Source organism: Helcobacillus massiliensis (assembly GCF_014191425.1).
Lineage (GTDB): Bacteria > Actinomycetota > Actinomycetes > Actinomycetales > Dermabacteraceae > Helcobacillus > Helcobacillus massiliensis.
Genome location: NZ_JACHWP010000009.1, coordinates 1 through 47,578 on the forward strand (window position 1 = coordinate 1; position 47,578 = coordinate 47,578).

The 47,578-nt window shown below is 68.2% G+C and carries 33 protein-coding genes, 1 tRNA gene and 3 rRNA genes; 16 read left to right on the forward strand and 21 right to left on the reverse strand.

Features of this window, described 5'->3' with window-relative positions; all coding sequences use genetic code 11:
• Positions 1-97: 97 nt before the first annotated feature.
• From FHX50_RS09685 to FHX50_RS09695, 3 genes are all read right to left on the reverse strand, one after another.
• The gene (locus FHX50_RS09685; RefSeq protein WP_183377011.1) at positions 98-1,387 is read right to left on the reverse strand and encodes a beta-propeller fold lactonase family protein; all 1,290 of its coding nucleotides are present in this window, start codon (positions 1,385-1,387) and stop codon (positions 98-100) included.
• Between the two features lie 117 nt (positions 1,388-1,504).
• A complete protein-coding gene (locus tag FHX50_RS09690; protein WP_183377012.1) occupies positions 1,505-2,131 on the reverse strand; it encodes a TetR/AcrR family transcriptional regulator in 627 nt (208 codons plus the stop codon).
• Between the two features lie 85 nt (positions 2,132-2,216).
• Positions 2,217-3,140: a LysR family transcriptional regulator gene (locus FHX50_RS09695; RefSeq protein WP_183377013.1), complete on the reverse strand. Its 924-nt coding sequence runs from the start codon at positions 3,138-3,140 to the stop codon at positions 2,217-2,219.
• Between the two features lie 85 nt (positions 3,141-3,225).
• Between FHX50_RS09695 and FHX50_RS09700 the strand changes: the two genes are divergently transcribed.
• Positions 3,226-4,221: an EamA family transporter gene (locus FHX50_RS09700; RefSeq protein ID WP_183377014.1), complete on the forward strand. Its 996-nt coding sequence runs from the start codon at positions 3,226-3,228 to the stop codon at positions 4,219-4,221.
• A gap of 508 nt (positions 4,222-4,729) precedes the next feature.
• On the opposite strand, the gene FHX50_RS09705 is transcribed toward FHX50_RS09700, so the two are convergent.
• Complete coding sequence (locus tag FHX50_RS09705) at positions 4,730-5,674, reverse strand: endonuclease/exonuclease/phosphatase family protein (protein WP_183377015.1); 945 nt, start codon at positions 5,672-5,674, stop codon at positions 4,730-4,732.
• Positions 5,675-5,869: 195 nt separating this feature from the next.
• Entirely contained in the window at positions 5,870-6,013 is a 144-nt protein-coding gene (locus tag FHX50_RS09710; protein WP_183377016.1) for an SRPBCC family protein, read from the reverse strand.
• Between the two features lie 43 nt (positions 6,014-6,056).
• Here FHX50_RS09710 and FHX50_RS09715 point away from each other — a divergent pair, with 43 nt between their 5' ends.
• The 3 genes from FHX50_RS09715 (at position 6,057) to FHX50_RS09725 (ending at position 9,612) form a co-directional block, all read left to right on the forward strand.
• A complete protein-coding gene (locus tag FHX50_RS09715) occupies positions 6,057-6,695 on the forward strand; it encodes a DUF421 domain-containing protein (protein WP_259923931.1) in 639 nt (212 codons plus the stop codon).
• Positions 6,692-8,095 carry an MFS transporter gene (locus FHX50_RS09720; protein ID WP_183377017.1) on the forward strand — a complete coding sequence of 468 codons (1,404 nt, stop codon included), beginning with the start codon at positions 6,692-6,694 and terminating at the stop codon, positions 8,093-8,095. The genes FHX50_RS09715 and FHX50_RS09720 overlap by 4 nt, the downstream gene beginning before the upstream one ends.
• Positions 8,096-8,163: 68 nt before the next feature.
• Positions 8,164-9,612 carry a serine/threonine-protein kinase gene (locus FHX50_RS09725; protein WP_183377018.1) on the forward strand — a complete coding sequence of 483 codons (1,449 nt, stop codon included), beginning with the start codon at positions 8,164-8,166 and terminating at the stop codon, positions 9,610-9,612.
• Positions 9,613-9,622: 10 nt separating this feature from the next.
• On the opposite strand, the gene FHX50_RS09730 is transcribed toward FHX50_RS09725, so the two are convergent.
• The 7 genes from FHX50_RS09730 to upp all read right to left on the reverse strand — a co-directional run bounded on the left by FHX50_RS09730 (position 9,623) and on the right by upp (position 19,540).
• A complete protein-coding gene (locus tag FHX50_RS09730; RefSeq protein ID WP_183377019.1) occupies positions 9,623-9,796 on the reverse strand; it encodes a hypothetical protein in 174 nt (57 codons plus the stop codon).
• Positions 9,793-11,409, reverse strand: coding sequence for a serine hydrolase domain-containing protein (locus tag FHX50_RS09735; RefSeq protein ID WP_246371005.1), 1,617 nt, complete (start codon positions 11,407-11,409; stop codon positions 9,793-9,795). Before FHX50_RS09735 ends, FHX50_RS09730 begins: the two co-directional genes overlap by 4 nt.
• A 147-nt stretch (positions 11,410-11,556) precedes the next feature.
• Positions 11,557-12,438: an SWIM zinc finger family protein gene (locus tag FHX50_RS09740; protein ID WP_183377020.1), complete on the reverse strand. Its 882-nt coding sequence runs from the start codon at positions 12,436-12,438 to the stop codon at positions 11,557-11,559.
• On the reverse strand, positions 12,428-15,727 hold the full coding sequence (locus FHX50_RS09745; RefSeq protein WP_183377021.1) for a DEAD/DEAH box helicase: 3,300 nt from the start codon (positions 15,725-15,727) through the stop codon (positions 12,428-12,430). Before FHX50_RS09745 ends, FHX50_RS09740 begins: the two co-directional genes overlap by 11 nt.
• Positions 15,728-15,806: 79 nt before the next feature.
• Complete coding sequence (locus FHX50_RS09750; protein WP_183377022.1) at positions 15,807-17,369, reverse strand: MinD/ParA family ATP-binding protein; 1,563 nt, start codon at positions 17,367-17,369, stop codon at positions 15,807-15,809.
• Between the two features lie 260 nt (positions 17,370-17,629).
• Positions 17,630-18,463: a winged helix-turn-helix domain-containing protein gene (locus tag FHX50_RS09755; RefSeq protein ID WP_183377023.1), complete on the reverse strand. Its 834-nt coding sequence runs from the start codon at positions 18,461-18,463 to the stop codon at positions 17,630-17,632.
• Between the two features lie 438 nt (positions 18,464-18,901).
• Positions 18,902-19,540, reverse strand: a complete 639-nt coding sequence (gene upp, locus FHX50_RS09760; RefSeq protein ID WP_183377024.1) for a uracil phosphoribosyltransferase — start codon at positions 19,538-19,540, stop codon at positions 18,902-18,904.
• Positions 19,541-19,634: 94 nt separating this feature from the next.
• Between upp and tadA the strand changes: the two genes are divergently transcribed.
• Positions 19,635-20,171, forward strand: a complete 537-nt coding sequence (gene tadA, locus FHX50_RS09765; protein WP_221187325.1) for a tRNA adenosine(34) deaminase TadA — start codon at positions 19,635-19,637, stop codon at positions 20,169-20,171.
• Here tadA and FHX50_RS09770 read toward each other — a convergent pair.
• Positions 20,144-20,785 (reverse strand): SRPBCC domain-containing protein, encoded by a 642-nt coding sequence (locus FHX50_RS09770; protein WP_183377025.1) that lies wholly within the window; start codon positions 20,783-20,785, stop codon positions 20,144-20,146. The genes tadA and FHX50_RS09770 overlap by 28 nt on opposite strands.
• A gap of 137 nt (positions 20,786-20,922) precedes the next feature.
• On the opposite strand from FHX50_RS09770, the gene FHX50_RS09775 reads away from it, so the two are divergent.
• The 4 genes from FHX50_RS09775 to FHX50_RS09790 all read left to right on the forward strand — a co-directional run bounded on the left by FHX50_RS09775 (position 20,923) and on the right by FHX50_RS09790 (position 25,978).
• Entirely contained in the window at positions 20,923-21,942 is a 1,020-nt protein-coding gene (locus tag FHX50_RS09775) for a methionine ABC transporter ATP-binding protein (RefSeq protein WP_183377026.1), read from the forward strand.
• Positions 21,939-22,640, forward strand: coding sequence for a methionine ABC transporter permease (locus tag FHX50_RS09780; protein ID WP_183377027.1), 702 nt, complete (start codon positions 21,939-21,941; stop codon positions 22,638-22,640). The genes FHX50_RS09775 and FHX50_RS09780 overlap by 4 nt, the downstream gene beginning before the upstream one ends.
• Before the next feature lie 178 nt (positions 22,641-22,818).
• Entirely contained in the window at positions 22,819-23,691 is an 873-nt protein-coding gene (locus FHX50_RS09785) for a MetQ/NlpA family ABC transporter substrate-binding protein (protein ID WP_183377028.1), read from the forward strand.
• Positions 23,692-23,875: 184 nt separating this feature from the next.
• Positions 23,876-25,978, forward strand: coding sequence for a hypothetical protein (locus tag FHX50_RS09790; RefSeq protein WP_183377029.1), 2,103 nt, complete (start codon positions 23,876-23,878; stop codon positions 25,976-25,978).
• Between the two features lie 196 nt (positions 25,979-26,174).
• Here the strand turns inward: FHX50_RS09790 and FHX50_RS09795 are convergent, their stop codons facing one another.
• Both FHX50_RS09795 and FHX50_RS09800 read right to left on the reverse strand, forming a co-directional pair.
• Complete coding sequence (locus FHX50_RS09795) at positions 26,175-27,263, reverse strand: YkvI family membrane protein (RefSeq protein ID WP_246371006.1); 1,089 nt, start codon at positions 27,261-27,263, stop codon at positions 26,175-26,177.
• 131 nt (positions 27,264-27,394) lie between these two features.
• Complete coding sequence (locus tag FHX50_RS09800; RefSeq protein WP_183377030.1) at positions 27,395-29,689, reverse strand: S9 family peptidase; 2,295 nt, start codon at positions 29,687-29,689, stop codon at positions 27,395-27,397.
• Positions 29,690-29,787: 98 nt separating this feature from the next.
• On the opposite strand from FHX50_RS09800, the gene FHX50_RS09805 reads away from it, so the two are divergent.
• The 5 genes from FHX50_RS09805 (at position 29,788) to FHX50_RS09825 (ending at position 36,748) form a co-directional block, all read left to right on the forward strand.
• A tRNA-Ser gene (locus FHX50_RS09805) sits at positions 29,788-29,875 on the forward strand.
• 1,025 nt (positions 29,876-30,900) lie between these two features.
• A 16S ribosomal RNA gene (locus FHX50_RS09810) occupies positions 30,901-32,426 on the forward strand.
• Positions 32,427-32,807: 381 nt separating this feature from the next.
• Positions 32,808-35,882, forward strand: a 23S ribosomal RNA gene (locus FHX50_RS09815).
• Positions 35,883-36,082: 200 nt separating this feature from the next.
• Positions 36,083-36,200, forward strand: a 5S ribosomal RNA gene (rrf, locus tag FHX50_RS09820).
• The 16S, 23S and 5S rRNA genes sit together here, the layout of an rRNA operon.
• A gap of 284 nt (positions 36,201-36,484) precedes the next feature.
• Positions 36,485-36,748, forward strand: coding sequence for a hypothetical protein (locus FHX50_RS09825; protein ID WP_183377031.1), 264 nt, complete (start codon positions 36,485-36,487; stop codon positions 36,746-36,748).
• 79 nt (positions 36,749-36,827) lie between these two features.
• Here FHX50_RS09825 and FHX50_RS09830 read toward each other — a convergent pair whose 3' ends face one another.
• Positions 36,828-37,226: a hypothetical protein gene (locus FHX50_RS09830; RefSeq protein ID WP_183377032.1), complete on the reverse strand. Its 399-nt coding sequence runs from the start codon at positions 37,224-37,226 to the stop codon at positions 36,828-36,830.
• Positions 37,227-37,469: 243 nt separating this feature from the next.
• The gene (locus FHX50_RS09835) at positions 37,470-37,898 is read right to left on the reverse strand and encodes a hypothetical protein (RefSeq protein ID WP_183377033.1); all 429 of its coding nucleotides are present in this window, start codon (positions 37,896-37,898) and stop codon (positions 37,470-37,472) included.
• A gap of 454 nt (positions 37,899-38,352) precedes the next feature.
• Between FHX50_RS09835 and FHX50_RS09840 the strand changes: the two genes are divergently transcribed.
• Entirely contained in the window at positions 38,353-39,324 is a 972-nt protein-coding gene (locus FHX50_RS09840) for a L,D-transpeptidase family protein (RefSeq protein ID WP_221187326.1), read from the forward strand.
• Between the two features lie 355 nt (positions 39,325-39,679).
• On the opposite strand, the gene FHX50_RS09845 is transcribed toward FHX50_RS09840, so the two are convergent.
• The gene (locus tag FHX50_RS09845) at positions 39,680-41,269 is read right to left on the reverse strand and encodes a DUF1846 domain-containing protein (protein WP_183377034.1); all 1,590 of its coding nucleotides are present in this window, start codon (positions 41,267-41,269) and stop codon (positions 39,680-39,682) included.
• A 263-nt stretch (positions 41,270-41,532) separates the two neighbouring features.
• On the opposite strand from FHX50_RS09845, the gene ptsP reads away from it, so the two are divergent.
• Positions 41,533-43,251 (forward strand): phosphoenolpyruvate--protein phosphotransferase, encoded by a 1,719-nt coding sequence (ptsP, locus tag FHX50_RS09850; RefSeq protein ID WP_183377035.1) that lies wholly within the window; start codon positions 41,533-41,535, stop codon positions 43,249-43,251.
• A 329-nt stretch (positions 43,252-43,580) separates the two neighbouring features.
• On the opposite strand, the gene FHX50_RS09855 is transcribed toward ptsP, so the two are convergent.
• From FHX50_RS09855 to FHX50_RS09865, 3 genes are all read right to left on the reverse strand, one after another.
• Complete coding sequence (locus FHX50_RS09855; protein ID WP_183376807.1) at positions 43,581-43,853, reverse strand: HPr family phosphocarrier protein; 273 nt, start codon at positions 43,851-43,853, stop codon at positions 43,581-43,583.
• Between the two features lie 86 nt (positions 43,854-43,939).
• Positions 43,940-45,094: a mannitol-1-phosphate 5-dehydrogenase gene (locus FHX50_RS09860; RefSeq protein WP_183376808.1), complete on the reverse strand. Its 1,155-nt coding sequence runs from the start codon at positions 45,092-45,094 to the stop codon at positions 43,940-43,942.
• Positions 45,095-45,246: 152 nt separating this feature from the next.
• Positions 45,247-47,436, reverse strand: coding sequence for a PTS sugar transporter subunit IIA (locus FHX50_RS09865; protein WP_183376809.1), 2,190 nt, complete (start codon positions 47,434-47,436; stop codon positions 45,247-45,249).
• Positions 47,437-47,578: the final 142 nt, after the last annotated feature.

Here is a 47,578-nt window from a genome sequence, read left to right on the forward strand (position 1 = left end):
TGCGATCTCGGAAGCCGACGGGTGCATCATCGTGGCATCGCACGACCGGTGGCTGCGCCGCCGATGGCAGGGCAGGACCCTCGCGCTGGCGTGACGGTCAGCGGCCGCCGTCAGAAGCTGGTGCATCGGAGGCGCGGTCCCCGTCGGCCTCCTCGGTCTCCTCGGTCTCCTCTGCGCTGAGCGTGTCGTCGAAGACGTCCACGCTGCCGGCGTAGTTCGCGACCCAGACGGTGCCGGTGGTCTGCTCGTACGCAACGCCGATCGGGCGGGTGCCCACCGGTTCGCGCTGCAGCTCCTCGAGGGTCGCCGCGTCGAACTTCGAGACCGTGTTCTCGTAGTAGTTCACGACGTACAGGGCGGTGCCGTCGGCCGAGATCGTCATGGAGCGCGGCTCGCGGCCCGTGCGGGTCTCGTCCACCACTTCGCCGGTGGCGGGATCCAGCGCCAGCAGGCGGTCCGCGCCGGAGAGCGTCAGGTACATGCGCGAGTCGTCCGGGGAGAGGGTGAGGTGGCGCGGTTTGCGGCCGGTCTTCATCACGAACTCGCTGGTGCCTGATTCGATGTCGAGCCGGTACAGCTCGTCGGCGTACATCGCGGTTGCGTATGCGGTGCGGTTGTCCGGCAGGATCACGATGCCGCGCGGCGCTGCATCCACGGGGATCTGCGCAGTCTCCTCACCCCGTTCGAGGTCCACCACAGAGATGGTGGAGTCGCACCAGTTGGAGACGAGCGCGGTGCGGCCATCGGGGGAGATCTCCACGTACTTCGGGACCCGGCCCACCTCGATCGCCTGATCCCAGGCGTGCTTCTCGGTGTCGTAGCGCAGGAGCACGGAGTTGCGGATCTGCTCGCGGTCCAGGCACTTGTCGTTGCCTGCACGGCCGGCGCCCTCACCGTAGAGGGTGTACTGCGAGACGTACGCGTAGCGCCCGTCGGCCGTCCACGCGGACTCCACCGGCGCGCCCTTGGTGATGCCGGGGAAGCCATCCACGCCGAGCTCGGTGAGGTCCACGGAGTCCGAGAGGTCCCGGCTGGTGCGGGTCTCGGCGTCGAACACGGTGATGGAGTGGCTGTACATCATGTTCGAGGCCAGCAGTGTGCCGCGCCGGTTGGAGGTGATGGACTTCGGGGTGATGTCGCCGAACAGGCGCTCCCGCTCACCCATGCGCGTGGTGGCCGCCGGCTCATCCGGCATGACCGGTGGAGGGTCCGCGGCAGAGCCGAGACCATCGGTGCTGTCAGTGGCAGCCGGCGCCGCGGGCGACTTCGTCGGCGAAGGCGCCCACGGCTGAATGATCGCCAGTGCGATGACCGCGGCGACGGTCAGGATTCCGAGAAGAGCAGCGGGAAGTCGGAATCGACCTCGGTGCTGCGACGAGTCGGTCATCGGTGCAGTGCCCCCTCGTGCCCGTGAACCGGTGATGGACTCCGCTCACGGTAACAACGGGGAGGCCGGAGAATGCGCGTGACTGCGCTTTGTTGCCGAACTGTTGCCCAGCGACGGTCAGTCCTCTTCGAGGATGAAGCGGGACAGGCCGGTGCGCAGCAGGGTGCGCATCTCACCGGGGGAGGGCTCCGTGTTGAGGAACTCCACGGTCAGACCGTTGACCATGGCGGAGATGAGGCGGGACCCGCACACGGGGTCGAGCCCGGGGGCGAGCGTGCCGTTGCGCTCCGCGCGCTGCAGGGACAGCTCGACGCGCCGACGAGCGATCTCCACCGCCTCCGTATGCAGCGGCGCCAGCCAATCGCGTGTGGACGACGCCGCCGAATACGCGATCCACGCGGCGAGGTCCTCGCGCTGCACCGGACCGATCGGCAGCACTTCGGACAGCTTCAGCGTCATCGAATCCAACAGCAGCGGCTGGCTCGGGTGCTCATCGGCGCGGTCGCCGCACCGCTGCACCGTGCGGACCAGGGCCGCGATGAGGATCTCCTGCCGCGTGCCGAAGTGGTACTGGACGCTGCCCGCGGAGAAGCCGGACGCCTTGGCGACGGTGCGCACACTGACCACATCGAAGCCCTGCTCCGCGATCACGCGGATGGTGGCGTCAGCGATCTCGCGCTGAGCGTCGGTGAAGGTTTGCGCGAAGGGCTGGCCGGGCTTGCGACTGACTGTTCTGTGTTCCATTTCATCCCACCATAGGCTCCCAACCGGCAGGAAGGGCGGAATGTTCAACAATCGGGCAGAGGAGTCCGAGGTGCGGGAGTCGAGCTCACTGCGCAGCCCCGTCGGCCACCGCCCTCTCCACCTCCCAGCCGGCCTCCACCAGGACGTCCAGCACCCGTCGGACCGCCGGCGAACTCGCATGCTCAGCCCGGGTGAGCGCGTAGATCTGCCGCGTGGGCTGGAACTCCGCGAGCCGCAGCGTGCGCACCTTGTCCGCCGCCACCGTGAACCGCGAGACCAGACCGATGCCGTGCCCGGTGGCGATCAGCGCCTCGATCGTGCGCAGATCAGGCAGGCGCGCCACCACCGTCAGCGGCTGCTCCATCAGCCGCTCCAGGCGAGTGAACGCATGCTCGAACGGGAAGTCGTGCGGCACGCTGATCCAGGATTCGTCCGCGAGTTCGGCGGCGCTGACCTCATCGCGCTCGGCGAGCGGATGATCGGGCGCGACCGCCACATCGAGCGGCTCCGTCAGTAGCAGCTGGGTGCTGCTCGACGGGCTCATCCACGCCCCCGCACCGGATACGTTGTGCGCCAGCACGATGTCGAAGTCGGGCACGAGACGGGCGAACTCCGACTCCTGCGCATCGAGGATCACCGGGTCGATCAGCAGGGACGGGGTGCGCTCGCGCAGCATCGACATCGCGCCCGGCAGCAGCAGCTCCGCGCTGCTGGGGAACATGGCGATGCGGACCGTGCCGGCCACGCCGAGCACGTGCTCATCGGCGACGGCGCGGGCGCGGGCGAGGGCGGTGCGGATCTCGACCGCGGTGTCGGCGAGAGCGGCGCCGAGGGCGGTGAGCTCCAGGCCGCGGCCGCGCGGCTCCACCAGGGGCGCCCCGGCCTCCTTCTCCAGCGCTTTGAGCTGCTGGGAGACGGCCGACGGGGTCAGGTGGAGAGCGGTAGCGGTCGCCGTGATGGATCGACGTTCGGCGAATTCGCTGAGCAGAACGAGGCGGCGGGGATCCATGCCCCTCATTCTAAAGCTCAGCTTCACAGTCGGTGCAGAAGTTCGTGCTTGTGCTGAACGGAGCCGGCGCGGTCTCATAGAGCTCATGCGTCTGTTCCACCAGCTCATCGGGGCCCTCTGCATTCTTCTGTGGGGCCTGCAGTTCATTGTCGCCGACGCCGCGATGGCCCACATCAGCCCGATCCTCCTGGTGGCGCTGCGGTTCATCCCCGTGGCGATCATCGCGATCCTGTTCGTGCCGCGGCCCGCCGTGAAGTGGCGGTGGATCCTGCTGTACGGCACGCTCATGGGCTCCCTGGAGTTCGGGTTCCTGTTCGCGGCGATGCGCACCGGCCTGCCGACGGGCCTGAGCTCCCTGATCATGCAGGTGTCCGCCCCGTTCACCGTGATCCTCGGTGTCCTGCTGCTGCGCCAGCGCCCCTCCCGGCAGGTTCTGATCGGCCTGGTGCTGTGCCTCATCGGCCTCGGCGGAGCCAGCGTGCAGCGCGCGGAGGCAACCTCCCTGCTGCCGGTGCTGCTGTGCATCCTCGCCGGCCTCGCGTGGGCGTTCGGCAACATCACCGCTGCCCATATCCGCAGTGACCGTCCGTTCGCGCTCGCCATGTGGATGTCGATCGCGGTGCCGATCCCGATGCTGATCGCCGCGGTTGTGCTGGACGGCCCGGCTGTCACCGCGGCCGGTCTCGCCTCCTTCGTGGGGCCGGAAGCGCTGACGATGTGGCTGGCGCTCGGCTTCCTGTCCCTGCTGTCATCAGCGATCGCGACCGGCATCTGGACGATGCTCATGTCCACCTACCCCGCGAGCCAGGTGGCGCCCCTCGCGACTCTCGTGCCGGTGGTCGGCATGGTCGCCGGCCACGTGGTGGCGGGTGAGGAGCTGACCGCCGCGACGATCGTGGCCGGCTGTGTGATGGTGGCCGGTCTGCTGCTGGTGACGATGCGGCCCCGCCCGTTCCCGTGGCCCAGCGCGCTGCCGTGGCCTCGCGCGTTCGGGCGGCTCAGCCGGTTCGGGCGGCTCGGGCGCGCGCGCCGGACGCGTGTCTCGACCGCGCCGATCCCCGTGGTCGCCGACAGCCTCTGACGCCGGCGCGCGCTGCCGGTTGCGCCGCCTGCGCCGTCTGACACCGGCGCGCTCTGACCCCCGCCCTCTGACACCGGCGCGCTCTGACCCCCGCCCTCTGGCGCCGGTGCCGTTTGCCGCCGCCAACTGCGGCCCCGGCGACCCGCCTTGGCCCTCGGCCCGGTCCGCGGCCCGACCCAAACCCCGGCCCTCGGCCCGGCCCTGCGGCCCGACCCAAACCCCGGCCCCGACCCCCGGCCGTGCACTTTCCGACCGAAATCCGCCCTTTCGGGCTGGACATGCGCGTTCGGGCCGGTTTTTGGTCGTTTTTTGGTCACTGCCTCCGCGCACCGGGGGCTCGCGGCGGGGTTGCGGCTCTGCCCCAGCCTCGCGGCTCTTCTCGGCCCCGCGGTCGTGCCGGGCCCCGCGGCTCTTCTCTGCCCCCGCAGTCCTGCCCAGCCCCGCGGCTCTGCCCAGCTCTGCGGCTTCGGCCTGCCCTGAGACTCAGCAGGCGATGAAGCCGCGCGCCTCAGTCGGTGATGACGAGGTCCGCGACCAGCGGTCGGTGGTCACTGACGCGCGTGGACGGCACGAACGTCCTCACCGCACGGACAGCCCCGCGCAGCAGCACCAGATCGATGCGGCGCAGCGGCAGGGTGGACGAATGGGTGAACCCGCCGGCGAACCGCGCCCCCGCACCCACGAGGGCGCCGAGGACCGGGCCGACGGCCCCGCGCACTGCGCTGGTGCGGGCGCGGAGCGCTTCGACTCGGGCGTCGCGCCAATCCCGGGTGAGGCCGCGGTAGGTGGCGCTGAACGGCGTGCAGTTCATGTCGCCCACGAGGATCGTCGCGGCCGGTACGGCCTCGGCAGCGCAGTCCGCACCTCCGTAACCGGCGGCGTCTGCGGGTCCGTCAGCGCCGGAACCCGCGCGGGCGCCGCCCCCATCGCCGGCCAGTTCGCGGCGCAGAGCCGCCACCTGCTGCGCCCGGTCCTCGGCGCCCGCGGAGCCGTCGGCGGACAGGTGCGTGGCCACGGCGCGCACCCGCACCCCGTCACAGTCGAGGTCGGCGATGAGCGCGGAGCGCTGCTCGCCGCCGGAGGGGACGGGCAGCATGACGGTGCGGCTGTCGAGGATCGGGAAGCGCGTGAGGATGGCGTTGCCGTAGCCGGTGCAGTCGGGGGCGGGCGGCAGGCCGAGGGCGGCGCGGCCGGCGGCGTCCGCGGCCTTGCGGGCGGGCAGGGAGGCGCCGAAGACGGCGTTCATGCCGAGCGCGTCGCCGAGGGCGCCGGCTTGGTCGGCGAGGTCGGAGCGGTCGTCGAAGCAGACGTCCACTTCCTGCAGTCCGATGATGTCCGCGTCGAGCGCTGCGATGGCGCGGGCGGTGCGGGGCAGCGAGAGGATGTCGTCCGCGCCGCGGCAGTGTCGGATGTTGAAGCTTGCCATGCGGAGGTGCCGACGGGTGCTGATCATGCGGGCAGTCTACGAATCCCGCCGAGGCGAACACTGGGTCAACGGCTCGCAGTCCCTGAGCGGCCCGGCCCATCAGCGCGGCCAGCCTCGTTCCCAATCCGCCGATCGATGGGGCCTGCGCCTGGAACAAGAACCCGAGGTCCGTGCCGCCATCTCGGCGGTGGCGGCCATGCCGAGCATCTGGCGGGTTTCGCGTCAGCGGGTGCCGGGCCGGTACGGTCCCTCTGTCAGCATCTCGACGGCGTTCACCCCGGACAGGGTGCGCGCGGCGTTCGGAATATCGGTGATGATGGACTCGACCGCGTCCAGCGGTGCGGCGACGCGCTGGTGGAGGCACACTGAGTTCCCGATCGTGACTCGACCCTAGAGGAGGAAGTAGACCGTGCATGAGGCCCCTGCCGCCGTGGAGCCGGCGGAGTTCTGGTCGGCTCTGTGGTTCCACATCGGCGCGTCCCCCGCGGGCCTCGTCGGCGTCCTCATCGCCACCGTGGTGCTGTACCTGTTCTTCACCCTGCTGCTGACCGCGGCCGGGCCCCGCCTGGTGGCTCGGCCCTCCACGTTCACGCTCGTGGTGACGATCTGCCTCGGCTCCATCGCGGCCCGCGCCATGCTCGGCAACACACCCACTCTCGCCGGCGCGCTCGTCGCGATGAACACGCTGATGGCGATGGAGTTCCTGTTCCGCCGCCTGCGCCGCTCCATCCGGCCGCTGCTGCAGGCGCGGCGGCGGGGCCGCACCCGCTTCGGCCTCGCCGGCCACGCCAGCGTCATCATGGCCGACGGGGCCCTCCAGAACGACCTGCTGCGCCGACGCGCCCTCACGGAGGACCTGCTGATGGTGCGGCTGCGCGGCGCCGGCATCCACCGTGTGCAGGATGTGGCGCTCGCGATCCTGGAGCCGCGCGGGGACCTCACGGTGCTGCGCCGCGGCGAGACGATCGATGCTGCCCTGGTGGCGGATGTGGTGGGCCGTGACCGCATCCCGCCGCATCTGATCACTCCTCCTGAGGAGACAGCATGACTGAGAAGCCGTCGGATGCCTCCCAGTCGCCCGCGCGTTCCACCCGGAAGCCTGCGCGTTCCTCTCGCTTCACCCGGGCCGCCGCGCGCCGTTCCAGCCGCCGGGCCGCCCGCCTCCCGTTCGGCAGGCGCGGTGTCGGCCCCCTGCTCGCCCTCGTCGCCGTTGCGGTCGCGGCGCTGAACCTGCGGCCCGGCATCTCATCGCTCGGGCCCGTGCTCGGCACGGTTCTGGAGGAGTTCGGCGTGTCCTCCAGCGCCGGCGGTCTGCTGACAGCCATCCCGGGCCTGTGCTTCGCCGTGCTCGGGGTGCTGGCGGTGCCGATCGGGCGGCGCCTCGGCCTGTCCGGCGCCGTGATGGTGGGGTTCGCGGTCCTGGTGCTGGGGATCCTGGCGCGCCCGTTCGTCGGCTCGATCTGGCTGTTCGCCGGGTGCACCATCCTCATCGCGGGAGGCATCGCGCTGGGCAACGTGCTGCTGCCGGCGTGGATCAAACGCCACGGTGGTGAGCGCACGGTCCGCCTCATGACCCTGTACACCACGCTGCTCGGCCTCGGCGGCGCGGTGGGGCCGCTCTCAGCGCTGCTGGTGCGCGCGGGCGACAGGGAACCGATCGAGGTGCTGGGGCTGGCGGCGTGGCAGTCGGCGCTGCTGATCTGGGTGGTGGCTGCGGCGGCCGCGGCAGTGGTGTGGGCGGCCGTGTGGGCCACCACCCGGTACGACTTCCCCGCGGATCCGCCGTCACCGGACGGTGCCCGCCCTGTCCGCGTCCCCCTGTGGCGCTCCAGCACCGCCCGCTGGATGATGCTGATGTTCGGGCTGCAGTCGATGCAGGCGTACGTGCAGATGGGGTGGATGCCGGTGATGATGATGGACGCCGGCATCAGCTCCGTGGTGGCGGTGTGGACCGTGTTCGTCACCAACGGGCTCGGCATGGTGGGCGGCGTGGTCATGCCCACGGTCATTCACCGCTCGCGACGGCTCGCGCCGATCATCGCGTCGTTCGGGCTGCTGACCGCCGCGGGGTACGGGGCTGTTCTGCTGCTGATCGCGGTGGGGGCCGACGGGTTCGGGGACTCAGCGGCGCTCGTCGCACTGGTGTGCGCGCTGATCCTCGGCGTCGGCGGGTGGTCGTTCCCCACGGCGATCGCGATGATCCCGGCGAGGTCCCATGATCCGGCGGTGACTGCGCGCCTCAGCGGGTTCGTGCAGCCGATCGGCTATCTGCTGGCGGCGGCGGGGCCGTTCCTGGTGGGGGTGGGGATCGACCGGATCGGGTCGTGGCCGCCGGTGATCACGGCGCTCGTGGTGGCGGGCTTCGCGCTCGCGTTTGCGGGCTGGCGTTCAGCCAGCGGTGCCTTCGTGGACGACCAGTTGGCGGAGGTGGCGGACGCCCGGTCGTAACGCAACCGTGTCCACAATGTCGCTTCTGACGGCGCGGTGGGCGCGTGCCCTCGCTTACACTGGCGGGGATGGCTGACGTGATTGTGGGGCGGTTCGCCCTCATCGACCTGATCGCCAAGGGCGGCTCAGGCGCTGTCTGGCGCGCCTGGGACAAGAAAGTGGACAACGTGTGCGCGGCGAAGGTGCTGCGGCAGCGCGACTCCGCTGATCTCATGCGCTTCGTCCGGGAGAAGGGCGTCTCCTTCGATCACCCGAACCTCCTCACCCCGTACGGCTGGGGCGCGGAGGACGAGCACGTGGTGATCGCGATGCCGCTCGCGTCCGGCGGCACCCTCGATGGGCTCATCAAACGAGGCGGCCCCCTCGGTGAGGCTGCGACCGTGGTGATCCTTTCGCAGCTGCTGAAGGGCCTGCAGCACATCCACAACGAGCAGTGGATCCACCGGGATGTGAAGCCCGGCAACATCATGTTCGATGTCGGCGGCCCCACCCCGATCCATTCCCGTCTGGCGGACTTCGGCATCGCCGTGCATGAGACGGACGTGCGCTTCACGCATGTCGGCATGATCAACGGGACGCCGGGCTTCATGGCGCCGGAGCTGTTCCAGATGGATGAGCCCACCCCGAAGCAGGACCTGTACGCCGCGGGCGTGGTGGCGCTGATGATGCTGAACGGCCGCTTCACGCTGAACGACGGCCCGATTCCGTCCGGTGAGCTGGCGCGCCTGCTGAAGGGCGTGTCGCCGCAGCTGGCCGGGGTGATCCGGTCCCTCGTGGAGGCGGATCCGGTGCGGCGCTGCCCATCGGCGCAGGCCGCGATCGGTGCCCTGCCGTATGTGGCCCCGCAGACCCCTCTCGTGTTCGCGGACGGCACCCCGATCCGGATCACGTCCCTGATGCCGCCGCTGCCGCCCGGGTTCGTCCGGGAGAAGGCGTTCGATGTGGATCAGAACAAGAGCGCGTCGATGGAGGCGCTGCGTGCCGGCGCCGCGAACGCGGCTGGGATGCCGGTGGCGCAGTGGCAGCCCACCCCGGCGACGCCGCGTCCGTGGGAGCGGCCGACGGGCCCGCGCACCAACGCCCCCCGCGGTGGGGCGCCTGCCGGGTCGGCGCCGTCAGGGTCGTCGGCGGCCTCGGCGGCTTCGGCGACCCCCGCTGCCTCCGGGTCCTCTGCGGCTTCTGCTGCTTCCGCGGGCTCCGCGCCGACGGGTCCGCGCGGCACCTCCGGGTCCGGCCCCTCGGGTGCGGGCACCGGTGGGTCCCATGCCATGTACGGGTACGGTGCGGGTGGTCAGTCGGCGGCGTCGCCGGCATGGTCGTATGTGTCAGGGCCATCCGCGCCGACGGGTCCGCGCAGTGCGCAGGGCTCCATCGGTGGTGCGGGGGCGCCGGGCGGTGTCGTGCCCGGGGCCGCTGGCGGTTCCCGCACGAACCTGATCGCAGGCGTACTCGGCTCCGTGGCGGGCCTGGTGGTGGGCGGCGGAATCCTCGGCGTCATCGCCGCGCTCATCCGCTGACCCTTCGCCCTCAGGCCGCGCCGTCGCCGAGGACCGCCACCACTGACCCGACGCTGCCGACCAGCAGCAGCCCGGGGATGAGGACGCAGCAGTCGAGGCAGTCCAGTCCGTCCCCGATGCGGCGCCTCGTGCGCCGCCACCAGGAGGGGCGCTGCCCCTGACCATTCGTGAGACGCGCCCTCACTTCGCAGCCTCGGCCTTCTTCTCGCCGGCCTGCTGCTCGTTCTTCTTCCCGAGCGTGGTGATCGACTGGATCTTCGCGTCACGGCGCGGATCCATCAGCATGTCGATCGTGACCGTGCCCGTCGGCCCCGTCAGCTTCAGCTGCGCATTCGCGCGGGACACCACCGTCACGGTCGCCGGCAGCTCCTCGCCGCCCTCGATCGCGTCGATCACCGGCGTTGCCGCCTTCTGCAGGTCAGCGAGCTCCAGCCCGGCGAGCTGGAGTGCCTGCTCGCGGCGTCGGAAGCGCTCATCACGGGGAATGTCCGGGTCCATGTTCTCCGCGAAGAACTCATCGGCGATCGCGGACCCGTCGGCCCCCTCCATGTCCTCGAGGCTGAGGTAACGCAGGGTCGCTGCGAACGCGGTCGCGGTGACGGGCGCCAGTTCGCCGCGCGGCGCGGTGATCGCGGCGGGGGAGTGCTCGAGGATGGCGCGCAGAGCGTCCATGCAGGAGCGGATCGCGGGCCCGTACTTCGCGTTCGCGAGGGCGATCGCGGCGGTGCCGGTGGCGCGGTGCCAGATCATGTAGGACCCGAAGCCGGGGTAGCCGCCGGAGTGGGAGACGAGTTCACCGAGGTCGGCGAAGCGCTCCACCACGAGGCCGTACCCGTAGCCGCGGATGCGGTCGAACCCGGCGGAGTGCTTCTCACCCTCGCGCACCGGCAGCGCGGGGGTCTCCCACAGGCGCTGCAGCTGCTGCATCTCCCGACGCGACGCCGCGCTCAGGAGTTCCGGATGCTCCGCCGGCTTCCCGCCCGGCAGCACCGCGAGGTTCGCCGACGACAGGAACTGCACCCACTTCGCGACGTCCTCCACCGTGGAGAACAGGCCCGCCATCGCGCCGTACACGCCGGGGGTGTCGAACTCGATGCGCTCGAAACGGGTCGCATCCGTGTGCTCATTGAGGCGGTGGCCCTGCATGATGCGGGCCTTCTGGTCCTCGGTCGCGGACTCGACCGACCAGATCGTGTCGGTCATGCCGAGGGGCTGGAGGAAGTGCTCGGTGATGTACGAGTCGTAGGACTGCCCGGAGACCTCGTCGATCACGCGGCCGAGCAGGGAGTAGCCGGTGTTGGAGTACTCGAAGCCGGTTCCCGGGGCGTGCACCCAGCCGAGCCCGTTCTTCAGCAGGTCCGCGAATTCGTCGCGGGTCATGGACTCCATGCGGTCGCCCCACGGGTTGTCGGTGACGAACCCGGCGGACATCGTCAGCAGCAGGCGCAGGGTGAGCTGAGGGGAGTCCTCCGTGGCCGGTTCGATGGCAGCGGCTTCCGGCACGTACTCGGAGACGGGGTCGTCGAGGCGGAGGCGGCCCTCGTCGCGCAGCTTCAGGATCGACGCTGCGGTGAACGACTTCGTCATCGAGCAGATGCGTGACAGGGAGCGGGAGTCGGGGGTGAAGGAATCGGCCGCGGCGGTGCCGTTCTCCAGGTGGGAGTTGCCGAAGCCGCCGGAGCCGACGAGCGTGCCCTCGTGGAGCAGGCCCCAGGCCATGCCGGGGGTATCGTTCTTCTCGACCGTGGATTCGAAGATGGACGCGGCGGCGCTGAGCGCGGATTCATCGATAGCCATACCGCTAGGGTAGAGCAGGGGCATTCCGCCGTTCGGGGGTTTGGTCACGGTGTGGGCAAAACCCCAGGCAGACAATGGTCAAAGAGTCCTAATCCCCGGTCGAGCGGGGCGTCTGCGCTGGTAGCGTGGGGTGCGCTGGTCCGGCCGTCATCCCCCTCGACTGCCGGGCCGGCTTTTTCTGTGCCCGACGGGTGCGCCCTCCGCGCCGGTTGTCCCGGTGGCGTAGAAGCGGGCGAACACGCCCTGCACCTGGTCGCCGACCATCTCGGACAGCACCGACGCGTCCACCAGCGCCGGATTGAAGCGTTTCCGCTGGTCCTGGTCCTGGTCCTGAGCCTGAGCCTGAGCCTGGCCGGCGGGCTCCTCATCGGCCTGGGGATCGATGCTGGCGGCTTCGGTCGCTCGCTCGGCCCCATCCTCGGCGCCGGCCGCGGAATCGGAGCCGGAGGAGGGCGCAGGTTCCGCCCCGCCGCTGTCGCCGGGAACCGCGTCGCCATCGCCTCCGGGGCCGCGCAGGTCCTCCAGGTCGATGCCGCGCATCAGCAGCATGTCTCCGGGCGCATCGTCCAGGTGCTCCATCAGCACGTATACCAGCGCATACACGTGCGGGCACACGGACATCCCCGCGGGGCAGGCGCAGTCCCACGTGATGTCCGTGTGGGAGGAGGGCAGCAGCCCCAGGTTGTGGCGGAGCAGTTCGCTCTCCCGGTCCGCCCCGTACGTCCCGTCCAGCAGCGTCAGCACGAACGACGGATCCTGCGCGATCATCCGCTCCACCAGGTCGCGATCCCCACCGGTGAACACGTGCAGGTCCAGGCGGGGCTCCACGATCCCGAACTGCGGGTCGTCCATGGACGCCGTCACCGAACCGGGCCGCACATCCACCCACTGCACGGTGCCGGCGCGGGCGAGGCGCTTGCCGATCGCCTTGCCGCGCGAACCGAGCAGCATCTCCATCCGTCGGCCGAACTCGCGGGCCATCCAGCTGCGCCCGATCTGCCCGCGCTGGGACCGCATCTCAATCGCCATCGCTGAGCGCCCCCTTCCGCGACTCATCGGACCAGGAGACGGCGTTGCCCTCCGCGTCCCGCGTCACCGTGAAGAGGTCGGCGAGCCGGTCATCGTCGAGGTCCTGCAGCCAGCGCTCACCCGCGGCGACCGTGGCGTCGGCCAGGGCGGACTTCATGGCGAGGCGCTCCGCGATCGCCTCCTCAATGGTGCCGATGGCGACCATGCGGCGCACCGTCACGTTCCTCTTCTGCCCGATGCGGAACGCCCGGTCCGTGGCCTGGTTCTCCACGGCGGGGTTCCACCAGCGGTCCAGGTGGATGACATGGTTCGCGGCGGTGAGGGTGATGCCGGTGCCGCCGGCCCGCAGGGACAGCAGCATGACGCCCGCCTGCCCCGTGTCCTTCTGGAACTCGGCGACCATGTGGTCCCGCTCCGCCTTCGGCAGACCGCCGTGCAGGAACGGCACCTCGATGCCGAACCTGTCCTGCCAGTACTCGATCATCTGCGGCGCGTACTGCGTGAACTGGGTGAAGATCAGCGCCTTCTCGCCCACGCTGATGATCGACTCCAGCAGGTCGTCGATGCGGTCCATCTTCCCGGAGCGGTGCTGGCCGTCCTCCAGCATGGGGGAGCCGTCGCCGAGGTAATGGGCGGGATGGTTGCAGACCTGTTTGATCCGCATGACGGTGGAGGAGATCAGCGCTTTGCGCTGCGTCCGGTCCACCTGCGCGAGCTCCTTCGTCATCTCCTCACCGATCGCGGAGATGAGCCCGGCCTGTTCGGGGGTGAGGGTGATCCGCTCGTCCATCTCGATCTTGTCCGGCAGGTCGCGGATGATGGAGCGGTCGGTCTTCAGGCGGCGGAGGATGAACGCGCCGGTGACGCGGTTGAGCTGTTCGAGGGCGTCCTCATCGTGGTCGTCCTGGATGGGGCGAGCGTAGGTCTCCTTGAACCGGTCCTCACTGCCGAGGAGGCCGGGGTTGGCGAACTCCATGATGGAGTGCAGGTCCGTCAGGTCGTTCTCCACGGGGGTGCCGGTGAGGGCGAGGCGGCGCCCCTCGGGCAGTTGCCGGGAGGCGCGGGACACCTGGGTGTCGGCGTTCTTGATGTGCTGCGCTTCGTCGAGGATGACGCGGTGCAGACCGAGGCGCTGCAGGTCCGGCAGGTCGCGCGCCATCAGGGCGTAGGTGGTGAGGATGAGGTCGGCCTGCATCGCTTCGGTCGCGAAGTCGTCACCGGTGAGGCGCTGCGGCCCGTGGTGGACGTGGACCCGCAGGTGGGGCGCGAACGTCGCGGCTTCGCGCTGCCAGGACCCGATGACGCTCATGGGACACACCAGCAGGGTGGGGCCGACGGGGACCCGCTGCCCCCAGGTGCCGTCGGCGTCAGCGGCGGCGAACGCGGCGTCGGCGTTCTCGCGCTCCCAGCAGAGGAGGGCGAGGACCTGCATGGTCTTGCCGAGGCCCATGTCGTCGGCGAGGATGCCGCCGAGCCCGGCGCCATCGAGCATCGCCATCCATTCGAGGCCGCGCTGCTGGTAGGGCCGCAGAGTCGCCTTCAGTGTGGTGGGCGCCGGGACGGTCGGGGGCGCGGCGCGGGTGGTGAAGAAGGCGGCGGCACCGCGGTCCTTCCCGCCGATGGTGAGGCGGAGGTCCTCGGGGTTGTGCTCGGTCAGCAGGTGCACCCACTGCCGGACCGACATGTCGCCGCGCGGCGGCACCACCAGGCTGCGCTGGTCCCCGTCGGCCCCGGTCGCGGTGCCGGGTGCTGACGCGGCAGCGCCCAGTGCCGCGGCAGCGTCGCCGTCTCCCGGCGGCTGCGGGGCGCGCTTCGTCCCGCCGCGCAACACGGAGATCTGCGCGAAGCGGCGCTGCTCGGCGCTCTGCAGGTACGCGGTCTTCGAGAAGGCGTCGAGGAAGCGTTCGGCGGCGGCGAGGGTGGAGCGGTCCAGGCGGATCCATTCACCGCGCAGCTGCACGATGTCGGCCTGCGCGGTGAGGATGTCCTGCATCTCCTCGTCGGTGAGGTCGGTGTCGCCGATGGCGGTGGTGAAGCTGAAGGAACCGATCGCGCCGGTCATCGACTGGCCCTTCTGGGACTTCTCCGCGTTCGCATCGGCGCCCTCCCGCTTCTTCTCCTCCGGATCCTGCACGGTGGCGCGGACCGTCACGGCCTGCTTCGTCCAGGTGCGCGGCAGCATCACCACGATGGAGTGCTCGGCGAGGTCGGCGGCGTCGGCGGAGATGAAGCGGGACAGTTCATGCGTGTTGACGGTCCACTCCATGCCGCTGCGGCTCGTCTTCGCGCCGCGCAGGATCGGGGAGTGGGAGCGGATGGCGGCGGTGTGCTCCAGCGCTGCCACCATCGACAGGTCGCCCACGCTGACGAGGGCTCCGAGGGGGTGGACGGTGCCGCCGCTCTCCCTCAGGCACGCTTCGATCCGCCACGCGGACTGATCGATGGCGCCGTCGTCGGCGGTGCCGTCGGGTTCGTGGACGCGGACCACGAGGTCGGGGGCGACATCGTGCAGGAGGACCCCGTCGGCCCCCGTGTCCGCGAACTGCCCGAGCAGGCGGGTGAGGCGGCGCCGCCCCGGCACATCCACCCGCAGTGCGGCGGCGTCGGGGCCGAGGGCGGCGATCAGCTGCGCGCCGACGGGATCCACCCCCTCCAGCTGGTCGCCGTCCGGGAGGTCGGTGTCCCGCAGGAGCGCGGCGAAGGCGTCGCGGGCGTGGGCGTCGGCGAGGGCGCTGAGCCATGGGTGGGGTGTGACGCCGGGGGCGGTGTCCCAGGCGGCGATGGTGGCGTCGGCCTGCACCTCGATCTGCGGCACCACCTGGCGGGCGGTGACGAGGCGGCGGGCATGGACGTCGAGCGCGAGGACGCTGAGGGCGTCGGCGGCGAGCGCGAGGTCATCGGCGACAGCGATGGCGGCGCCGGTGTCGGCGAGCTCCACGATCAGGTCGTCGAGCGCGGATGCCACAGCGGCAGTGGAGTCGCTGGGAAGGCGGCCAGAAGCGCGCGCGCTCACCTCGATGAGGCTGCGCATAGCATCGGTGGCGCGGGCGAGCCGCACCCCGGTCAGCAGCATCAGCGGGGCGCCCTTCGCGCGACCGTCGGCGCGGCTGCGCTGCCGCATCGGCCGCAGCACCCACGGCAGCAGGGGCCTGAAGGCCGACGGGTGCCGCTCCACCAGCGGCCCGAGGTCATCGGTGAGGCGGGCGCGACCGTCGTCCCCGCGCACGTGCGCCCACAGGGACGCCCCCGCGACCGGGTCGAGGACGAGGTGCAGGACGTGCTGGGTCATGGCATGAGGCTAACGCTCTGCGGCGTCGGCGCATTCCGGAACCCGTCGGCCCACCGGGGCCTGTGGATGACTGGGCGTGTCAGAGTCCGCGGGCGATCTCGGCGGTGGCGCGGCGCCATGCCTCCCGGGTGGCGGGGGCCAGGCGCGCCCAGTCGAGGTTGGTGCCGTCCACGAAGTGCTGCTCGAACGGCACCTCCATGACGGCGCGGGTGTGCGCACCGAAGTGGTGCACGAGGCGCTTGTGCAGCACGTGGTCGATCTTCTGCCGCGAGGACTGCGACAGGATCGTGACGGCGTTGTCCACCTGGTCGCCGTGGCCGGTGGCGCGCAGTTCGTCGATCATCCACGCGGCGGCGTTGAACGTGTCCTCGCGGACGGTGGAGACGATGACGAGCTGGTCGGCGGATTCGACGGCGGCCAGCCAGTTGGAGGCGCGGACGTTGTTGCCGGTGTCGATGACCTTGATGCGGTAGAAGCGGGACAGTGCGGCGTCGAGCTCGTTGAAGGCGCGGCCGTTGATGGAGGAGGACGAGCCCGCGTCCTCATCGGAGGCGAGGATGTCGAAGTTCATGTCGCCCTGGCGGCGCACGAACTGGTCGAGGTCGGCGAGGCGGGCGTCCGGGCGGCGGAACCGGGGAAGGTTCTGCAGCAGGTCCAGGGCGGTCAGGGTGTGGTCCGAGGGGATGCCGCGCCAGCCGAGGGTGCCGCGGGTCTCGTTGTTGTCCCAGGCCAGAACGCTGCCGCCGCGGTACATGCCGAGGGTGGCGGCGATCATGAGGACGCTGGTGGTCTTGTGGGCGCCGCCCTTGAGGTTGACCACGACGATGTTCTTCGGGCCGCTCAGCTGCTTGCGGATCATGGCGATCTCGTCGCGCTCTTCGCGTTCGGCGCGGCCGGGGCCGAGGGCGATGGCGCCGAATGTGGCCTTGCGCAGGCCGCGGCGCCACCCGGTCTGGGCGTGGACCTTTCGGGTGGCGTCGGATCCGGCGCGCAGGTCCTGCAGGGTCGGCAGGTCGCGGGCGGAGTCAGCCGGGGCGGCGCCGGTGCGGGCGCCTCCTTCGGCTGGCTGTGCGGGATCCGTCGGCTGCTGGGCGGCGTTCTGCTCACCGGGGGTGCGGGGAGCCGACGGGGCGGTGCTCGCGGAGGCCGCCGACGTCGCGGACGGGGCGGACTGCGCGGAGCGGGCCGACGGGGCCGTCGCCGCCGAGTGCGCCGAAGCCGCCGAGTGGGCAGATGCGGCGGAGCGGGCGGACTGCGCCGACGCGGCCGATCCGCGGCCCTCACGGTTCACCTGCACGGCGTGCTCCCCGGTGTGCGGGGCGATGGGGGAGTCGGCGGCGTGGCGGGCGCGGCGGCGGGCCCGCGGGCGCCGGCCCTCCGGTGCTTCACCGGAGAACAGGGGACGGTCGTCGGCGTCGCGCGGGGCGATGCGTCCGGTGGGCTCCACGCGCAGGGTGTGCTGGGTGCCGGAGTCCTCGATGAGGACGTCGATGTCGCGGTTCTCCTCGCGCGCTTCCTCGATGAACGCCGCTTTGACCGCCTCGCGGACTTCGTGGCGGGTGCGGCCGTGGATCTGCTCGGTGCGGTCCTCGAAGCGGATCTCGGCGGTGGTCGGCGAGGTGATGCGTGCGTGGGCGATCATTCACAGCTCCCTGTGGGCACGGCGGCAGGCCGCGTGCCCCATGTCGGTGGGCGGGTTGTCGAAACGGACGGTCCCACTCTATGCGACCGCCCCGTGACCTGGTCAGGCCAGCGGGGCGGTCATCATGTTTCTCATTCGCCGCCCTGCCCCGGCGCCCGGACTGCGCCGGCCCGGCAGCCCTGCTCGGTCCCCGCGCGGGGCCGGCGGGACAGTGCTCGTACGGCGCACAGACGGGGCCGGGGGCTCTAGCGGGGCGCGGATCAGTGGTGCTGCAGCACCGTGACGTCGCTGCCCGGGTCGAGGCGGTAGCCGGCGCCGCGGACGGTGGAGATGAGGCGGCGGTAGCGGCCGAGCTTGTTGCGGACACGGCGGATGTGCACATCGACGGTGCGCTCACCGGTGTCGGCGGCGGCATCGGCCCACACGTTCTCCATGAGGGCGTCGCGGGACACGACGGTGCGCGCCGACCGGGTGAGGAAGGCGAGCAGCTCGAACTCCTTGTAGGAGAAGTCGACGTCCTCACCGTCGATGCGGACGCGTCGGCCGTAGAGGTCGATGACGAGGCCGTCGGCGCGCAGCTGCGGGGCCGCGGACGGGCTGGCGGGGGAGGACGGGGAGACGGCGGCGGCGCGCAGCAGGCGCAGGCGGGCCGCTTCGGCATCGCGACGGGCCGGAGCGTTCGCGGAGACCACGCCGGTGCGGCGGGGGCGCAGGGGTGCGGCGCTGTCCTGCCCGGGTGTGGTGGTGAACGTGCGCGGGCGGGCCGAGGGCCGCGGCGAGTCGATGCTGAGGCTGGCGCGGCCGCCGCGACCGGTGGTGAGGCGCTGGGCCTGGGCGCGCAGCGCATCGGCGATAGCGGCGGTGTCGGCGACGTCCACTCCGGTGGGCAGCTCCACCGTCAGGGTGATCTGAACGGTGTCGGAGGGGGCCGACGGGGCGGGCTGCGCGGCGGTGCGGCGCGGAGCGAGGGCGCGGGCTCCGGCCGACGAGGTGCGAGTGGTGGAGCCGCGGGAGGTGCTGGTCCCGGTGCGCGCAGTGGTGGCGGCGGTGGGGACGGTGCGGATGGCGGCGGGGCGGTCGAGCGTGATGGTCACAGGAGTCTCCGATGATGCGAAGGGGCGGTTCTTCGCCGGGATCCCTGCTGGTGGTCGCGTCTGCGCGATCCGTTCCTCAGCGGTCGGCCTGGGCGGCGATGTCGCCTGCCTGCTCGGCCTGGTGGGGTGTGCTCCCGGCTGGGCACCTGGAGCCCGCGTCTGCTTGACCGGCTCCTGTCAGCCGGTTCCTTCGCGAGGGTGCGCTCAGAAGCGCGGCTGACTCTGCATCATCTGCATCATCATCGCGCGCATCATGGCGGCACCGGTGGCCGGTGTCGCTGCGGGATGCACGTGATGGGTCATGGCCTCAACTATCGACCAGAGCCGCGCATCTGGCAAACAGCCGTTCACATAATGAAACGCGGACCGGGAAGAACCCGGCCCGCGCTGTGGTTCGCTGACGCCGTCGGCCCCTCCGGGACGGTCAGCAGGGGAGGCTCAGTCGACCACGCCGAAGAGGCGGTCGCCGGCATCGCCCAGGCCGGGCACGATGTAGCCGCGCTCGTTGAGATGATCATCGACCGCCGCGGTGACCACGGTGAGGTTGACGTCCTCCGCGATGGACTCCTCCAGGGTCTTCAGACCCTCCGGTGCGCACACGAGGGTCACGCAGGTGACGTCCTTCGCGCCGCGCTCCAGCAGGTACTCCACCGCGGCGATGAGGGTGTGGCCGGTGGCGAGCATCGGATCCAGCACGAAGCACTGACGGCCCGTCAGGTCCTCCGGCAGTCGGTTCGCGTAGGTGGTGACCTCGAGGGTCTCGTCGTTGCGCACCATGCCGAGGAACCCGACCTCGCCGGTGGGGATGAGGCGGGTGAGGCCGTCGAGCATGCCGAGGCCGGCACGCAGGATCGGCACGATCATCGGCTGCGGATCGGTGATCTTCATGCCGGTGGTGGGCGCGACCGGGGTGTTGATGCCGGACGGCGCCACAGCAACGCTGCGGGTCGCTTCGTAGGCCAGGAGGGTGACGAGCTCATCGGCGAGCTGGCGGAACACAGAGCTCGGCGTCTTCTTGTCGCGGAGAACGGTCAGCTTGTGGGCCACCAGAGGGTGGTCGATCTCAAGAACGCGCATGCCAGGATCCTACCGAACGGGGCCGGGACTCCGGTGTCCTTCACCGCTCGGTACACTTCCCTGGAGCATCCGTCGGCCGGCAGGGGAGGCACGCATGAGCGACCACGACCTGATGGAGCCCGCCCTGAGGGAGGCCCGCGCCGCCTGCGCGCCCCCGCGGCACGACGTCCCCATCGGCGCCGCCGTCTACGCGCCGGACGGCACGCTCCTCGCAGCCGCCGGCAACCGCCGAGAGGCCGACCAGGACCCCACCGCGCACGCCGAAGTCCTCGCCCTGCGCGAGGCGGCGCGCGTCACGGGCCGCTGGAACCTCGATGGCTGCACTCTCGCCATCACGCTCGAGCCGTGCACGATGTGCGCGGGCGCGATCGTCCTCTCCCGGGTGCGGCGTGTTGTGGTGGGTGCGATGGATCCGAAGGCCGGCGCCGCCGGATCCCTGTTCGACCTCGTGCGGGAACCGCGCCTCAACCACCGGGTGGAGCTCACCTGCGGCGTGCGGGCCGAGGAGTGCGGGGCAATGCTGAAGGACTTCTTCCGCTCACTGCGCAAGGAGCGGGCGGCCCGCCGGCGCGCCGCGCGGGAGGCGACCGACGGGCCCGCGGATCAGGCCTCGTCCTCCGGGGCCGCCTGACCGGTGTAGAAAGCCGCGGTGCGCTCCGCCGCCTGCGCCGCCGCCTCGGGGTCCCCGCCGCCAGCGGCGTGCGCCTGCCCCCAGGCCCGCGCGGCGCCCTCGATGTAGGCGCGTCCCTGCTCGTCCTCGTGCAGGTGCGCCATCTCCTCCGGGGCGGCCGACGGGTCTCCCGCGAGGAACCGGGCGAGCGCCAGCAGCGCGCCCTCCCACGCCACGCCGACGGCGCCCGGACCGAACCGGTCCCAGTGCTCCCCGCCGGGAACCACGTGCGTCAGGGTGACCTGTGTTCCTCCCGCCGGGTGCTCCGCGAGCGAGGCGGTGAACGTGGTGGACTGCCCCATCGACTCCCAGGTGAGGGCGAAGTTCGTGGGACGCTCGCAGCGGGTGATGGTGCCAGAGGCGCCGTTGGTGGGCAGCGTGTAGTCGCCGCCTTCGCGCAGATCGCCCTCGGCGGGACCGAACCAGCCGGGGAGCTGATCGGGGTCGGTGAGGGCCTGCCAGACCGCTTCGATGCCGGCTTCGACGGTGCGGGACACGGTGACGGTGGAGACCGGTCCGGCGGCGAGGACCGCTCGGTGGGCGTTGGACAGTTCGACTGCTGCGTTGATCGACATGCCCCCCAGCGTACGGACCGTGCAGGAGCGCTGGGTCACAGCCGCAGTGTGGGACGGCGCACGTCGCAGGCGGGGAGTGTTTCAGTCTGTGAACGGACACTCTCCTGACGTGACCCCTTCGTGTCTTTAATTGGCACGTGATCACTCTTGAGAATCTGACCAAGGTCTTCCCGGGCCCCGGTGGTGGAGCGGATGTCGTCGCCCTCGACGACATCTCCCTGCACATCGAGCCCGGCGAGATCCACGGCATCGTGGGCCGCTCCGGTGCCGGCAAGTCCACCCTGATCCGCTGCCTGACGGGTCTGGAGAAGCCCACCAGCGGCTCCGTCACCATCGGCGGCACCGCTGTGTCCGGGCTGGAGGGCAAGCAGCTGCGCGCCGCCCGCCGCAAGATCGGCATGGTGTTCCAGCACGCGAACCTGCTGGACTCCCGCACCGCGGCGCAGAACATCGCCCACCCCCTGCAGATCGCCGGCACCCCGAAAGCGGAGATCAAACGGCGTGTGGCCGAACTGGTGAAGCTGGTGGGGCTGGAGGGCCGCGAGGACAACTACCCCGCGCAGCTGTCCGGCGGCCAGATCCAGCGCGTCGGCATCGCTCGTGGTCTCGCCGTCAACCCCGAGGTGCTGCTGTGCGATGAGCCGACGAGCGCGCTCGACCCCGGCACCACCCGCCAGATCCTCGACCTGATCCGCTCCCTGCGGGACCGCTTCGGCATCACGGTCATCTTCATCACCCACGAGATGGCGGTTGTGCGAGAGATCTGCGACCACGTGTCGCTGCTGGAGCACGGCCAGCTGGTGCAGACGGGGTCGCTGCTGGAGGTGGCGTCCGATCCGTCGGGCCGTCTCGCGCAGGAGCTGATCCCGCTGCCTCCGGCGCCGACGGGGCTGAACGCCCGCGTGGTCAACCTCGACTACGGCGACTCGACGTCGCTGCGCACCACGGAGGACCTGATCGCGTTCGCGAACACGCACGGCGCCGAGGCGAGCCTCGTGGCCGGCACCATCGAGACGATCAGCGGGGTGCAGGTGGGCCGGATCCAGCTGGCTCTGCGCAACTCCTCGGGCCGGCCCGTGTCCGATGAGGGGCTCGCCGGGTTCATCGCCGCCTGCGAAGCCGAAGACGTCCTTGCCGAGGAGGTGGATGCGCGATGAACAAGCTCTCCGAATGGTTCTCCGACCCGGTGTTCACCTCGACCACCGTCAACTCGTCGCTGTGGATCAATACGTGGCTGACCATCTACATGACACTGTGGACGATGATCCTCACCGTCCTCATCGGCGTGCCGCTGGGCGTGCTCCTGTTCGAGACGCGCCGCTCCCGCTCAGCGCTGGCGCGCCGCCTCAACGCGGTCGTCGGGTTCATCGTGAACGTGCTGCGCTCGTTCCCGTTCGTCATCCTCATCATCGCGCTGATCCCGCTCACCTCGGCGATCATGGGCCGCGCAACGGGGCCCGACGCCGCCATCGTGTCCCTGACGATCGCGTCCGTGCCGTTCCTGGCCCGGCTGGTGGAGGCGGCGCTGCGCGACCTGCCCGCCGGCAAGATCGAGGCGGTCGCGATGATGGGCGCGAGCCGCATGCAGATCATCCGGCAGGTGCTGATCGCCGAGGCGATGCCGGGCCTGATCGCGGCGATCACCACGACAACGATCGCGGTCATCGGGTACACGGCGATGGCGGGCACCGTCGGCGCCGGCGGCCTCGGCGACCTCGCGTTCCGCCGCGGCTACCAGAACTACAACTCGCTCGTCATGGTCGCCACCGTCGTGGTGCTCGTGGTGATCGTGATCCTCGTGCAGGTCATCGGCGACTGGCTGGCCCGCAGGGTGGACCACCGCGCCCGGTCCTGAGGGCCGACGGGAGCCGCCGAGGCCCCGCACCGGGCTTCTCGCCCGCGTCCGTCGGCCTGCCTTCGGCGCAGCCGCCCCACGGGTGCCCGCGCGCCCCGTCATGTCCGTTCATACATTTCGTTCCTCAGCAGGCCGCCCGCGCATGCTGATCACCACCACCCCCTCGTAAGGAGACCCTATGTCTGATTCCACTGCACGCGCGCGTGCCCTCACCGGTGCCGCGCTGTCGCGCCGCTCCCTGTTCGCCGCCGGTGCTTCCGTGGCCGGGCTCGGCGTCCTCGCCGCCTGCGGCGCGGGCGTGGACACGAAGGCGGGCGAGAAGGGCACGGTCGTGGTCGGCGCCAGCCCCGTTCCGCACGCGAAGATCCTCGAGTTCGTGCGCGACAACCTCGCGGAGAAGGAGAGCCTGACGGTCGAGGTCCGGGAGTACACCGACTACATCCTCCCCAACAAGGACCTCGCCTCGAAGGATCTGGACGCGAACTTCTACATGTCGATCCCGTACTTCGACACCGAGGTGAAGGCGAACAGCTACAAGTTCACCGCCGGAAAGCCGGTGCACGTGGAACCGCTGGGCCTGTACTCGGAGAAGGCGAAGTCCACCGACGACATCCCCGAAGGCTCCGAGATCGCCATCCCGAACGATCCGACGAACCGCGGCCGCGCACTGTCGCTGCTGGAGTCCGCCGGCCTGATCAAGCTGAAGAGCGGCCTGGCGCCGAACTCCGCGACCGCTGAGGACGTCGAGGAGAACTCGAAGAAGCTGAAGTTCACGGAGCTGGAGGCGGCGATGATCGCCCGCACGCTGAAGGACTTCGGCGCCGGCGTGGTCAACGGCAACTACGCGATCGAGGCGAAGCTGAACCCTTCGGAGGATTCGATCTTCCTGGAGCCGGCGAAGGACAACCCGAACGCGAACATCCTCGCGTGGCGCACCGAGGACGACTCCAACGAGGACATCAAGAAGCTGGAGAAGCTGCTGCACTCGCCCGAGGTGAAGAAGTTCATCGAGGAGACCTACACCGACGGCTCCGTTCTGCCCGCGTTCTGACAGCGGCCCACCGCCTCCTCACCGAACCCGGCCCGGATTGCCCTTTTCGGCTATCCTGGTCGGGTTCGGCCATGTGAGCATTCGCCGGTTGGCCGACGGGTGCAGTGACCACCATCGATGGTGCCTGCGAGCCCCACTTCCCCCGATTCCTGACCCGATTCCTCAGCAGAGAAGAGTCCCCACCATGTCCAACCCGCCGCAGCCTCCGCAGGGCGGCTCGCACGCCGCCGGCGGTTCCGCCAACGGCGTGCCGCCGTCCCAGCCGTCCGCGCCCGAGCAGTCCTGGGGTCAGTACCCGTCGGCCGCGCCGGCCCCGCAGGGCCAGCACCCGTCGGCCGCTCCAGCGCCGGAGGGCCACGCCGCGCAGGCCCAGCCGCCGCACCCGGCGCATCCCGGCCAGCCCGCCCAGCAGCAGGCGCAGCCGGGCCAGCCGATGCAGGGCGGCCAGCAGCTTGCACCGCAGGGCCAGCAGGCCCAGCCGCAGGCCGGTCAGCAGTTCCACGGCCAGCAGCACTCCGAACCGACCGCGGAGCAGATGAAGGCGCACCTGTCCGGTCAGATGGAGCGCTTCGGCATCTCCAACCCGCTGCCGGCGATCCTCGCAGCGCTCGCCACCTACGGCGCCGGTCTCGTCGCCGCGATCATTACCCTCGTCTCGCTCGTGATCGCCGGCGCGATCGGGGCGTCCGGATCCTCGAGCACCACCGACATCAGCGAAGGCATCACCGGCATGGATGCCGACGGCGTGGGCGCCATCATCGGCCTGCCGTTCCATTTCGTCGCTATGGCCTGCTTCGCTGCGCTGAACCTCGTGCACGACGGTGAGGAGGTCTTTGCGATCCGCTTCGTGCCGATCCTCGTGTTCCTCACGATCCTCGTGTTCGGCTTCTTCGCCGGCCGCTTCATCCAGAAGCGCAGCCATGAGCCGTCGCTGCTGCACATCGCGGTGTCCTCGCTGATCGCCGGGTTCCCCATCGCGGTGATCGGCACACTGATGCCGTTCATCTTCGCAATCCGCGAGTCGGACGCCCGCCTGGATGCGGCCGGCCCGGGCGGCTTCTTCGGCCTCTGGTTCGTGTTCTCCCTGGTGCTGGCAGTGGGCCAGTTCTCGGGTGCGCAGCGTCCCCGCTGGTGGGCTGCTGTGCGTGAACTGTTCGCCGGTTTCCGCCTGGCGTTCGTCCACGCGCTGATCCTCGCCGTGGTCATGGTCGTCGGGTTCTTCCTGTACGGACTGTTCCAGGGAGTTGGCTTCACCGACCTGCTCTCCATGGTGTTCGTCCTGCCCCTGCTCGGCGGCGCTTTCGGCGGTCTCGGGGTTGCGATCGCGTCCCTCGCCGGCATCACCGTGTCCTATTCGGGCTACGGCGCCTCCGGGGCGGACGTGCTGACCCTGTTCAGCACGCCCTGGTACGTGATCCTCCTGGTCCTCCTGCTGGATGTTGTGCTGCTGGTGGCGATGGCGGTGCTGTGGTCCCGTGGTCGCCGAGTGGTCCCGGGGAACATGCTGTCCATCGTGACGTCGTGGCTTGCGCTGCCCACCGCGTACTTCCTCGCCGGCATCGCCCTGACCGCGATCTCCACCCTCAACGGCGGGACGAGTCTGCTGGACGGCGGATTCGGCTCGCTCGGCGGCAGCCTCGGTGCCCCGCTGTGGGCGCCGTTCCTGTTCGCCATCTGGGGCTTCGTGGTGGAGCTGCTGGCGCGCTTCGGCGGCCCGTTCATCACCCCGTTCATTCCGGAGGCGCTGACCAGCTGGATCCGCCGCAGCCGCCTGTCCGGCAGTCACTACGCTCCGCGTGAGGATGCGCTGGTCGACTCCCAGCCGCTCGCCGCGCTGCAGCTCGGTATGCCGGCTGCTGGTGCCGGTGCTGGTGCGGCGGCAGGTGGTGCCGGGCAGTCCGCCGGCAACGGTCAGCCTGCTCAGCCGGTGCACCCGGGCCAGCCGATGCAGAGCGCACCTCAGCAGTCCGCGCCGTACCCGCCGCAGCAGAGTGCCCCACATGCACCGCAGCAGAGTGCCCCGCATGCACCGCAGCAGTCCGCGCAGCAGGCGCCGTTCGACCAGAACGCCTACCCGCAGTCTGCGCCGCAGGCACCGGGCCAGACCGGTGAGCAGCAGTACGGCTCCGCCCAGCCCGGTCAGCCGAACTCCGCTCCGCCGGCGCCGGGCTACCCGAATTCGGCGCCGCAGGCACCGGGGTACCCGAATTCGGCACCGCCGGCGCCGGGAAGCACCGGTGAGCAGCCGCAGCAGTGGCGACCCACCCAGGACGGCCAGCAGAACTGACCTGCTGGACCCGGTCAGCAGAACTGGCCCGCTGTCCCCGGTCAGCCTTGGCGGGCTGAACTCTGGAAGAGAAAACCACCTCTGGAACGCTCCAGAGGTGGTTTTCTCTTCTGAATTCTGGGTGTCGCGGTGATTGACGCCGCGTCCCGATCCGCAGCGGACGCTCCCCTCAGCAGCGGGTGCTCCCGCGCTCGGATCAGCGAGCGGAGTCAGGCGCGTCGGTGCGGCGACCGCGTGGCAGCAGGCCCTCGCCGCTGGCGACGCGTCGAACAGTCCTGATGATCATCATGATCAGCAGGATCACGCCCACGTAGCCGTTGATCACGTACACCAGGTTGACCATGTCGCTGAACGGCAGGATCAGGCCGATCACGGTGCCGAGTGCCGCCAGCCCCACCGTCAGGTACTTGAAGTTCGGGGTGCGGTCGGCGAAGAAGCGCGAGGCAACAGTCCACAGCAGCGGCACTGCGGTGGTGTAGATGCCGGCGACCACCATCACGGAGATGCCGGAGGCCAGCAGCGGGCTGATGTCGGAGGCGAGCGTCAGCATCGGAATCTCCGAGGTGCCCACGTGCGCGATGTTCGCCAGCAGACCCATGCCGACGATGGAGCAGGCGATGGCGAACGCGGTGCCGCCGAGGATGCCGCCGGCGACTCCTTCCTTCTGCGACCGGGTGGACTTGCCCAGCGCCGTCAGGAACGCTGCGAGCCACAGCATGCAGAAGCCCACGTACGACAGGGCCGACATGAACCAGTTGGAGGACGCCTGCTTGACCTCGAGGGTGGGCAGGAGGGCGACCCCGTCGGCCAGGCCCGACGGGTTCCGCAGCACGCCCACGAGGCCGAGGGCGATGGCGACCACGACGATCAGCGGGCCGATCTTGCCGATGACGTCCACCAACGACTTCAGACCGAACCACACGCTGAGGCCGACGGCGATCGCAAGCGCCACACCGCCGATGTACGGAGAGAGGCCGTAGTGCTCCTTGAAGACGGCGCCGGCGCCGGACACCATCACGGTGAAGCTGAGGAACACGAACAGGGTGGAGAAGTAGTCGAAGCCGGTGCCGAGGATGCGGCCGCAGTAGTACTGGAAGATGCTGGAGGGGCGCTCGTACTGTTCGGCGCGGCCCACCGTCAGGAACTCGACCGAGACGTAGCTGATGAGGATGAGCGTGACCAGGGCGGTGCCGAAGATCCCCCAGTAGCCGTAGGAGGCGAAGTACTGGAGGATCTCCTGGCCCGTCGTGACCCACGTCGCAACCTCAGCCCGCGATGGCGCCATCCCCGTCTGTCCCGCGCCGCCCCGTCCGGCTCCCGACCCGACGTTGAGAAGATGATCCACCCCTGGAGCGCTCCAGAGGTGGATCATTCACCGGGATTTCGCCGGTCGGGTCCGGCGCTGGCGTCAGACGGTCAGTCCGCCGTCAGCAGCTGCGTCGCGTCGATCTGATCGAGCAGGAATGCGAGCTGCTCGGCGCGCTCCTCCCACTTCGCGTAGCGTCCCGAACGACCGCCGTGCCCGGCGACCATCTCCAGCTTGAACAGGATCGGACGGTCCGGGATCGGCGCTGCCTCCTCGGGGCGGCCGCTGTAGTTGGAGGTCTCTTCGCGCAGGCGGGCCACCCATTTCGCCGGTTCCACGAAGAACACGCGGATGTCGTTGAGGCTCGTGGTGGCGAGGATCGCGGGGTACTGGACGTCGCGGATGTTCTCGGTCGGGGAGTACCCCTTCATGTATCGGTACACCTCCGGGTCCTCCAGCGGGTTGCCCCACTCCTCCCATTCGCCCACGGTCAGCGGCAGACTCGGGTCGAGGATGGTGGTGAGTGCGTCCACGAAGGGGACGGCGGCGTGGATCGCGCGGAACTTCTCCGGCGCCAGGTTCGCGACGGCGCCCATCAGCAGGCCGCCGGCGGAGCCGCCCTCAGCGGCGATGCGGTCCGGGTGGAACCAGCCCTCGTCCACGAGGAACTGGGCGCAGTCCACGAAGTCGGTGAAGGTGTTCTTCTTCTTCAGCATCTTGCCGTTGTCGTACCAGTCGCGGCCCATCTCGCCGCCGCCGCGGATGTGCGCGATGGCGACCACGACTCCGCGGTCCAGCATGCTCAGCCAGCTCGGCACGAGGGAGGGATCGGACGGGATCTCGTACGACCCGTACCCGTAGAGGAAGCCGGGGTTGCCGCCGTCGGGCTTCACCTCGGCGCGGTGCACGAGGGAGATGGGGATGGCGGTGCCGTCCTGCGCGGTGGCCCAGAGCCGGTGCTCGCGGTACTGGCGGGCATCGAAGTTGGGGACGTTCTTGACCTTGAGGATGGTGGGCTGCTGCTGGGGCCCAGCGGTCGCGTCGATCTCGGCGATGGTGAGCGGGGTGAGCATGGACTGCAGGGCGTAGCGCACGGTGGTCTGCTCGAACAGGTTGTTGTGGACGAGGTCCACGCCGTCGAGCTCGCCGCCGTGGGAGATGTCCCAGGCGAGTCGCGCGTTCCAGCGGTCGGCGAGGGAAGCGCTGCCCCCGTCGGCCTCCCTGCCCCCGTCGGCCTCCCTGCCCCCGTCGGCCTGCTCGGCGCGGGGGATGATGCGGACGGCGGGGCGCCCGTCGGCCCGCATGGAGACCGCGATGTGGGAGGCGAAGGCGTCCACGGCGGCGATGCGCTCTCCGCTGGCGGCGTCGAGGACGTCCGCCCAGCAGCCCGGGGTGTCGGTGGGGTTGTTGCGGGGACCGACGGAGTCTGCCGCGCATGCGGCCACGGAGAATCCGCTGGTGGTGGCGTTGTGGACGATGAGCAGGTGGTCGCCGGCCCACTCCACGGAGTATTCGAGGCCGGGGGTGCGGCCTCCGACGGTGACCGGCTCGGCGTCGGGGTCGTCCAGCGGCATGATCCAGCATTCGCTGGTGGTGCGGGAGGCGGCTTCGGCGACGAGCATGGTGCCGTCGCGGGATTCGCTGAAGCCGATCATGAACTTCTCGTCCTCTTCTTCGAGGATGAGGCGGTCCTCCGACTGCGGGGCGCCGATCGTGTGCATGTGGATGCGGTACTGCCGCCACGCGTCGTTGTTGGTGGCGTAGATGATGCGGGAGCCGTCGGTGGAGAAGGCGAGGCCGTAGGCGATGTCGGTGACGCCGTCGTCGATGATGTCGCCGGTGGTGAGGTCCTTGATGATCAGCCGGTACACCTCACCGCCGGTGGTGTCGACGGCGTAGGCGAGGCGGTTGGATGCGTCGTTGACGGTCATGCCGCCCAGGGAGAAGAACTCTTCGCCTTCGGCGAGGGCCTGTGCGTCGAGGATGATCTCCTCGCCGTCGAGGAGGGCGTCGCTGGTGTCGTCGATGACGGGCGGGGCGTCGGCGTAGTCACCGGTGGCGCGGATGCGGGAGTAGCGGGGGTAGTCGTCGCCTTCGCGGGTGCGGGTGAGGTACCAGAAGTCGCCGTCGCGGAAGGGGACGGAGGTGTCGGTCTCCTGCGTATGGGAGCGGATCTCCTCCGTGATGGCGCCGCGCAGGTCCTTCAGCGGCGCCATTACGGTGTCGCTGTAGGCGTTCTCCGCCGTGAGGTGCTCGATCACCTCGGGGTTCTCCTTGTCGCGCAGCCAGTCGAAGTCGTCGACGACGTCGTCGCCGTGGTGGCTGCGGATGATGGGACGCTTGTGGGGGATCGGCGGGATGGTGCGCTCGGCCGACGGGTTCTGCGGTGTCTCGGTTCCAGTCATACGGGGAAGCCTATCCGCGCGGACGCGATGCGTGACCTCGAACGCATGAACTGGAATCGACTTGGCGGCGACTGCAGGCTCCGGTAACGTGTACGGACGGTAGCGTGTCCGAGCGGCCGAAGGTGCGACACTCGAAATGTCGTGTGCGGCAACCCCGCACCGGGGGTTCAAATCCCCCCGCTACCGCCGAAGATTCGGCTCCGCAGCATCGCCCAAGGGCATGCAGGAGATCGACGCAGAAGGACCCCGGTTCGGCCGGGGTCCTTCTGTCGTTTCCGGGGTCGGGCGCAGAACCGGATGGCTGCAGCGGTCAGAGTGACGACCGGAGTACCAGGTGACCGCCGCGGCACTGGCGGGCAGTGGACCGCCCCCTCTCCGGGGCCCTTACGGACGTGCCGCCGTGCGCTTGCCGACGTTTCGGACGTGGCGCCGTGCGCTTGCCGACGATTGATGGCTCTATTCGGGACGTCAAGCGCCGGATCTCCCACATCCGCAGAAGGATCGATGCCCCCGGCTTGGGACGGTCGGTGCGCCCCTCGTAGCCGCGCCGCTCGATGCCCCATTCCTGCCTGAACTGCTCGATGACCCCTCCCGTACCCGCACCCGTAGGTGGTGCAATCCTGCCTGCACCGATAGGTGCTGCCGGTGACCAAGCAGAGTGGTAGCGGAGTGCAAGCAGGGAGGTGGAGGAGGAAGGACCACCGAACTGTTGGGGGTCGGTGCTGCAGTGGCGGGAGGCTCTCGGGAAGGTCTCAGGGAGTGATCAGAACCCCAGGACAGAGCGGTTTTATGACACGGACCACGAAACACCTGGTTGGGCTTGCGCGCCCCGGTTCGGGGGCCGTAATGTTTTATCTCGTTGCCCCGCAGGGCGGTGAACGGGAGATGAACTTCTTCCGGGTGCTGCTCAGGGAGATAACTGAAGAGGTGGACCGGGACGGTCGTTCGGTGTGGCTGAGGTCACGGTGCCGGGATTTGACAGGGTCTGGTCAGCTGAGTAGGTTAGAGGGGTTGCTCCGGAGCGGACCGCCGATTGTGATCGGGGGCGAGGTTCGGGTGCGCAAGTTGTTTGATATCTCAATAGTGTGTCTGTTTATTGATGCCAAAGTTTTTTTTGGCAGAGGATCAATTTTCTAGTTGATTTCTTCGGACAATTGAACGCTGATTTTTATCAGCGTCGGTTGTTTGTTTTCTGCCGGGTTTCAAATTTTTTTATGGAGAGTTTGATCCTGGCTCAGGACGAACGCTGGCGGCGTGCTTAACACATGCAAGTCGAACGATGAAGGCCCAGCTTGCTGGGTTGGATTAGTGGCGAACGGGTGAGTATCACGTGAGTAACCTGCCCTTCACTTCGGGATAACTTCGAGAAATCGGGGCTAATACCGGATGTTCTGTCTGCACCGCATGGTGTGGGTTGGAAAGATTTATCGGTGGAGGATGGGCTCGCGGCCTATCAGTTTGTTGGTGAGGTGATGGCTCACCAAGGCGATGACGGGTAGCCGGCCTGAGAGGGCGACCGGCCACACTGGGACTGAGACACGGCCCAGACTCCTACGGGAGGCAGCAGTGGGGAATATTGCACAATGGGCGGAAGCCTGATGCAGCGACGCCGCGTGGGGGATGACGGCCTTCGGGTTGTAAACCTCTTTCAGTAGGGAAGAAGCCTTTGGGTGACGGTACCTGCAGAAGAAGCGCCGGCTAACTACGTGCCAGCAGCCGCGGTAATACGTAGGGCGCAAGCGTTGTCCGGAATTATTGGGCGTAAAGAGCTTGTAGGTGGCTTGTCGCGTCTGCCGTGAAAACCCAATGCTTAACGTTGGGCGTGCGGTGGGTACGGGCAGGCTAGAGTGTGGTAGGGGAGACTGGAATTCCTGGTGTAGCGGTGAAATGCGCAGATATCAGGAGGAACACCGATGGCGAAGGCAGGTCTCTGGGCCATTACTGACACTGAGAAGCGAAAGCATGGGGAGCGAACAGGATTAGATACCCTGGTAGTCCATGCCGTAAACGTTGGGCACTAGGTGTGGGGAACATTCCACGTTTTCCGCGCCGCAGCTAACGCATTAAGTGCCCCGCCTGGGGAGTACGGCCGCAAGGCTAAAACTCAAAGGAATTGACGGGGGCCCGCACAAGCGGCGGAGCATGCGGATTAATTCGATGCAACGCGAAGAACCTTACCAAGGCTTGACATGCACTGGATCGCTGCAGAGATGTGGTTTTCTTTGGACTGGTGCACAGGTGGTGCATGGTTGTCGTCAGCTCGTGTCGTGAGATGTTGGGTTAAGTCCCGCAACGAGCGCAACCCTCGTTCCATGTTGCCAGCACTTCGGGTGGGGACTCATGGGAGACTGCCGGGGTCAACTCGGAGGAAGGTGGGGATGACGTCAAATCATCATGCCCCTTATGTCTTGGGCTTCACGCGTGCTACAATGGTCGGTACAATGGGTTGCGATACTGTGAGGTGGAGCGAATCCCAAAAAGCCGGTCTCAGTTCGGATTGGGGTCTGCAACTCGACCCCATGAAGTCGGAGTCGCTAGTAATCGCAGATCAGCAATGCTGCGGTGAATACGTTCCCGGGCCTTGTACACACCGCCCGTCAAGTCACGAAAGTCGGTAACACCCGAAGCCAGTGGCCTTACCCCTTGTGGGAGGGAGCTGTCGAAGGTGGGATCGGTGATTGGGACTAAGTCGTAACAAGGTAGCCGTACCGGAAGGTGCGGCTGGATCACCTCCTTTCTAAGGAGTATCTTTCGAGCGTTATGGCACTGTCGTGACCGAGTGTGTTGCGGGTGCTGCTCGTTGGGTGGAACATCAATGAATCAACAGGCTGCTGCTGGTTGGGCTGGCTCTAGTACGTGTCTCTTCGGGGGTGCTGGAACGGGTCTGGGTTCGGCTGGTGGGGTTTGGTAGGCACACTATTGGGGTGTGAGGCGGCTTGTGTCGTTTCTTCCCTGCTGGGGTAGGAGCCATCCTGTGTGGGTGGTGGGGCCTTGGTGTGGGGGTGTTGTTTGTCAACTGCATAGTGGACGCGAGCATCTTGTAAGCAATTTACAGATTGTTGCGAAACGAAGCTTTGTTTTTGTTTTGTCTCTGTGTGTTCATTTTTATGTGTGTTTTGTTGAAGTTTTCAAGGGCGCACGGTGGATGCCTGGGCACAAGAAGCCGATGAAGGACGTGGGAGTCTGCGTTAAGCCCCGGGGAGGTGACAACCGACCTGTGAGCCGGGGATGTCCGAATGGGGAAACCTGCCAGGCGTTATGGTCTGGTACCTGCCGTTGAATGTATAGGCGGTATGGGGGGAACGCGGGGAAGTGAAACATCTCAGTACCCGTAGGAAGAGAAAACAATTGTGATTCCGTGAGTAGTGGCGAGCGAAAGCGGATGTGGCTAAACCTGGTTGGTGTGATACTCGGCAGAGGTTGCTGATCAGGGGTTGTGGGATGTGCATGGATTGGGCTGCCGCCTGGTCGTCGCTGTCAGTGTGTGGTAGGTGAATCCTTGTGAGTGGGGAACCGTAGTGGGTGTGAGTCCCGTAGCTGAAACTGCATGGCTGGGTGATGGTGCATTGTCCCGAGTAGGACCGGGCTCGTGAAATCCGGTGTGAATCTGCCAGGACCACCTGGTAAGCCTAAATACTTTCTTGTGACCGATAGCGGACAAGTACCGTGAGGGAAAGGTGAAAAGTACCCCGGGAGGGGAGTGAAATAGTGCCTGAAACCGTGTGCTTACAATCCGTCGGAGCCTTTTTTGTGGGGTGACGGCGTGCCTTTTGAAGAATGAGCCTGCGAGTTAGTGGTCGGTAGCGAGGTTAACCTGTGTGGGGTAGCCGTAGCGAAAGCGAGTCTGAATAGGGCGCCTTTAGTTGCCGGCTCTAGACCCGAAGCGAAGTGATCTATCCATGGGCAGTGTGAAGCGCGGGTAAGACCGCGTGGAGGCGCGAACCCACTTCAGTTGAAAATGGAGGGGATGACCTGTGGATAGGGGTGAAAGGCCAATCAAACTTCGTGATAGCTGGTTCTCCCCGAAATGCATTTAGGTGCAGCGTTGCGTGTTTCGTCCTGGAGGTAGAGCACTGGATAGGCGATGGGCCCCACCGGGTTACTGACCTTAGCCAAACTCCGAATGCCGGTGACGTGAGAGCGCAGCAGTGAGACTGTGGGGGATAAGCTTCATAGTCGAGAGGGAAACAGCCCAGAACATCAGCTAAGGCCCCTAAGCGTGTGCTAAGTGGGAAAGGATGTGGAGTTGCTGAGACAACCAGGAGGTTGGCTTAGAAGCAGCCACCCTTGAAAGAGTGCGTAATAGCTCACTGGTCAAGTGATTCCGCGCCGATAATTCAGCGGGGCTTAAGTACACCGCCGAAGCTGTGTCACTCCACTGTGTGTGGGGTGGGTAGGGGAGCGTCGTGCATTGTGTGAAGCTGCGGGGGGACCTTGTGGTGGATGGTGTGCGAGTGAGAATGCAGGCATGAGTAGCGATTAGGCGGGTGAGAATCCCGTCCGCCGAATGATCAAGGGTTCCAGGGCCAGGTTTATCCGCCCTGGGTTAGTCGGGTCCTAAGGCGAGGCCGACAGGCGTAGTCGATGGATAACGGGTTGATATTCCCGTACCGGTTGTGTGAGGACCCATGCTGAAAGTCGTGATGCTAACCACCCGAGCGCTGCTCTTCACCTTCGGGTGTTGGTGTGGTGTGAGGCTGGGGTCCAATCGGTGAGTAGGTGAGCGTGTGGGATGACGCAGTGAGGTAGCTTCCGCGGGGCGATGGTTGTCCCCGTCTAAGCGTGCAGCCTGTGCCCGAGTAATGTTGGGCGCGTGTAGGTCAGACGTGATAGTGACCCTTTAGTGGGGAAGTTGGGTGATCCTGTACTGCCGAGAAAAGTCCCGGCGCCACGAGCGCAGCCGCCCGTACCCTAAACCGACTCAGGTGATCTGGTAGAGAATACCGAGGCGTTCGAGAGAATCGTGGTTAAGGAACTCGGCAAAATACCCCCGTAACTTTGGGAGAAGGGGGACCTGACCAGTGAGAGCTGGGAGGGTCGCAGAGACCAGGGAGAAGCGACTGTTTACTAAAAACACAGGTGAGTGCGAAGTCGTAAGACGCTGTATACTCACTGACGCCTGCCCGGTGCTGGAAGGTTAAGCGGACTGGTTAGCGCCTTCGGGTGCGAAGCTGGGAAGTTAAGCCCCAGTAAACGGCGGTGGTAACTATAACCATCCTAAGGTAGCGAAATTCCTTGTCGGGTAAGTTCCGACCTGCACGAATGGCGTAACGACTTCTCCACTGTCTCAACCGCGAACTCGGCGAAATTGCATTACGAGTAAAGATGCTCGTTACGCGCAGCAGGACGGAAAGACCCCGGGACCTTTACTATAGTTTGGTATTGGTGTTCGGAGCGGCTTGTGTAGGATAGGTGGGAGACTGGGAAGCTGGCACGCTAGTGTTGGTGGAGTCGTTGTTGAAATACCACTCTGGTCGTTTTGGATATCTAACCTCGAGCCATGATCTGGTTCAGGGACAGTGCCTGATGGGTAGTTTAACTGGGGCGGTTGCCTCCTAAAGAGTAACGGAGGCGCTCAAAGGTTCCCTCAGCCTGGTCGGTCATCAGGTGTTGAGTGTAAGTGCACAAGGGAGCTTGACTGCGAGACAGACATGTCGGGCAGGAGCGAAAGCTGGAACTAGTGACCCGGCACCTCATTGTGGAATGGGTGTCGCTCAACGGATAAAAGGTACCCCGGGGATAACAGGCTGATCTTGCCCAAGAGCTCATATCGACGGCATGGTTTGGCACCTCGATGTCGGCTCGTCGCATCCTGGGGCTGGAGTTGGTCCCAAGGGTTAGGCTGTTCGCCTATTAAAGCGGTACGCGAGCTGGGTTTAGAACGTCGTGAGACAGTTCGGTCCCTATCCGCTGCGCGCGTTGGATATTTGAGAAGGCCTGTCCCTAGTACGAGAGGACCGGGATGGACTGACCTCTGGTGTGCCAGTTGTTCTGCCAAGGGCATGGCTGGTTGGCTACGTTGGGAAGGGATAACCGCTGAAAGCATCTAAGCGGGAAGCCTGCTTCGAGATGAGATATCCGTGCACCTTTGGGTGTGTGAGACCCCCAAGAGATGATTGGGTTGATAGGCCAGATGTGGAAGCGCGGTAACGTGTGGAGCTGACTGGTACTAATTGGTCGATGACTTTATCAAAATACGCATAAAGCACTGGCTGTTGGTTGGTGTGTTTGCTTGTGTGTTCGCGTCCACTAGGCGGTTGATTGACCGCACCCCTTGTGGCTGCCGGCAGTGCCCTTTTTGTGGGTGGTGTTGGTGGTGGGGTTGTATTGTTTGTATAGTGTCTGATCCCCGCACCCGGTGGGTGTGGTGTGGAACGGTCCTTGTGTGGTTGTTCCGGTGGTCATAGCGTTGGGGAAACGCCCGGTTACCTTTCCGAACCCGGTAGCTAAGCCCAACTGCGCCGATGGTACTGCACTCGGGAGGGTGTGGGAGAGTAGGTCGCTGCCGGACTCTTTTCTTGTGTGGTGTGGGCTCCAGCCTTGTGGTTGGGGCCCACACGCATTTAATCGTTTTTTCGCGGCACAGGTTCATTGACGCTGCTTGTTGCTGTGTGTGTGAAGGACTGGCCCCGGCGGCCATCCGCTGGAACCGACCCCTGGACGTCCAGCTCGGGCACGCCAGCCCCGACACCGCCAACTTTGCTGGCCCAATATTCCTGCCAACAACTTGACACGGGACACACCTGCTCCTCTAAATTGTCAGCGTCTCTGCCACCGCAATCTCCGGAGCTTCCCATGGCACACACCCCGTCCCCCTCACCCGATAACCACACCACCACACCCACCACGAAGACCTCGTCCACCTCGATCGCCTCACTCATCGGTACAGCGACGCTGATCGCCGTGTTCCTCGGCCTCGGTGTGTGGATCATTGAGCAGTTCGTTCTCGGCGCTGACGGGGCCACCGCGGTGCGCCACGGCGCCAGCGCCGCCGGTGCGGTGCTCCTGATTGCTGCCATCATCGGGGTGGTGCGCTCCCTGCAGGCCGGCAGGAAGTGACCGCTCCAGCAGAGCGGATCTACAGCGCGCTCATCTGGGACAACACCTCCGCCCGAGAGGATCTGCCTGCCGGGGTGCGCTAGCACGCAGCCTTCAACGGGCTTCGGCAGCTGGGCGCCGGTGCCCTGCAGCCCTCTGACGACCGGATGGCCAGCGTCTCCACAGCAGTCACATCTCGAACCGGGTCAAAGGTTGCGGGCAGCCACTCGATCGACTGCTCGGAAGTGGCAATGGTGCGTTGACGTAGCCGGTCGAGTCGTTCGGCCAGTGACCTAAATACAGGGTGATCATCGGTGCCATTGCCGGACTTGGTCGTGCGCTTCTTCAAGCGTTCGGCGATCGAGTCGACGATTTCCTCGGCGGTCGTGCCGTTGGCGTTCTCGACTTCGTCGTCGATTCTTTCCTCGAGGAGCTTCGCTGCGGTGTCGGCATCGGTCGCGATGACCTCGTGTGCGCGTGTCACGGCAACGTCGCTCATGTGTTCGTGGACAAGTCCAACAGTTTTGGTGCCCAGTCGGGCCCACAGAAGGTCGTCACTACCTCGAGAAGGCTGAATCGAAGGGTAGACCTGCGAGACGAAGCGGTATGCCGCTCGGTGCGGAGCCAAGTCTGCATGAGGTGCGGTGGCCTCCCAGATCCCTTGAAGCATCTGGTAGCCGGCGGCAAAGTCCTCTCCAGGTTCCTGGTCGGGGGCTGGTGCATGGATAGGTGAGAGTGTGTCTCACGCCGCGTGTGCGGTCGTGGGGGCCACGAGCATCTCGTACTCGACCGGGGGCAACCGACCCAGCCGGTCCTGCCGGCTGAGGGCGTCTTGGAACAAGTTCGAGCGGAACTGCGAGCCGCGGTTGGGGTGCACCACGCACCCGGCCATGGAGTACCCCACGATCCGCCCGGGGTAGAGGTGTTTGTTGGCGCAGAGGTAGAGCTTGCCCTCGCCCGTGGGGCGCTCGGTGGTGTCGGTCAGCCAGAGCTGGTTCAGTCCTTGGGCGGTGAACTGGCGCTTGACACGGTCATCGTGCACGGGCGGGCCGGGCCGGCGACCGTTCTTGCCTCGCTTGGTCCCGAACGCTGAGTGCCACCCGTTGGCCTGGCAGAGCCGCCAGGCGGTCCGGGTGGCCATGGGTTCCCCGGCGTTCTCGGCCTTCGTCACGCAGCAGCCGGTACCTGAAACCGCGGCCGAGCACCGCATGCGAGACAAGCACAATCGCAGCCACAAGCCTTCTCACGTGAACTCTCATCATGGCCGAACCTCGGCCCCGGGGAACGGGCCGCCTGCTGCACACCAGTTCAGCAGTCATCGCATTTCGCGAGCAGCCCTGGCGGCCCGTCGTCCGCCCAGCCGACACCTGGGACCTGTACTGCGCCCACGCCCGCGCTGAGCCCCAGGTTTCCACCAGTGAAAGAAGTGGGGACGGGTACCCATGTCGCCAGACTTGCGCTATGAGGACACTCGGGGCTTTACTAGGTCTTGACGAAGCGATTGCTGTTCATTGGCAACTGTTTCGCGACCGCATCGTCGGCAAAGCGCCGACGGCCACCGCCCAGACGGAACACCCCACACAGCACGGGGATACCCATCGGGCATTGCACTATGGGGGACCACAATGCATACCGAACGCACAGCCGGCGCATCCGTCGCCGCAGACACCACTACTCGCATCGGCCGCCGCGGCCTCATCGCCGGAGCCGGCGCAGTCGGCACAGCCGCCGCTCTCACCGCCTTCACAGTCCCAGCGATCGCCGCACGACCCACACTGCGCCTCGGCAGCCGCGGCGCTGCGGTCAAAGACCTGCAGAACCGCCTGCGCCAGGTCACCAGCTGGCGCGGCGCCGCCGACGGCGTGTTCGGGAAGGCCACCCGTTCCGGCGTCATCGCCTTCCAGAAGTCCAAGCGCCTCGCAGCCGACGGTGTCGTCGGCGCGAAGACATGGGCCGCCCTCGATGCTGCGACCACCGAGCCCGCTCCCGGCGGCAACCGCCCCACCCTCCGCAAGGGCTCCAGCGGTGCCGCTGTGAAGCAGCTGCAGTCCCGACTCAATGCCACCACCTACTGGGCCGGCAGCGCGGACGGCAAGTTCGGCGGAACCACCCTTCAGGCCGTCTACGCGCTGCAGAAAGCCGCCGGCCTCAAGCCGGACGGCGTCGTCGGCGCCAAGACCTGGGCCGCTCTCGACCGAGGCGTGAAGCCCCGCCCCACCGTCACGTCCGGCACTGCCTTCGAGGTCGACCTCGGCAAGCAGCTGCTGTACTGCATCTCCGGCGGCGTCCTGAAGTTCACCCTCAACACCTCGACCGGCAGCGGCGAGCGATACTACTCCGGCGGCCGCTGGAAGCGCGCCACCACGCCTCGCGGAAAGTTCCGCATCTACCGCCGCCACACCAAGGGCTGGCAGACAGGCCCGCTCGGCAACATGTACCGCCCCGCGTACTACGACCGCGGCTGGGCGATCCACGGATCCAACAGCATCCCGCCCTACCCGGCATCGCACGGCTGCTCCCGCATCAGCACTGCAGCCGCCGACATGCTCTGGGCGCGCAGCTGGTTCGTGAACGGCCGCGTGGTCGTCGTTCGCTGAGGCACCAAGCCTCGGGCGCCGCTGAGCGGTGAGACTCCCGGGACCCGTCGGCTGCCCTCCCGGCCGACGGATGCCGCCCCCGAAGGCGCAGACTGCTCCACCGTGGTCTGCGCCTTCGCTGTGCGCGGCGGTCGGAAAGCGCGGGGCGGCGGATGGGGTGCCGCCGGCGGGAAGGGGTGCCGCTGGCGGATGGGGATGCGGCTGGCGAATGAGGGGCGCAGCAGGCGGCTCGGAGCGAGGAGAGTGCGGCCCGGTGGGGTGCAGGAACGTGCGTGCTTTCCGGGGCGGCGCTGGTTGATGGCGCGGCAACCAGGACGGGCAGAAGCGCAGAACCCGTTGGCCCCGGAAACGCCACTCAGCGCTTCTGGAACATCCGCCGCACCTGGTACTCCGGTTCGCTCGTCACCTCAATGCCGAGGGAGCGGAAGATGCCCTCATCGACCGTTCCGAGGATCGTGGTGGTGTGCACATCGCAGCCGCGCAGGGACCGCAGCTGCTCCAGGGCCCGGCGCGCCCGCTCATCCGTGGACGCCGAGCTCGACAGCGCGATCAGCACCTCGTCGGTGTGCAGGCGCGGATTGCGGGAACCGAGGTGGTCCACCTTCAGCGACTGGATCGGGCGGATCGCATCCGGGTGCAGCAGCAGCGCCTTCTTCTCAATCCCCGCCAGATGCTTCAGCGCATTCAGTAGCATCGCGGCGCTGGAGCCGAGCAGTTCGGTGGTCTTGCCGGTGATGATCGTGCCGTCCGCCAACTGGATCGCCGACGCGGGCCCCTTCGTCCGCCGCGCCACATCCAGCGCCGGCTGCACCACCGGCCGGTCCGTGCGCGACACCCCCACCTTGCGCATGATGATCGCGATCTTGTCCGACTCATCCGAGTCCTCCTCCGCGCGGCGCTCCGCCACCAGGGCCTTGAAGAACCGGCGGATCACCTCCTGGCGGCCCGCCTCCCGGCACACCTCGTCATCACTGATGCAGGAGCCGACCATGTTCACCCCCATGTCCGTAGGGGACTGGTACGGGGAGGAGCCGAGCATCTGCTCCAGCAGCACCTTCAGCAGCGGGAACACTTCCACGTCGCGGTTGTAGTTCACCGCGAGCTCGTCGTAGGCGGCGAGGTGGAACGGGTCGATCATGTTGACGTCGTCGAGGTCCGCGGTCGCTGCCTCGTACGCCAGGTTCACCGGGTGGTCCAGCGGCAGGTTCCAGATCGGGAACGTCTCGAACTTCGCATAGCCCGCGGGGATGCCGTTGCGGTTGTCGTGGTAGATCTGCGAGAGACAGGTGGCGAGCTTGCCCGACCCGGGGCCGGGAGCGGTCACCACGATGACGTCGCGGGACGTGCGCACCCAGTCGTTGCGGCCCAGCCCCTTCTCCGAGACCACAGTCTCCGTGTCCGCCGGGTAGCCCTCGATGGTGCGGTGCCGCGCCACGCTCAGGCCCAGGCGCTCCAGGCGCCGCTTGAACGCCCGCGCCGCCTGGTTGCCGTCCTCCATCTGCGTGAGCACGATGTTCTGCACGAGGAACCCGCGCTCACGGAACACGTCCACCAGGCGCAGGGACTCCTCCTCGTAGGAGATGCCGAGATCGGCGCGGATCTTATTGCGCTCCAAGTCCTTCGCGTTGATCGCGATGAGGATCTCGATCTCGTCCCGCAGCTCCTCCAGCATCACGATCTTGTTGTCCGGGGTGAAGCCGGGCAGCACGCGGGAGGCGTGCATGTCGTCGAACAGCTTGCCGCCCATCTCCAGGTACAGCTTGCCGCCGATCTCAGCGCGGCGATGCGCGATGTGCTCGGACTGCATCGCAATGTACTTCTCTCGGTCGAAGCCGACCCGGTGCCCGCTTGGGGCCTGCAGGGCCTGCGGAGCGTCGGCCTGCGGAGCGTCGGCCGGCGGCAGGGGGCCGGACGAGGCGGGGGAATGCTGCGAAGCAGTGGTCATGGCGCGGAATCCTTCTCTCGAGGACGGTCATCCCGGCGGGTACCGGGCCCGCTCGGGCGGAGGACGAGAACTCCGACGTGTCGAAGGTGCCTCGCACAACGATACAGGCCGCAGCCCCTGGAACGCGGGAACCCGTCGGCCCCGCTCGGCCCCGCTCGGGCCCGCGCCGGGCGCCGCAGCGCGGGACGTTCGCCACAGATTCCCCCAGAGTCCGCCCATAGGATGGGGCGGTCCTCACCGACCCGAGACCCAAGAGGTGGACCGTGACCGAATTCCGTGGAGCAGCTGTCAGCCCCGGCCGCGTGGTCGATGTTGTCAAGGTGATGGCCGCGCCGATCGCCGCGCCCAACGCTGACGAGCGCCTCGCCGACGGCGCCGACCTCGAGGCGGAGATCGCCCGGATCCCGTCGGCCGCCGCAGCGGTCCGCACCGTCCTCGAAGAGCGCGCCTCCCGCGCCACCGGGGACGCCAAGGGAGTCCTCGAAGCCACCGCACAGATGGCCGCGGACCCCACCCTCACCACCACCGCCGAGGGCCTCATCCGCAGCGAGCGCCGCACCGCCGAACGCGCCGTGTGGGAGGCCGGCGACCAGGTCGCGGACATGCTCGAAGGCCTCGGCGGCTACATGGCCGAGCGCGCCGCCGACGTTAAGGACGTCCGCGCCCGCATCGTCGCCGAACTGCGCGGCGAACAGGCACCCGGCATCCCCGACTGCGACACCCCGTTCGTGCTCGCCGCTGTGGACCTCGCCCCCGCCGACACCGCCACCCTCGACCCCGCGGTGGTCACCGCCCTCATCACCTCCGACGGCGGCCCCCAGTCCCACACCGCCATCCTCGCCCGCCAGCTCGGCCTGCCCGCCGTGGTCGCAGCGAAGGGCGTGGACCAGCTGACCAGCGGCACCGAAGTGTTCGTCGACGGCGGCACCGGCATCATCACCGATCACGTCACCGACCGCGAACGCGACCTCGCCGCCGCCTGGGCCGACCTCCAGGCCAACCCCCTCACCTACGACGGCGGCGGCGCAGTCCTCAAGGACGGCGTGCGCATCCCGCTGCTCGCCAACATCGGAGGCGCCGCCGACGCTGCCGCCGCTGCGGAGGCGAACGCCGACGGCGTGGGCCTGTTCCGCACCGAATTCCTGTTCCTCGACCGCGACGACGAACCCACCGTGGAGGAGCAGACCGAGGCGTACGCCGCGGTGCTGCGCCACTTCGACGGCAAGAAGGTCACCATCCGCACCATCGACGCCGGTGCCGACAAGCCGCTGCCGTTCCTCACCGACGAGGACGAGCCGAACCCCGCGCTCGGCATCCGCGCCTACCGCACCTCCTGGGAGAAGCGGTCCGTGCTGGAGAACCAGCTGGAGGCCATCAAGCGCGCCACCGAGACCACCAGCGCCGAACCGTGGGTGATGGCGCCGATGATCTCCACCCTCGAGGACACCGAGGACTTCATGCAGATGGCCCGTGCCGCCGGCATCGAGAAGGCCGGGATCATGGTGGAGACGCCCAGCGCCGCCCTCACCTCCGACCATCTCCTCGCCGCCTGCGACTTCGCGTCCATCGGCACCAACGACCTCACCCAGTACACGATGGCTGCTGACCGTATGCTCGGCGCCCTCGCGAAGCTCAACGACCCGTGGCAGCCCGCGGTCCTCGCCCTCGTGGGCGCGACCGCGACCGGTGCCCGCCGCGCCGGTGGTGACCCCGATGCTGTGGGCGCGGATGTCAACAAGCCCGTGGGTGTGTGCGGCGAATCCGCCGGCGACCCGGCGCTCGCGGTGGTGCTCGTGGGCCTGGGCGTGAACTCCCTGTCGATGACGCCGCGTCTGCTGCCCGCGGTGGCGCGCGTGCTGTCCGAGGTGACGATGGAGGAGGCGCGCGAGCTGGCGCTCACGGCCGTGTCCTCGCCGACGGCGGCTGACGCGAAGGCCGCGGTGCGCGCGAAGCTGCCGGTGCTGGATCAGCTGGGGCTCTGAGGGGGTCTCGGCCAGGTCGTTCCAGGCCCGGCTCGTCCCCGTCCCGGCTCGTCCCCGTCCCGGAACTTCCGGTGAATGATCCACCGCTGGAGCCGCTTTTGGGTGGATGATTCGCCGCAAGTTTGGGATAGCTGTGCGAGGGGTGCGTGTTCGGATCGCTGCGGAGGCATGACAGCGCCCCGCTGCTCGGCGAGAGCAACGGGGCGCAGTCAAGGATGATGCGTCTGGACGCCGGGGCGTGGGTGATGCGCCGAGTCAGCACACGCACAGTGCATCAGGGCAGACACGCGTATTTCACCCGGGGAGACCCACAGCGCATCCGGGGAGGCTCAGCCTTCGGCGTCGAGGTCCTTCTCGAGCAGCTCGGCGAGGGCGTTGACCGATTCCTCGGCGCCGTCGCCCTCAGCGCGGAGGGTCACCTCGTCGCCGTGGCCGGCGCCGAGGGTCATGAGCATGAGGATCGAGGAGGCGTCGATGGCGGAGCCGCCGGCCTTCTCAATGGTGACCTTGGCGGGCTGCTCGCCGGCGGCCTTCGAGAAGATCGCTGCCGGGCGCGCATGCAGGCCCGACGCGGACGCGACTTTCACGGTACGTTCTGCCATGGGAGTTCTCCCTCTTTCCTGTGTTGAAGATCAGTGCCCTGATTCTATCGGGCAACGGTCTGGGGACGCTGAGCGCGAACCTCGATTCAGGCGCGGCGGTCCTGCTCCTCCGCCACGATCCGCTCCAGCGACGCGAACAGCGGGTGCCCCGGCTCAACCCCGGTGATCTCCTGGACGAGATCACCGGCTTCCCGGCCGCTGTTCAGCAGATCCTGCAGCTGCTGCACCTCTGCGTCACCCGAATCGGGGGTGAAGCGCAGCGCTGCACGGAATGCGTCCAGCAGGCTGCCGTGGTCGAAGCCGCGCTCCGCGAGCTCCGCCGCCGGGCCGATGATGCGGTCGTGGCGGCTGAGCTTGCGCATCGGGGAGCGGCCGACGCGCTCCGAGGAGTCCTCCAGGTGCGGGTTCGCAAAGCGGTCCAGGATCTTCTCGATGTACGCCTGCTGCGTTTCGATCGCGAAGCCGTGCTTGGCGACCAGCAGCGCCGCGGTCTCGTTCAGCACGGACAGCACGTGGGCGCTGACGGCGCGGTCGGCGATGGCGTCGGAGATGACGCTGTAGCCTTCGCTCCAGCCGTACCACGCGGTGCAGGCATGGCCCGTGTTGACGGTGAACAGCTTGCGCTCGATGTACGGTTCGAGGTCGTCCACCCAGGTGATGCCGGGGATGTCGGGGACGTCGCCGCCGAACGGGCCGCGCTCCACCGCCCATTCGTGGAACACCTCGACCGTGACGTCGAGGCCGGAGCCCTCCGGCTGGTTCGGGACGATGCGGTCCACGGCGGTGTTGGCGAAGAAGGCGCGTTCGTCGAGGTCGTCGCCCGCGTAGTTCTTCCGGACCTCCGTCTCGAGGATGTCGGTGGCGTTGATGGCGTTCTCACAGGCCATGACGGCGACGCGGGGGGAGCCGGCGGGCCGGGCGGCGATGCCGGCGGCGATCGCGGGCGCGACGAACTTCAGGATCGGGGCGCCGACCGCGGTGGTGATGATCTCGGCGCCGGCGATCTCCTCGGTGAGCTTCTCGGGGTCCTTCGCGGAGTTGACGGCGCTGTAGCCGTCGACCGTGAACTCGCCGGAGCCGGTGCCGACGGTGCGGACGGTGTAGCTGGGGTGTTCGTTGAGGGAGTCGATGAGGGCGTCGGCGACGTCGGCGAAGACGACGTGGTACCCGGCCTGGTGCAGCAGCAGCCCCACGAATCCGCGGCCGATGTTGCCCGCTCCGAAGTGGACGGTTCTCTTCATGTCTGCCTCAATCCCGCCCCGTCGCGGGGCGCGTCGTCTCTCGCGCGGCGGCCCTACGGGCGCCACGTCCAGTGTATGGGGGATGGGCGGGCGCCGACTCAGGCTCAGGTCCCGGTCCGCGCCCGCCCATCGGTGCCGGCTGCGCCGACGGCTCAGTCGGTCCCGAAGATCGCGAGGATCTCCTCCTCGGTCTCGGCGGTGCGCAGGCGCTCCACCTGGGCCGGGTCGCTGAACACCATCGCCACGTTCTGCAACAGGGTCAGGTGCTCATCGCCTTGGCCGGCGATCGCGACCGCAAACTCGACCTCCTGGCCGTTCCAGTCGACGGGCTGGTCGTAGCGGATCAGGCTCATCGCGGAGCGGCGGATGGACTTCTTCGCCTCGTTGGTGCCGTGCGGGATCGCCAGGCCGTTGCCCATGAACGTGGACACGGACTTCTCCCGCTCGTGCATGGCGTCGACGTAGTCGGGGTCGACCGCGCCGGCCTCCACCAGCAGGCGGCCCGATTCGGTGATCGCCTCTTCGGCGGTGGTGGCGGTGCCGTGCAGGGTGATGGAGCGCGCCGCCATGATCGGCTCGCCGGCGCTCTCCTCGGTGCTGCCCGCGGCATCGGCGCTCTGGTCGACTTCGCCAACCGCTGTGGATCCGTCGGCCGGGGCGGCCTGCTCCGCGGCGGGCGCGGCAGATGCCTCTGCGGGTGCGGCGGCGGGCGCGTCGGCGGGTGCGGGGCCGACGGGTTCCGGGTCGGCCTCGCCGGCCTCCCGGCGCTTCAGCAGGTCCACGATCTCTTCGTAGCGCGGGGAGTTCATGAAGTTGTCCACCGCCACGTGGATCGCGCCCGCGGTGGGAGCGTAGGCGCGCTGAGCGAGGTCGCGGTGCGTGACCACGAGGTCCCATTCGTCGGTCAGGTTCGAGATGGCGCGGTTGACCACCTCCACGTCCTTGAACCCGGCGGCGCGGACCTTCTTGCGCAGCACCGACGCGCCCATGGCGGAGGAGCCCATGCCGGCGTCGCACGCGAACACGATGCGGCGGATGTCGTCCGGGTGGTCGGCGGCGATCGCACGCAGCTCCTGATCGGACTCGGCGATGCCGCGACCGCCTGCAGCGCCGGCCCCGGCCGCGCCGGCGGCACCGGCGGCAGCGGTGGACCCGTCGGCCCCCGTGAGCGCACCGGCGACCGACGACTTCTTCCCCTTCATCGACTCCATCTTCGCGGTCGCGCCGGCGAGGTCGTCATCGGTGCGGCGCGACAGCTTCAGCAGCAGCGACGCGATCGCGAACGACACCGCGGTCGCCACCAGGATCGACAGCAGGATCTTCACGTGGTCGCCGCGCGCGGACTGCGCCATGATCGCCAGCACCGACCCGGGCGCCGCCGGCGCCACCAGGCCCGTGCCGAGCATGACGTTCACCAGCACACCGGACATGCCGCCGGCGATGACCGCGAGGATCAGCTGCGGGCGCATCAGCACGTACGGGAAGTAGATCTCGTGCACACCGCCGAGGAAGTGGATCACGGCGGCGCCCGGTGCGGAGGCCTTCGCGGCGCGCGCCCCGAAGAACGTGAACGCCAGCAGGATGCCGAGGCCCGGACCGGGGTTCGCCTCCAGCAGGAACAGGATCGACTTGCCGGTCTGCGACGACTCACCGGTGCCCAGCGGCGTCAGCACACCGTGGTTGATGGCGTTGTTGAGGAAGAAGATCTTCGCCGGTTCGATCAGGATCGACACCAGCGGCAGCAGGCCCGCATTGATCAGCCAGGCGACGCCGTCGGACAGCAGCGCCATCAGCCAGTTGACGATCGGGGCGAGGCCGAAGAAGCCCGCGAGGGCCAGCAGGAAGCCGACGATGCCGGCGCTGAACAGGTTCACCAGCATTTCGAAGCCCGCCGGGATCCGCTCCTCCCACAGGCGGTCCAGCTTCTTCATCACCCACGCCGCCAGCGGCGCCATCATCATCGCGCCGATGAACATGTGGATCTGCCCGAGCGGCTCACCGCCCGGGTCGGCGGCGTTGATCTGGTCGATCAGGTAGTCGGAGCCGGTGATGACGCCCATGGTGGCGATGACGGCGACCACGCCGCCGCGCTCGCCGTACACCATGCGGCCGCCGGTGTTCGCGATCATCAGCGGCAGCAGGTAGTGGATCATGGGGCCGATCAGGCCCGCGAGGCCCTCGTGCGGCAGGTATCCGGCCGGCATGAACAGCGCGGTGATGATGCCCCATGCGATCAGAGCCGGCAGGTTCGGCATCACCATGGTGGACAGGCTGGTGCCGATCTTCTGGATCGCCACGCGTGGGGAGAAGGATGGGGACGTGGTCTCGTCAGTGGCAGTCATGACGACTCCGTTTCTGTGGGGGTGCGGCTCAGTCTACGCGCCGGGCGGCCCCTCTCCGGGGGCCGCGGGTCCCGCCGGAGCGGGTCAGCGCTTCGGGAACACGACCCGCCCGTACATGACGTACCGGAACGCCGTGGAGACG

Coding starts and splice junctions, on each gene's coding strand:
- FHX50_RS09790 (WP_183377029.1), top strand. CDS start 23,876: ATGTCCAACCCGCCGCAGCCTCCGCAGGGCGGCTCGCACGCCGCCGGC.
- FHX50_RS09745 (WP_183377021.1), bottom strand. CDS start 15,727: ATGACCCAGCACGTCCTGCACCTCGTCCTCGACCCGGTCGCGGGGGCG.
- tadA (WP_221187325.1), top strand. CDS start 19,635: ATGAGCGACCACGACCTGATGGAGCCCGCCCTGAGGGAGGCCCGCGCC.
- FHX50_RS09785 (WP_183377028.1), top strand. CDS start 22,819: ATGTCTGATTCCACTGCACGCGCGCGTGCCCTCACCGGTGCCGCGCTG.
- upp (WP_183377024.1), bottom strand. CDS start 19,540: ATGCGCGTTCTTGAGATCGACCACCCTCTGGTGGCCCACAAGCTGACC.
- FHX50_RS09825 (WP_183377031.1), top strand. CDS start 36,485: ATGGCACACACCCCGTCCCCCTCACCCGATAACCACACCACCACACCC.
- FHX50_RS09685 (WP_183377011.1), bottom strand. CDS start 1,387: ATGACCGACTCGTCGCAGCACCGAGGTCGATTCCGACTTCCCGCTGCT.
- FHX50_RS09695 (WP_183377013.1), bottom strand. CDS start 3,140: ATGGATCCCCGCCGCCTCGTTCTGCTCAGCGAATTCGCCGAACGTCGA.
- FHX50_RS09845 (WP_183377034.1), bottom strand. CDS start 41,269: ATGACCACTGCTTCGCAGCATTCCCCCGCCTCGTCCGGCCCCCTGCCG.
- FHX50_RS09830 (WP_183377032.1), bottom strand. CDS start 37,226: ATGAGCGACGTTGCCGTGACACGCGCACACGAGGTCATCGCGACCGAT.
- FHX50_RS09740 (WP_183377020.1), bottom strand. CDS start 12,438: ATGGCGATTGAGATGCGGTCCCAGCGCGGGCAGATCGGGCGCAGCTGG.
- FHX50_RS09795 (WP_246371006.1), bottom strand. CDS start 27,263: ATGGCGCCATCGCGGGCTGAGGTTGCGACGTGGGTCACGACGGGCCAG.
- FHX50_RS09750 (WP_183377022.1), bottom strand. CDS start 17,369: ATGATCGCCCACGCACGCATCACCTCGCCGACCACCGCCGAGATCCGC.
- FHX50_RS09770 (WP_183377025.1), bottom strand. CDS start 20,785: ATGTCGATCAACGCAGCAGTCGAACTGTCCAACGCCCACCGAGCGGTC.
- FHX50_RS09865 (WP_183376809.1), bottom strand. CDS start 47,436: ATGACTGCCACTGACGAGACCACGTCCCCATCCTTCTCCCCACGCGTG.
- FHX50_RS09780 (WP_183377027.1), top strand. CDS start 21,939: ATGAACAAGCTCTCCGAATGGTTCTCCGACCCGGTGTTCACCTCGACC.
- FHX50_RS09800 (WP_183377030.1), bottom strand. CDS start 29,689: ATGACTGGAACCGAGACACCGCAGAACCCGTCGGCCGAGCGCACCATC.
- FHX50_RS09700 (WP_183377014.1), top strand. CDS start 3,226: ATGCGTCTGTTCCACCAGCTCATCGGGGCCCTCTGCATTCTTCTGTGG.
- FHX50_RS09690 (WP_183377012.1), bottom strand. CDS start 2,131: ATGGAACACAGAACAGTCAGTCGCAAGCCCGGCCAGCCCTTCGCGCAA.
- FHX50_RS09720 (WP_183377017.1), top strand. CDS start 6,692: ATGACTGAGAAGCCGTCGGATGCCTCCCAGTCGCCCGCGCGTTCCACC.
- FHX50_RS09840 (WP_221187326.1), top strand. CDS start 38,353: ATGCATACCGAACGCACAGCCGGCGCATCCGTCGCCGCAGACACCACT.
- FHX50_RS09725 (WP_183377018.1), top strand. CDS start 8,164: ATGGCTGACGTGATTGTGGGGCGGTTCGCCCTCATCGACCTGATCGCC.
- FHX50_RS09705 (WP_183377015.1), bottom strand. CDS start 5,674: ATGATCAGCACCCGTCGGCACCTCCGCATGGCAAGCTTCAACATCCGA.
- FHX50_RS09855 (WP_183376807.1), bottom strand. CDS start 43,853: ATGGCAGAACGTACCGTGAAAGTCGCGTCCGCGTCGGGCCTGCATGCG.
- FHX50_RS09860 (WP_183376808.1), bottom strand. CDS start 45,094: ATGAAGAGAACCGTCCACTTCGGAGCGGGCAACATCGGCCGCGGATTC.
- FHX50_RS09735 (WP_246371005.1), bottom strand. CDS start 11,409: ATGGCTATCGATGAATCCGCGCTCAGCGCCGCCGCGTCCATCTTCGAA.